The sequence below is a fragment of the Vibrio clamense genome (assembly GCF_050337905.1).
Taxonomy (GTDB): Bacteria; Pseudomonadota; Gammaproteobacteria; order Enterobacterales; family Vibrionaceae; genus Vibrio; species Vibrio cortegadensis.
On the sequence record NZ_JAKJTJ010000018.1, the window covers coordinates 1 to 57,671 of the forward strand.

The following is a 57,671-nucleotide window of genomic DNA, read 5'->3' on the forward strand; positions in this document are numbered from 1 at the left end:
GCGTTACAGGCTAATAAGATTAGTAAAATTAGAAAAGGTGTTCGCCAACTTACTGATGAAGAAGCAATTTTTTTAGCTGAAGGTGCAGGAATAGATCCAGAATTGGCATTGTTAGGATGTCACGCAGACCGCAATGAAAACCCGACGATTAAGGGCATGTGGGAAAGCATAGCAAAAAAGTATAATGGTCTTGGATTGTCTGGAATTTCAATGGCTTGTGGGACATTGGTACTAAGTTTAGCAGCGTTTGAGGCCGAATCTTCTCCGCTATCTCGGTGCGTATTATGTGCGTTATGTTAAATATAATATTTAGCTAGCTAAACTAACTTCCTTCTACATCTATTTGAGCTATCACAACTCACCTTTCCATCTGGTGTTATGAACGTATGAACGGTTTCTTATTTAACAATAACGCTATTTACCATAAAATACCTAATAACTATATATCTTAATCTTCGATTTTGAATATAGCTATTAGGTTTCAACCATTAGCCACCGGCCAATTTAACTGTATGGCCTTTTTTCTCAAGGTGCGCTTTGATTTTGTCACGTGCGTCGCCTTGGATCTCAATCGTACCGTCTTTCACAGAACCGCCACAGCCACATACTTTCTTTAATTCTGCAGCTAAAAGCTTTAATGGCGCATCGTCCAGATCCAAGCCTGAAATAATACAAACACCTTTGCCTTTACGACCTTTGGTTTGACGCTGTATACGTACAATGCCATCACCTTTAGGGCGCTCAGCTTTTGTTTCTTCCTGTTTGATACGACCAATATCAGTTGAATATACTAAACTCATGATTTTCTTTTATTTCCGTTGACCTGTTGTTTGTTGCTGTTGAGCTTTCTGCTTTGCAATCAGATAAGCTTCAATATGTTTTTGAATTGCGATTTTCGAGCCTTTGATTAGACGGTTATTGAACATACAGTACCAAGCATTCGCCTCGCCTGAATCGTTCTTCAGCAGATAACCATTGAAGTTTTCACTTTGACCTGGAGCAACAGCCTCTGAATGATTTTGCCCTATTGAAGCAAATTCCTTTGGGTCAATAATTGAAGCGGTGTCACACCACCAATCAACACTCTTTTTAACCGCCACTAAGCTGCCCGTTAGAACGTGGTTTTTAATCTTAACTTGCCACACGTTACTAGAGTTATTTGCAGACTGTATGTTGAAGCCTTTGTAATTTGTAATAGCCATTAAATTCAATCTTTTATAGTCATTATTAAAATAATAATAATTGCTAATTATGAGTTATCAAGTAATTAGTATAATTATATTCAATATTTGTCATGACGATCGACTTTATGTTACAGGGTAACTGGTAGTGGCGATTTGATGACAATACACTATACTTTGTACTTATTAGAGCGATTCCAAACAATGCATTTTACTTAAGCTATTCATGCTCGCCTCTTCTTGACGCGAACATATTCTACGGCAGATTTAGTTGGCTAAACTGTTTCTAACGCATGATTCTAGGAAACTTTTAAATGTGTGCCCATTATGTTCAACCATCTTGGGGAACATTGATATAGGCGTCATTCCAGGGAATGTATTGACTTCATTTAGATAGATTTCATTAGCAGAGGTTAAGAAAAAATCAATCCGTGACAAATGACGCAATTTCATCTGTGTAAATACGCGTAGAGCACTTTGTTGAATCTCAGCTATTTGAGACTCTGATAAATTCGATGCTTCGATTTCAGTAACGGAGTGGCTATCAGAACTGTATTTTTCTTCGTAGGTATAGAACTCGCCATTTGGAGCGATAACTTCACCGGGCTTAGAAATATAAATTTTTCCATCCATCTCATAGGCGGCAACTTCAAGCTCACGTGGTGTGACCGACATTTCAATCAACACCTGCTCTGAATAATTAAATGCATTGCTGATTGCAGGAAGCAACTCGTCAATTTTAGTCACACTGTAACAACCAACAGATGATCCCTGTCTTGCAGCTTTTACAAAGACTTTGCCCCACTTTTCGAAAGCTAAAGTGGCTTTACGAAGGCTCTCATCATTATTTGCTGATAAGAAAAGATATGGCGTATTTTTGATGCCTAATGCATCATACCAAAGCTTTGAGGTGATCTTATTAAAGCTATTGCTGCTTGCTTCAGGTCCGCAACCTAAGTATGGGATCCCAGACAATTCAAACATCGACTGGATGTCACCCGTTTCACCAGGGAAACCGTGGATACAAGGTACAATGAAATCTATTTTAGTCTTTGTACTTTCTGAGCATAATTCGCCAGTATGTAAATCTAAATGAACTCTGTCGCCACTCTTCTCTATCCAGCCGTCATCTGTTATTTCAACATGGGTCACATTGAAATCAGAAACGCTTTCTAACTCTTGTTTTAGATAGTTAGCTGAAACAAGCGAGACTTCATGCTCAGAAGAGCCTCCGCCACATAATAAAAGGATGTTTGTACTAGTCATGTAAATCTGTCCGAGATGTCACGTTATTCTATTGAGTCCATAATAATGCTTAGCTCTTAAATTTACAGTGTTTTGTCCACAAATCACTGTAACAGGAATCGTTTGGTTAACGGCTAAGCATATTCGTTATATTGGTATGGGATATTAAAAAAGGACCTCTCGGCCCTTTTTATTTGTCTCTGTTAATTCAACTTGTTTAAAGTTGGGAATTCAGAGTTTTTGATTGCGTCGATACTCTTAACGAAAGGCTTAAGCTGTTTGAATTCGGTTGGCAGCGACTGGATTGCTGTTTTAGCATCAAGTTTTGTCGCGTAGTCACCGTATAGTACGGTGTACCATTTTGTTCCATTAACAACTTTATAGTTTTCCCAAATTGGCTGATTACTTCTAGGCAACTTACTTGAAAACTGGTCCACTTTTGACTGACTTCCAACTGCAACCACTTGAATGGTATAACCAAACCTTGGATTCATCATTGCCTGCTTTTTCGTCGGAGGTGTGATGATTACAGACGCTTGCTGCTTAACTGGAGTTTGCTGAACAACGTTCATCTCGGCATTAGATGCTGGAGACATTTTGACAACGTTCTTATCCACATTTTCTTCAGTAACACTCATCGCAGGAACACCTTGAGATACCACCGGAGGCATCACTTCAGCAGTTTTATACTCTTCGCGGTAACTGTCTGAAGTTACGTCTGTTACATAGTTTTCAGAAACACATGCAGCTAAGAGCATTGATAAGCTAACAATCGCAATTTTTTTCATGGAATAATCTAAGCCTTAATGAGAAATTACTATAAATCATGCCGATAGCGGCCCATAGAATCAAGTTCACAGTGACATTATATACCATTACTGTGTGACGTATTACACAAACTCAGCGGATGATGTGCTGTTATTGATCACAGCCCTGCCAACTGCTGTCTTTTTGCTCTCTTGCATAGGCTAAGATTAGAACATTTCATCACATGGAGTTTGATATGAACAATCTCAATCAAATGCTAAAGCCAAAATCGGTTGCGGTCATCGGCGCTTCGCAAAAACCATTTAGAGCGGGCTCTATTGTGATGAAAAATCTACTGCAAGGTGGGTTTGAAGGCGCCATCATGCCCGTCTCTCCGAAATTTAAGTCGGTTTGTGGGGTTCTTGCTTATAAAGATATTCCATCCCTTCCTATCGTGCCTGATATTGCCATTTTGTGTACTCATGCCACACGTAACACTCAGTTATTCACCGAATTAGCGAATAAAAAAATTCCTGTTGTGATAGTACTTTCTTCGGATATGCACCTCATTGGCAGTAGTGGCCAAACAATAAGTGATGAGTGTTCAACTATTGCGAAGGAAAATAATATTCGACTGCTTGGTCCTAACAGTTTAGGGTTGATTCTTCCTTGGATAAATTTCAATTGTTCCTTTTCCCCTGTCACCGCTCTTAGAGGCAAAATCGCTTTTGTTTCCCAATCTGCGGCGGTATGCACAACCATTCTTGATTGGGCAAATGATAAGCAGATTGGTTTTTCTGCCTTTATCTCTATTGGTAATGGCGTTGATATCGATTTCGCCGAGCTTCTCGATAACTTAAGTGTTGATAGCCATACCGAGGCTATTTTGCTCTATGTCGATACAATTAAAGATGCACGAAGATTTATGTCAGCAGCTCGTGCTGCATCAAGGAATAAACGAATTCTAGTTCTCAAAGCGGGTACCACGAGTGCCGGTAAAATTGCAGCAAAAGCTCATACTGGTGGGGATGATACGTTAGACATCATTTATGACTCAGCGATAAGAAGAACAGGCATGCTACGAGTAAAGAATACTCATGAATTGTTTGCTGCAGTTGAAACCTTAACTCATGCCGTACCATTACGTGGCGAACGTTTGGCGGTAATGACCAATGGTGGTGGCCCTGCCATTATGGCTGTTGATACCTTATTCAACCGAGGCGGAAAGTTAGCGACTTTAAATGAGCAAACAATATCAACGCTTGATGGTCTATTGCCATATAGCTGGTCCAAAAACAATCCAATAGACATGATGGGGGATGCGGATAAAACTCGCTATGTTAATACGTTAAATACTCTGCTCGATAGCGATGATATTGACGCGATTCTTATTATGCATAGCCCCTCAGCAGTTGCTCATTCAACGGAGACAGCTCAAGCCATCATTGACGCAATTAAAGCTCATCCACGTCACAAACGGTTCAATATATTGACCAATTGGACTGGCGAACAAACCGCTAAACCCGCAAGGCAGTTGTTCACTCAGGCCGGAATACCAACCTATAGAACCCCTGAAAGTTCCGTCGTGGCATTTATGCATTTAGTCGAATACCGACGAAACCAAAAGCAATTAATGGAAACCCCAACCACAGCGGAACATGTTGATTTGAGTGAAGTTGAACTAGCTCGTCGTTGGATCGGTGATCAACTGCTGCAGAGTAACGATTCTTTGGATACTCATCAGATCAGCCCCTTACTCAACCATTATGGCTTATCCACCCTGCCAACTTGGATTGCTTCAGATCCGATTGAATCTGTCCATATCGCAGAGAAAATCGGTTACCCTGTAGCGGTCAAACTGCGCTCTCCTGATATTGCACATAAATCAGATGTTCAAGGCGTGGTACTGAGTTTAAGAAACAGCACAGAAGTAGCAAATGCTGCACAAGCTATATTGGATCGTACTCAACTCTCCTATCCTACAGCCAATATACACGGCCTTCTTATCCAAGGGATGGCAAAATTAGCCGGCGGGCAAGAACTGAGGATTAAGGTTAAAACTGACCCCATTTTTGGCCCTGTCATCTTACTTGGACAAGGGGGATCAGAGTGGGACGAATCAATTGATGCTGCGGCTGCGCTTCCTCCTTTGAACATGACCCTGGCGCGTTATCTCATCGTCCGAGCGATCAAAGAAGGCAATATTCGTCTACAAAAATTACCTGAACCAATTAACATCGATGGGCTCTCAGAGTTCCTCGTTAGGATTTCTCAAATGATTGTGGATTGCCCTGAGATCCATCAACTGGACATACATCCACTATTAGCTAATGGGGATGAGTTTGTGATCCTGGATGCTGACTTGTCGTTGAAACCATATGTTGGTGATGCACAGCAACGTTTAGCCATTCGACCTTACCCTATTGAATCTGAAGAAATCATTTTAACTAAAGACGATCGATGTATTTTATTAAGGCCAATTCTGCCTGAAGACGAGCCCCTTCATGCCGATTTTATTAAAAATGTATCGAAAGAAGATCTGTATAAGCGATTTTTTAGTGATGTTGGCGAGTTCAACCACGAAGCTTTAGCAAACTTTACACAGATAGATTATGACCGTGAGATGGCATTTGTCGCTGTAGAAAACTTTTCAAGTGATCCAAAGATCATCGGCGTCTCTAGAGCCTTAATTAATCCAGATAATACTGATGCTGAATTTGCTATTTTGATCCGTTCAGATCTTAAAGGGATCGGTCTAGGTAAGTTATTAATGACAAAGATCATTACCTACTGTGAATCTAAAGGGACTGGCCAAATATCAGGAATGACGATGCCTACAAATAGAGGCATGTTGATGCTAGCTCAAAAACTAGGATTTGAGCTAGATGTACATTTTGAAGATGGGACGGCTGATATGGTTTTGGTGCTAAACAAGTGACCAATTTCTTTTAAGATATTGAATGCACCACGATTTAGCTTCACCAATATTACTGCGTTTCCATGCCAGAACTAGGTCGATCTCGCGAGTTTCACTACCCTCGATTTGTTTTAATTGACCATTTTCAATCAGTGGTTGTGCAACTTGAACCGGAAGAGTTCCGATGCCTAATCCTGTAATTAAAGCATCAAGTTTTGCTTGGAAATTGGTAACAGTCAACCGAGGTTGCTTCTCTAAAATATTCACACTGATTGCCGGTTGATCTCTTGCTGTATCGGCAATGGCGATCACTCGATATTTTTCTCGCGCAGCCTGATCAAACTCACCTTTGCGTTTGTGAATATAGTGATCAGTAGCTGCAACCCACATCATTTCCATTTTACCAATGTCTTCCGTTTTCATCTCTTGCGGGATAGTTGCAAGCCTAGGACAAATTAACAAGTCTGCACGATCAGTGACTAAAGACTCCCAGCATCCCGCTAAGATCTCTTCTTGTAAGCGAATGCGGGTCTTGCTGATTTTCCCTAGCTCATCAACCAATTTAAAGAAATTTGAAACAGGGATGATGCCGTCAAACGCAATAGTGATATCGAGCTCCCATCCGTTGGCCAAGATAGTCGCATCACTCACTAGCTTCTCAGTAGCCGATAAAATCTGACGACCTCTCTCTAAGATCAGGCTACCAGCATCGGTGAACGCCGCTTTATGACCAGAGCGATCGAAAATCATGATGTCTAAATCTTGTTCTAATTTCTGTATCTGGTAACTCAATGAGGATGGTGCTCTATCAAGCTCATTCGCTGCAGCCGCAAAACTGCCTCTGCGTTCAATCGCATCAAGTATGTGTAATGCTTCTAGTGTAATTGGACTTTGCATTGAGTCTCCCAGATAAATTAGAGATATGTAAGACAAAAATAAAAAAGCCAGCATAAGCTGACTTTTTTATTATTTCATTCTAAAAATGTAAATAAAAGAATAAGTTGAATGAAATTGTATTATTTATTCGCCATCTCTTTTTTTACCATTACAGCGGCTGCAATAATAAAAACGACGATTAAACCAAGTTCCATGACGATTCCCCAATCAAAACAAAATTCATGATAAAAAATAAGATACTTAACAATTGTAACATTAATTGTGAAATATGATAGTTTTTAACCATCTTCTTCTCTATTTAAACGATTTGGATCAATAAAGGCACAATCATGTGCCTTTAGTTGTCTAGAAAAAATGAAATTAATCAGGGAAACCATCAGGGTTCTTAGACTGCCAATTCCAAGTATCTGCGGTCATTTGATCTAAAGTACGACTAGCATTCCAGTCTAACTCGGTTATCGCTTTGCTTGGATCTGCCCAACATTCTGCAATATCCCCAGCTCGCCTTTCGACAAGTTTATAAGGAACCTTCTTGCCTGACGCCTTTTCAAAAGCAGAGACCATATCCAATACACTAGAACCATTGCCAGTTCCAAGATTATAGATATGCAAATCAGGCTGATTTGCCTTTTTCTGCAGTGCCGCAATATGCCCATCAGCAAGATCCATGACATGAATGTAATCACGAACCCCTGTGCCATCTTTCGTTGGGTAGTCTCCTCCGAAAATAGAGAGGAATTCACGTCGGCCGACAGCAACTTGAGAAACAAATGGCATTAGGTTATTTGGAATGCCTTGCGGATCTTCGCCTAACTCACCTGATGGGTGCGAACCAACAGGATTAAAATAACGTAATAGCGTGATGCTCCAATCTGGGTTTACTTTCTGGAAGTCAGCCAAACACTCTTCAACCATCAGTTTGCTTCGACCGTATGGGTTAGTTGCACTGGTTGGGAAATCTTCGGTAATCGGCACAGATGCAGGATCACCATAAACAGTAGCCGATGAGCTGAAGATTATCGTTTTAACATCGGCTTCACGCATCGCGTCAACAAGGACTAGAGTTCCATTTACATTGTTGTCGTAGTATTCCAGTGGTTTTTGCACTGATTCGCCAACAGCCTTAAGGCCTGCAAAGTGGATTACGCCTTGTATCTCATTCTCTTTCAACACATCAATAAGCAGTGCTTTATCTCGAATATCGCCTTGAATGAATTTAGGACGAACGCCCGATACTTTCTCGATACGCTCTAGAACGCTCTGTTTGCTATTATAAAGGTTATCAAATATGACGGGGGTCATTCCAGCTTCTAGCATTTGGATACAGGTATGACTACCGATGTAACCCATTCCGCCTGTTACTAATATTTTCATTATTAAATACCAACTGTCTATTTGCGATTAGTGTACCTAACTCTCTCAGATATTTACACTATCTCAGCTTTACAGTTTTTAAATGTGGCATTTTTCTTAAATATGAGCGATCACTTTAATTGGTTGTTTTGTTAATAAAAATGAAGGGGATCACAGACAACAAAATCCAAATAGAGCAACGTGAATCAACTGTGAAAATGCGAGTGTTAATCTCCTTGAATAGACCAAAGATAACGTTAAATTGTGACATGGGTGAAAGCTACGGACATTGGACAATGGGGGCTGATGAACAAATCATGCCTTGGGTTGATATGGCCAATATTGCTTGTGGATTTCATGCTTCAGATCCCCAAGTAATGGCAAAAACCATCGCGTTAGCAAAACACTACCACGTTGATGTTGGTGCTCATCCCGCTTACTACGATTTGCAAGGGTTTGGCCGACGTTCCATCCCCCACACGTGCGCGCAAATTACCGAATTGGTGGCTTATCAAGTGGGCGCGTTACTCGGTATCGCAAAGCTTAAAAGTGCGAAGATAAAATACGTAAAACCCCATGGCGCTCTTTATAACGATATGATCGCAGACAAGGCGATATTTGAAGCGATTGTAGAAGCCGTTTCTCTTTTTGGTTTACCCCTTATGACGCTTGCGACACCAAACAATCAAATTTATCTCGATATTGCAGATAAATACGATGTTCCACTGCTTTTCGAAGCTTTCGCGGATCGCGCATATCAAACGAACGGCTCACTTGTACCAAGAAATCAAACAGGTGCGGTTTATCATAATGCGGATGATATTTTTAACCAAGCGATGCAGTTATCCAATTACGGTAGCGTAACCACATTGAGTGGCGAAACATTACAATTAGAAGTAGATACGCTCTGTGTGCATGGAGATAATCCCACGTCCATTGCACTGATTCAAAGATTAAGCCAAGCACTCACACAAACGTAAGGAGGAGTGATTTGCGACCTGATTCCTATACCATCAACCCCGTTGCTGAATGCAGTGTTATGCTGCGATTTGAATTACCCATAACGGCCCAATCACTCGCGCTGGTTGGTTACACCGCGAATTTAATTCGTTATCAGTTTCAAACGTCGATAATGAACGTTACCCCATCGTACTGTTCCATTTTAGTTGATTATCTACCTTACCGAATTTCAGAATCTCAAATCATCGCTCAGTTACACGAGTTGATGTTAAACACAGATGAACATCAACCCTCAAAACTTAGCCCCAAAACCATCACCCTTCCGACCTACTATTCACATAGAGTTGGCCCTGACATCAACCGATACGAAAGTATTGGAATCACTCTTGAAACTCTGATTGAGCTACATACCTCTGAAGTCTATTCGGTTAGCGCCATAGGCTTCGCTCCTAGCTTTGCTTTTTTGTCTGGGCTAAATGAGAAATTAAAGCTACCAAGGTTAGAAACGCCACGCGTGTATGTTCAAAAAGGCAGTGTTGGTATTGCTGATAGACAGACCGCGGTGTATCCAAATCATTCTCCTGGTGGATGGAATATCATTGGCAATTGCCCACTTGAATTATACCGCCCAGACTCAGCTGAAATTTGCCCATTTAATATCGGTGATAGCGTTAAATTTGAATCCATTGATGAATCGACATTCTTATCATTAGGCGGTGTGATTAAAGAGGCTGACAAACAATGAACACGATAAAAATCAATAAACCAGGCCAGCTTAGCTTAATTCAAGACTTCGGGCGCTTTGGCCTATCACAACACGGCATCACACAAGGTGGCCCTGTTGATGACTATGCGTATAGCTGGGCAAATTATTTATTGGGAAATACTGTCAATTTAGCCACCCTAGAAATTACTCTCGGTCAGGCTGAGTTTCAGGTTCAAAATGACTGCCTTCTTGCTATTTGTGGTGGTGATCTCCAAGCAAAGCTTGATGGAGTGGCGATTGATAATTGGAGTAGTTTTGCGGCTTACAAAGGACAAATGCTCACTTTTGGGCTTCCAATCAATGGACTGAGAAGTTATCTGGCCATCAAAGGAGGATTCATTACCCCAGTTCAATTAGGCAGTTGCTCTACCGTTGTGAGGGATAAACTCGGAGGTGTCCATTCTGATGGTTTGCCCCTTTGCTCTGACGATGAATTGCATTTTCATCTTCATGAAGTCAAAAATTTTAAGCCCGTTAGCCTCACATTTCGATTCAAACCAGACTACAACTTACCCTTAAATTTACGAGTCATTGAAGGTTACCAATGTGATGACTTTTCGGCTGAAGCGAAGCATAGTTTTTATTCGAATAAGTTTACGGTGGATCAAAACTCAGATCGCATGGGTTATCGATTATCTGGAACGATGATATCTACACCTTACAATGGAATACTATCAGAAGGGATCGCTCTCGGGGCGGTTCAAGTTCCAAGCGATGGACAGCCAATAATCTTACTTAATGATAGACAAACGATTGGTGGCTACCCGAAACTAGGCTGTGTCGCAAGAATTGACTTACCCCGACTGGCACAAGCGAAACCGGGACAACAAGTTCAATTTACTCGTGGTGATCGGCTTGGATTACAGGATGTATGGTGTCAGTGGGCAAATTTCTTTGGATACTAAGAAACAATGAAACGAATGGGTCACTACCATTAGCACTCTTGAAAGAGTTTCAAGTTAAGATAATGGATAGAAAGGCAAATGGCTTACTATCCATTTGATTATATTTAACTATTTTGGGATTGAACCCCTGATATTTTCGCTAAAGATTGTGGGTAATGACGTTCCTTTGCAAGTTGCAGAGCCCTCTCTTCAACCTCATGGCGAGATAAATCACAAGTGACAGGGTAACTGGATGATGAAGTTTCATCGCCTTCAAATCCTAATGAATCAAACCAGAATGTCGAAATTTTACGTGCTGCTTCAAGTGCTGAAGACGCTTTTACGACCTCGATTCTGGCATACCTTTCACCTTCAAACGAAACGTCCGCCGCACGTAAACTCGGATCACTTCCCGGAATTTGTTGAGCTCCGAATAACGGTTTTCCAGCTACCGTTGAGCTCATATATGAAGGTATAAACTGACTCATATGCTCTATCGCACTTGTAGAGCGCTGATGAATAACCTCGTTAGACCAACCGGAATTGATCTTTTTAAGTAAACGCTTTGGTAGTTGAGGTTGAGATGATGATGAGTCGGAGGTCACAAGCCCATCCTCAAACAGAGTGATCCCTTCTGTCATACCATGCAATTGGAAATACCCATCAGCATAAGGTGTTAATTGGGCCATGCCCTGTGGTGTACCTCTTGGCCCGTGGAATATAACCTCTGGCCATTCATCACTGCAATCTGGCCAATGAGTTACGTAGGCTGCTTTGAATTCAACTAACCGATCTCTTTGCTTTCCTAAATAGTCGTCAATTTTTCCAGTTTCAAAACCGCTCGCATTGATCAGAAAATCCGCTTCAAAAGTAGAAGTGTGACCAGATACTTGCTCATAAGAGAGCGTCCAATGGTCTTGGTTCCATTGAGCGTTAGTCAGCGACGTTTCTGTCATCACAGTGCAATTAGGGTTTCTTTCTAGTGCAATGTTTGCTGTTGCTGATAGACGAAATACACTCATTCCAAACTCTTGAACCGCGACAACTGGATACTTTAGAGCGCTTAAATCTGTATATTGAGCGAAAGGAATGACCCAGTCATCGATCGATCGGGGCTGTTTAGGTTGGGTTTTTAGGGCTAATTCTTGCAAATCCGACAATGAGTAAAGCTTATAATAATCTTTCGGATCGCCAAGAACCTGATTATCAATACTCTCCTCGACGAGTGATTGGTACGCATTTGCAACACTTTTCAAACGTGGCAGGAGTTCATTCGGGTCGCCACCATCAGAATGAGGAACTGCAATGACGGTTGGTCGGATATTCAGCGAATGCGGATAAAGACGAACCGTTTCAATTGATTGACGAAGTAACTCAAGGCACTGCTGTTCAGATATCTCACGATACAAATTGCCACCCGCATGTAAGTGACATATTGGTGGGCCATTCACTAAGCTTGGGCCTTTCTCTAGTAAAGTGACATCTAATCCCATCTCAGACAAATGGATTGCTGCTGTAGAGCCGGCAATTCCACCGCCAATGATTGCAATTTTACGCTTAGGGTGAATCTTAGTATTCAATATCATGAGCTTAACTATATGATTTATAGGCTGTGGTCAGTAAAAATCAACCAGATTATGAGCAGTGCGTATTCTACTGAGTAAACGAGAAGAATAAAAACACATTTTGATTAAGGGATTAGTTTCTCATTATTATTTACTAGAACAAAAATACTAAAATTTCTTCTTGACTCATTTATCCAGCCTAATTAATTCAGTCCATAAATGAAAGCAAATTGAGTGTAACTCTTGTAGATTGAGGCTTAGCGAGGATTGATAGATTTACAAATTCAAGTTATCCCAAATGTTATCCACCGTTTTTGTGGATAACTGGGATAACTTATTCATTAATGTTAGCTGATCCCTTTATTTACGGGGGTTAACAAGCGCTTAATAAGAGAATTAACCACCACAGCAAGGGTAATAAAAGTGATAACTGGTAAAACTATCCACAATAATGGATGAAATTTAGGTGTCAGCTCAAATCCATAATTCATTAAACTAGCCACACTCAACTCAGCCCCCAAACTGGCAACGAGACCTGCAACGAGCGCCATCAAACCATATTCACTCCAAATAGTTTGAGTGATACGTTTCTTACTCGCTCCTAAGGTTCTATACAAGCGGATTTCCTGCTGTCTTTGAGACAAGCTCAGCCTTAATAAAGTAAATATTAACAATAGGCCTGCAATCACCCCTAAACCAGCAAGTACGGTAATGGACCAGATGATTTGAGTAAGAAGCGACTGTATCTTTTCTCCCATCATTCTTATATCCATAAGGCTCACGGTTGGATGCTCTCTAGATAGTTGCTGTAACAGAGCCTGATCACTCTCTTCTGCTCGAAAACTGACTAACCAGGTTGATGGAATAGATTGCAGAAGATCTGGAGTGAAAATGAAATAGAAATTCGGCTTCATCACTCGCCACTCAACCGCACGAATAGAGTTAACTGTCGCGATAACCGTCTGACTATTTATGACGAAAGTAAGCTCGTCACCGAGCTGTATGCCTAAATCTTCAGCCACTTCAGACTCGACAGAAACACCTTTGGTTAACGTCCATTCTCCTGCAATCACGTCGTTATAATCGGGTAATTGATCTCCCCAAGTAAAGTTCAATTCTCGGCTGAGAACATCCGTCTCTTCTTCGTTTTCATTTTGGCTTTTCGCTGGTTTTGCATTAACTTCTGAAAGTCTGCCCCGAATGATGGGAAAGGCTTGAGAGCGATCAATATGTTGCTCATCAAGTGCCGCAAGATAAGCCTCTTTCTCATATGGCGCAATGTTTAGGGCGAAGGCATTCGGCGCATCTGCAGGTAATGTCTGTTGCCAATCGGCAAGTAGATCCGTTCGAACCAACCAAATTACTGACAAAAGCATAAGTGACAGCGCAAGTGCTCCAAACTGAAGTCCACTGGCGGTTGAAGAGCGGTTGATGCGGCTTAACGCTAACTTCATTGATGTCGATAACGGTAATTTCACCATCGTCTTTGTTATTCCGATGCTAAGCAGCGCAAGGACGATAAACAATGCAAAGATGCCACTAATAACAATCCAAACCAGAGAATTGGAGCCATAAGCAAAGATCATAGGGACAACCGGAACCAGTAACAACAACCAGTGCTTATAATCTGTTGTGGCTTGATTATCAGGCTGCATAACATTCATTGCGGAAGTATTAAGCAAGCCGAGAAGCGGAATACCAAGAGCAGGCACGCCAATCGCAACACTTGCTAACACAGAGATCAATGCAGGTTTGTAGCCATACTCTGGAAGTGGTGTCGGCAGTAGATCAGAGAGTGGGATCCTAAGAAGCATTTCAAGGCCAACACCAATCGCTAATCCTAAAACAACGCCAATCACTAATAACAGAATAACTTGGATAATGAGCCAACGAGCGATCCACCCTTGACTTGCCCCAATGCTTTTTAACATCGCAATAGTTTGTCTACGACTGGCAACGTAATGCTGACAAGTTAGTACCAGCGTTGTCGCGGCCATGATAATCACAATCGCAACTGTTAATGATAAATACTGCTTTGTTCTATTAAATACTTCGTTAGTTCGACTTGTTGTATTTTGGTCACGCCATCGATCACTGGGCGTCAATTCAATACTCTCTTGAATTCGCGAAATAGCATCACTGTCACCCGCTAGAAATAGTCGGTGTTGAACCCGGCTTCCGAGTTGAATTGCCCCTGTCTTTTCGATGTCGTCCATATTGATTAGTGCCGTAGGCATCTGTTGGAACGGGTTAAAACTGAGCCCAGGTTCTTGTACGATTCGACCACTGACTAAAAAATCCGCGTCACCAACCGTGACATTGTCACCGATTGATACGTTTAACTGTGCAAAAATTCTTTCATCTAACCAAAGTTCTCCTTGCTTCACCTTATTTTGTTGATCCGCTTGGCTTCCCAAAATCAGCTCACCAAGCAATGGATAATTACTTTCCACGGCTTTGACGGTGATCAGTTGCATCCCATTATCACTGAATGCCATGGTGGCAAATCGAGTAAGCTCGGAAGTTTCAAGACCTTCAACTAGACTCTGTGCAATCAGGACGTCTGGAATTGGATTCGCAGAAACAAAGACGCTATCAGCGGTCAACGCATCTTTGCCCTGCTTCACGATTACCTGTTCCATTCTTTCTGCTAGAGCTGATAATGCAAAAATACACGCAATGATTAGTGTTAGTGCAATAGAGATCGGCCACAACTGACCATGACGGATTTCCTCAGTACTCCAAGAGAATAGTCGACGATTCAACTTCGCTCCCTTAGCCTTGATCATGATTGAACTCCTCAATGACACCATTTTTCATATGAAGTGTTCTATCACATCGTTTTGATAATTCTAGATCGTGAGTCACTAGCACTAGCGTAGTCCCGTGCTGCTGATTCAACTCAAACAGTAACTCAATCACTTTCGCTGCGGTTTGCTGGTCCAAATTACCTGTAGGTTCATCGGCAAACAGAATCTTAGGTTTAATCATAAAGGCGCGAGCTAAAGCGACACGTTGCTGCTCTCCTCCCGATAATTGAGAGGGCAAGTGGTCGACACGCTCAGACAGGCCAACAGATGCTAATAGCGCCAATGCTCGCTCAGTATCTTCCTCTTCTCCTTTTAGCAGACAAGGTAGAGTGACATTGCCTAATGCAGTTAGACTAGGGATCAACAAAAAGCTCTGAAACACAAACCCAATCGATTCGCTTCTGATTGCGGCTCTCGCTTCATCGGTTAACGTGGATAAAGGTTTACCGAGTAAATGGATTTCACCAGCTGTGGGCGTGTCTAGCCCCGCAAGCAGGGTCATAAGAGTGGACTTACCGGCCCCTGAGGTACCAACAATCGCAACAGACTCGCCACTTAAGATTTCAAGGTTAACGTCATCTAATATTGTTAAATGCTCTTGATTAGTAGAGACTAGTTTTGACACAGACTCGGCTTTAATAATGGATGTATGCATGACTCGACTATTTTCCTTTTTTTTAATTGTTCTATTTTCTAGTAATGCTGTTGCTTCTAATTCACAAAGTAACACTCTTCTTGTACTTGGGGATAGCTTAAGTGCGGGCTATCAAATGGCGATTGAAGATAGTTGGCCTAGCCTTCTTCCAAACGAGTTACAAAAGCAAGCTTCGTTAATCAACAACCAACCGGTTACTGTGATTAACGGCAGTATCTCTGGTGATACAACAGGTAATGGGTTAGCTCGCTTGCCTGAGTTACTTAATCAACATAAACCTAACTGGGTCATTATTGAGCTAGGCGCTAATGACGGCTTACGCGGATTTCCTCCTCAGTTAATTAAAAAGAACCTCACATCATTGATTCAAATGAGTAAAGATGCAGGTGCTCATATTGCATTAATGCAGATTCAAGTGCCACCTAACTATGGCAAGCGATATAGCAAAGCGTTTTACGAAATCTACCCTGCAATAGCAGAAGAGCAATCCGTCCCTCTACTCCCATTTTTTCTTGAGTATGTGATTCAACAACCCTCTTGGATGATGAATGACGGACTTCACCCGAAACCGATCGCACAGCCGTGGATAGCTCGATTTGTTGCGCAAGAATTAGTTAACATTCCAGATTTTACTGGTTTAGCTCAATAAAGTTTACAAAGCTTTACGATATTCTGAATTCATAACGCGGCTTAAAGTCTACAAATAGAGTCGGAAACGCTAGCGAATTTAGGATAAAAATATGCTCATCAAACCAGTAATTAAAGGGGTTGTTGCACGGTCAGCCCATCCGTATGGCTGTGAAGAATCCATCAAGCAGCAGATCCAATATGTTAAAAATGCAGAACAGATTGTTGATGGCCCTAAACGTGTTCTAATTATTGGCGCATCATCCGGTTTTGGCTTAGCTTCTCGTATTGCCGCAACCTTTGGCGGAAGCAAAGCAGATACAATTGGTGTCTCATTTGAAAGAGGACCATCGGAGAAAGGCGTTGGTACTGCTGGTTGGTACAACAATATATTCTTCAAGCAGCAAGCAGAACATGAAGGCCGCGTTGCCGTTAATATTGTCGGTGATGCATTTTCAAATACCGTTCAAGAGCAAGTGATCGAGGCGATAGAGACATATTTTGAAGGTGAAGTAGATTTAGTCATTTACAGCTTAGCCGCTGGCGTTAGACCAAAAGATAATGGTGAGTTTTGGCGCTCTGCAATAAAACCTATAGGTGACAATGTCACGGGTTCATCGATTGATTTAGAAACAGACCAATGGATAGAAGCTGAAATTGAAGCGGCATCGGAAGAAGAAGCGGATGCCACCGTTAAAGTCATGGGGGGTGAGGATTGGGAGCGTTGGATTGACACCTTGATCAACACCGAGTCTATTGCTCAAGGTTGCCAAACTATCGCATTTTCTTACATCGGCCCTGAAGTCACCCACCCTATTTATCTCGACGGAACATTGGGCCGGGCCAAAATCGATTTACACCAAACTAGCCATTCGCTGAACTTAAAACTCGCTAACTTTGATGGTGGTGCTTATGCAACGGTTTGTAAGGCTCTAGTGACAAAGGCGAGCGTTTTCATTCCGGGGTTAAGCCCATACATTTTGGCTCTATACCAAGTAATGAAAGAAAAAGGGACACACGAAGGTTGTATCGAACAGATGCAACGCCTTTTCTCAAGTAAGTTATTCGGTCAAGATAAAGTCCCTGTAGATGGTGAGCGTCTGTTAAGAATGGATGACAAAGAGCTTGATCCTGAAACACAGCATGAAGTTTCACAATTATTGTCAAAAATGAATGAGACTAACTTTGCCGAGATTGGGGATTATCGTGGATTTAAACATGAATTCATGCAACTTAACGGCTTTTCCTTTGCCAATATAGATTATTCCAAACCGATTTCGATGGGAGATCTTGAAATGCTTGAGCCTTAACATATATCTTAAGGTGTTAATTTATAATGTCTTCTTATTTTTAAGACAATATCAAATGGTTAAGGTCCCAATATTTATTTGGGACTTTTTTTTGTTACATTGAATAACCCTTCGTATACTTAGGGTATATTGTTCAGATTATCAATATATGATGAATATCATCAAGCCTAGGAAGGGTTTGCAATACATAACAATAAGGATATCCATAACGATATGACAAGAATCAATACGCAAGAGTTGTCAATTCCTGAGAACATGCAGCTTGGCTGGCAGAATATTGTGGATTTATTAGCCGAAATCATCTCTGTACCTTCGGCGCTGATCATGCGAGTTCATCCTAAGCACATTGAAGTGTTCTGCCGAAGCAACTCTCCCGAAAACCCTTACTTAACTGGTGATAGCGAGTCACTGGGCAAGGGGCTCTATTGTGAAACCGTCATTAATTCAAATTCAGAACTGCTTGTGCCCAACGCCCTTAAAGATGATAAATGGAAATCAAACCCTGATATTGCCCTCGGTATGATTTCGTATTGCGGGATCCCATTGAACTGGCCAAATGGCGATGCTTTCGGCACCATCTGTGTTTTAGACAGCAAAGAAAATCATTACTCTCCTATGTATCGTGAATTGTTAGAAAGCTTTCGAATTTCTATCGAATCACAACTCACAACACTCTATCAACATGCGAAACTACTTTGTCTCAATGATGAACTCAAATACCGAGTAAAAACCAGAACAAAGGACTTAGCCAGTCTAAACTACTCACTTAATCAAGAAATCGATAAGCGTAAAGCCGCTGAACAACAGATCTCATACCAAAAAAGCCATGACTCTGGCACCGGATTCTTAAACAGAAACGCTTTTGAAACTGAACTTGATAAGTTGATGAAAAATCGAGTTGGGAACACCTCTGAGATTGCAGTGATACATATTGGTTTTACTAATGGGCGGCGTATTCAAGCCAAGTATGGCTACCATGCCTTCGACGAGGTATTAAAACGCTATCGTGATCGTATTGGTGGAATCGACCTTATAGAAACAATCACCGCGAGACCAACATCAATCGACCTTGCTATCGCAATAAGAGCCAACGATATCTCCACACATTTGGAGCTTTTGTGCCATAAGCTAATTGAGGTTGGGCATTCCGAGTTCTTTATTGAAAACGATAAAATCCACTTACATGCTTTTATTGGTATTGCCACTGGCAAAGATGGACAAATCGCAAGTGATGTTTTGAAACACGCCAACGAAGCGATGATCGCATGTAAAGATTCAGGCAACAAATACCGATTTTTCTCTCAATCACTGTCCGATAGTCAATCTCATATTAATCAACTTGAAAGCTACCTGTTACAAGCAGTCAGAAATGATGACCTGATGTTGTACTTCCAACCTAAGGTATGCCCTACTTCTCATAAATGGACAGGAGCAGAAGCACTTTTACGCTGGCGTCATCCGGTTCTTGGGGATATTTCTAATGAAACTCTTATTCACATGGCAGAGCAAAATGGCTTAATCTTCGAGGTCGGCAATTTTGTTTTACGAGCGGCGATTGAAAAAGCACGGGAGTGGTCAGATTATGTTGACCACTTTAAGATGGCGGTTAATGTATCAGCTATTCAGCTAAAAAATGTGCACTTTGCCGATCAGGTACAACACTTACTGGAAACTTATCACCTTCCCCCTAGTTACTTAGAACTAGAAGTGACAGAAAGCGGTTTGATTGCCGATGAAGCCGTCGCACGAAATACACTTCAAAATTTACACGATCTGGGTATTACCCTCTCTTTAGATGATTTCGGTACTGGGTATGCTTCTTTTGCGTACCTTAAAAAATTCCCGTTCGACTGCATAAAAATAGACAAGAGTTTTGTTCAGCAAATCGATAAAAGTGTTGATGATGAAGAGATTGTTCGTTCAATTGTTCAAATCGCTAAGAAATTGGATTTAAAAGTGATTATTGAAGGGGTAGAAACGCAAGAACATGAGAATTTCATCATTGATGAAGGCTGTGATATTGGTCAGGGGTATTTCTATGGAAAACCAATGACTTGCCAAGATTTCGAGCAAGGATTGATTAATCAAAACTATATCGGCTCTACTCAATTTACGTATCAATAACTAATTTGATGCAGTTTCCCTTTACTCCTAAGGTGGCGGTTTCTATAATCGCCGCCTTTATCTTTTTTAATAGGCAAATTTCGTTATGGATCAGTTGACTGCTAAGCTGAAAAAGCTTGAAAAACAGAACTATCGTGCATATCAACAGATCAAAGGTCAGTATGACTTTGGTGATTTCCAGCTTCATATCGATCATATCCAAGGCGACCCGTTTGCTTCGGCTTCTCGCTTTCGAGCGACAAGAGCATGGTCTTTAACCGGTTTAGGTTGGTTAACGGAAAAATCAGCGGCTTATCAAATCGCAGCTCGTGATTTTATTGCTCGTAGCTTTGCGGAATTTGCCAAGCAAGAAAGCAGCATCTCTATTGCCTTAACGGGACAAACGATTCTTGATAGTACTTCTGTTGTATTTACAGAAGAAGGAATTGATATTCGATTCCGCATCAACTTACCCGCTGATGGTCGAAGCATTCTGGCTAAGAAAGCGAGCAACATTATTACGTTCTACTTGCCAAAATTTATTCGTCGTTCAACGATCGAAAGAGAGCTTAATCTTGAGGCTATGATCAAGCATTGTGAATGTGCTGAGGATCAAGAGTCAATGCGTAGCCAGTTAGCAGGCAAGCAACTGGCAGCCTTCGTTGCAAACGGTAGCGTTCTGCCACGTACTGCGGGTAATTGTGATTTTCCAATGAAAGATGCGGTTGCTTTTGTTGCCCCTTCTTCTCTTGAAGTTACATTAAACACACCTAATAAAGGTGACGTTAAAGGCCTTGGTGTTCCTACAGGTATCACGCTTATTGTTGGTGGTGGCTTTCATGGTAAATCAACACTATTGAATGCGATTGAGCGTTCAATCTACAACCATATTCCTGGTGACGGTCGTGAAGGTATCGTTACAGATCGTAATGCAATGAAGATTCGTGCTGAAGACGGTCGCTGTGTCCACCATCTTAATTTATCTGATTACATTAACCACTTACCTATGGGTAAAGACACTGCTGATTTCACGACTCAAGATGCTTCAGGCTCAACCTCTCAAGCCGCTTGGTTACAAGAATCTATCGAAGCAGGTGCAACGTCTTTACTGATTGATGAAGATACGTCTGCAACGAACTTTATGATCCGTGATGAACGTATGCAAGCATTGGTCAGTAAAGGAGATGAGCCGATCACTCCGTTAGTCGATCGTATTGGTCAATTACGAGATGAGCTGAATATTTCAACCATGGTGGTTATGGGCGGTTCAGGTGATTATCTCGATGTGGCTGATACTGTGATTCAAATGCATGATTACCAAGCGGTAGATGTCACTGAAAAAGCGAAAAAAGTCATCGAGCAGCACCCATCTCAAAGAAACAATGAGTGTGAAACTTCACTAGAAGCGTTCCAACCTCGTAGCTTGTTTTGTAATGCTCTGATGAACATCCTTGTTGATGGTAAGTTCCGCGTAACCGCAAAAGGAAAAGACTCTTTACGTTTTGGTAAAGAGTTTACTGATTTGAGTGCGTTGGAGCAGTTAGAGTCAAGCTCTGAAGTCAATGCTATCGGTTGGACTTGGTTCCAAATGGCTCAACATGCTGGCTGGCAAGAGAACCCATCTCAAGAGATCAATCGACTTCTCTCTGATGATTGGCACCAAACTATGCCTAATGTTGGTGATTTAGCAAAGCCACGCACACTAGATGTAATGGCCGCTCTAAACCGTATGCGCAAATCTCAATTTAAATCAAGTGATAACCAGTAAACAAATATCGAACGGCTTAGACAAAACTTAAGCAAACCTGTTGTTAAAGCTCTTGGTTCTTAGCTCTTAGCTCTTAGCTCTTAGCTCTTAGCTCTTAGCTCTTAGCAATAAGCTAAACGCCAGTTTTACTGTCAATTATCTTCTGTAAGATCTAAAAAAGAGTGATATGTCGGTTGATTGAAACCACATATCACTCCCTTTTTATCTTTCACACCGCCAAAGTGACAGGGTCATGTTCTAGTGACGTAATATATTCCATGCCTCACACAATACCCTGAACCTTTCAGCATTGCCGTGCTCTCTATCAGGATGCCACTTCAACGCAAGACGACGCCATTTCTTACGAATTTGAATTTGAGTAGAGTCATGTGAAAGTTCAAACAGGCGCAGCGCTTTTTCTCTGTCCATATCTGAGCCGTTAGTACTCCCGACAGATTGGCGGTAACGAGTCCAAAACTCATTCAGTAACCGCTTCACTTCTCCCTCGTTAGCCTCATAGTTTATCCAATGCGTATAGTAATCTCGTAGAGGATCATTAAGATCAATCTCATGTAAATGTGACTGCGTACCGGACATCAACTCAATACTCATCGCTTCAACTTGCAACCAGTTGTCTGGGTAGAGCGTCTCCTGAAGTTGATATAGTGCATTCATAATTAAAAAGTTTTTTTTAAACAAATCCTTCTCAGGACTATCATCGAGAACAGGAATATAACCAAGCTCACTCAGGTGAGATGCTAACGTATGTACTTTCCATCCCGAAGGCTGTTTTTTCAGCTCTTCAAGCATGGGCCATAACAGAGGGTTTTCCATATAGGTTTGAAACGTGGCTTTGATCTCTTGGTTTTCTTGCATGAGGCTCTTAAAGAATGACGATACACAGCTTAATTCAAATCCAATTGAGCCGATTTGTCGAGTAACTATTACATTGTTACTCGACTTCTTGAACTGTACGACAAAAAAATCGCCCATTAACTGAGCGATTGAAATTAACTTGATTGTCGCACACCACTAAAATGTGAATACGACTTATATTTTGACTAAATCACGCCTAATTCACGTAAGCGTTCCATTAAATAACTGTCAGCTGTGTAACGCTCAGACAAAACCACTTCAGGTTTAGGATGTAAGAAAAGCGGTAATGAAATTCGAGAATGCTCTTGGCGTTCACCTGATGGGTTAATCACACGGTGAGTGGTGGATGGGAAGTAACCACCCGATGCTTCTTGCAGCATATCACCAATGTTAATGATCAAATTACCGAAATCACACGGCACATCAAGCCATTCATTCTCTTGGGTTTTTACTTGCAGGCCAGGTTCATTTGACGCAGGAAGTACCGTTAATAAATTGATGTCTTCATGAGCGGCAGCGCGAATTGCACCAGGTTCTTCATCACCTGTCATTGGTGGGTAGTGAAGAATACGCAGCAACGTTTTATCACTGCCATTGATCATTTCAGAAAGCGCAATGGAAAACTTCTCTTGTACTTCTTTGGGTGCATGAGCTTCTACCCAGCCAAGTAACTCTTCCGCAAACGCGTTAGCACGAGCGTAGTAATCTAAAATTTGCTCTTTTAGCTGTTCCGGTATTTGTCCCCACGGATAAACATGGAAATACTCTTTTATATCTTTAACGGTATGGCCCTTTGCCACTTCAGATACTGACGGTGGAAAGTAGCCGTCTTGTGTTGCAGGGTTAAAGGTAAAGTTATTTTTTTCTTCTGAATTAAAGAACGTTTGCCAATTCTCATAAATTGACTCAACAAGTTCTTTCGGGATCGGGTGATTTTTCAGTACACCAAATCCAGTTTCACGTAGTGATTTGACAAATTGCTCTGCTGCATCATCAGCAAGGTAATCAACGGTTTCCAATTTCATGACTTTATACTTTCTTGTTATATGGTTGAGCCGTCGATTTTATGAGTGACAACAATGTAAATCAAACTTTAATGAAATGATGTGAGTTGTTAGATTAAATAGTGTGCGAAAAGGAACAATTTAAACATAATTCGTACATACTGATTGAATGAAATATTAAATACAATTGAACAGTGTTTTAAATTATGTCACGATACATGAAAGCACGCTTTATATGTGCATAAGATCATAAATCCAGCTTCAGTAATTCAGGATAAACAATGCCCACACAATCCATTCTAAAAAATAAAGCACTTTACTATCTAACGGTTATCTATTCGGTAATATTTATTTTTTCGGCCTATTCACCCCATTCACGAGCGATTTGGTTCGCTGAAATCATCCCGGCTTTGGGTATTCTCGGGGTAATTTTCTGGGCATCAACTAAGCTTACTTTTAGCCGAACCGCTTATTTTTTGATGTTTATTTGGCTTGGACTGCATACCATCGGGGCAAAATATACCTTTTCCGAAGTGCCATTCGATTGGTTTAACCAACTTATCGGCTCCGAAAGAAACAACTTCGATCGTATCGCTCACTTCTCAATTGGTTTTTATGCCTACCCAATTGCTGAATATTTGATTAGAAAAAAGCTATGCCAACCTATATTAGCGGGGTTATTTGGTCTGTTTGCCATGATGGCAGTGGCAGCTGGATATGAAATTATTGAATGGTGGTATGCGGCACTTGCTGGTGGAGAAGAAGGTATTGCATTTTTGGGTTCTCAAGGCGATATCTGGGACGCACAAAAGGATATGTTGTGTGATACATCCGGCGCTCTATTATCACTAATATTAATGGTGATACAACGCCGAATGGCAACCAAACCGCTATCATCGTAATAATGAACGATGAATCGTAAGCAATAAGCAATAAGCAATAAAGAGCAAACAATCGCTATTTTGTCGTTTCATCCAACCAAGCGAGATATGGATTCGAGCCATTTTCAATTGAGACTTGCACAACCTGAGGAACATCATAATTGTGTAAGTCATTGATCATGGACTCAACTTGTTTATAAAGAGACGCTTTAGTTTTAATGATAAGAAGCTTCTCATTATCGGAACATACCTCCCCTTGCCATACGTAATGGCTTTGAATTGGCATGGTCTGGATACAAGCGGCAAGTTGATGGCTGAGCAATGATTCAATTATTTGATTCGTTTCCGCCTCTTGATTAGTTGTTGTTAGCACGATACAAAATTCCTGTGCGTTCATCCTTCACCTCTCTCCAAGCTATCTTGCTTTATTAAGTCAATAAGAAGGCTAATTTTCTCATCATCATGCCCCTGTTTCGTATAAATTCCGACATTGCCGATTTGATCTTCATTGACCAGTAACGTTTCGATCCCTTTACTCTCCATCCAACGTTGCATTTCACTGCTGTAAGGCATCACAGCGTCCGTCATGTTAAGCATATCAATGCTGGCAGGAACTGCATCCACATCGTAAATTAATCGGTTATCTTGACCATCTTTACGAATCATTTGGTGCTGAGCTAAATGGTCCGCCAGTACTGAATGGTGTCTAGCATGATCTGGAGTAACCCGTAAAAGCGGAAAATCTTTCTGGCGTTCAATAAGTTCTGTAACACTCAAATTACAGCTGAGGAGTGGATGCCCTGTGCGCACATATAACGCCTCTTTTTCCTGAAATAAAGGTTGGAAATTAACCCGGCAACGTTCATGCAACCCATTCACTTCATGACCAACAAAAAGATCAATATCACCTTGAACAAGATGATGAATCAGCGAAAGGTTATTACCAAATTCAAGATGAAAAGCACATCCCGGAGATTGATCTTGATACGTTTTAACTGAAGATCGGACAAAGCGCTCCCACCAAGCTTCACCTGTACCTAATTTGATTTTACCAAAATGGCGCTGCTGCATATCGGTGAACTTATGCATCAAGTGAGCGTGCTTCTCTTGCTGCTCTTGCACATGCTCCTGAAATAAACGGCCATAATTGGTTAACTCCACCCCTTTTGAGCGTCGAATGAACAAGTCAACGCCGATATCTAATTCTAGCTTTTTAATTGCAGCAGTAAGTGAAGGTTGGCTTATATGCAATTTTTCCGATGCCGCTTTAATGTTTCCTTCACGTGCCACCATCAAAAAATAGCGGTAGGGCTTGTTCATTTTCACCTCTCTATACCATTAAGCCGTTGGTCGATTTGCTCAACATCACATTTCTTGTTGAACGTAATTTCGCCACTATTCGTGTTTGACACAAGTAATGTCTATAATTCCTCATGATATAGCTTATTCCTATAACAAGGCAATAATTTCCTATTTTTAATTTGCCTTATTGTTTTCTATAGTAGCCTCATCAAAATGCACATAATTAAGGTATTTCCCATGGACAAAAGATGGTGGCATGACGCCGTTGTTTATCAAATTTATCCACGCAGCTTTTGCGATTCTAACAACGATGGAATTGGTGATTTACCAGGCATCATCAGTAAACTCGATTATCTACAAAACCTTGGTATCAATGTTCTGTGGTTATCTCCTGTCTACCGTTCACCGATGGACGATAATGGCTATGATATTTCTGATTATCAAGCCATCGCCGAAGAGTTCGGCACTATGGATGACATGAAAAGACTACTTGATGAAGCGAAAAATCGAGATATCAAAGTCGTTATGGATCTCGTTGTTAATCATACTTCAGATGAACACCCTTGGTTTACTGAAGCCAAGAAATCAAAAGACAACCCATACCGTGATTACTATATCTGGCGAGATGCAAAAGCAGATGGAAGCGCACCAGATGACCAAGGTTCTATTTTCGGCGGAAGTGCATGGGAATGGGACGAAGCAACACAGCAATATTACTTCCATCTATTCTCTAAACGTCAGCCTGATCTCAATTGGGAGAACCCAAAAGTTCAGCAAGAAGTTCATAACATGATGAATTGGTGGATAGACCAAGGTATCGGCGGTTTCCGCCTAGATGTTATCGACTTAATAGGCAAAGAGATCGATAAAGGCATCACTGGCAATGGCCCACGTTTGCACCCACTGCTTCAAGAAATGAATCAACAGACTTTTGGTGATAAAGACCTGCTCACGGTGGGTGAAACTTGGGGAGCAACACCCGAAATTGCCAAAATGTACAGTGCGCCAGAGCGAGAAGAACTCTCTATGGTGTTCCAATTTGAACATATTACCCTGACTTGGAAAGATGGCGAAAAATGGTCTCCAATTGATTTGGACTTGAAAGAGTTCAAGCAAGTATTAACCAAATGGCAAGTAGAGTTATCCGATCAAGGTTGGAACTCTCTATTTTGGAACAACCATGATCTGCCTCGGGTGGTCTCTAAATACGGGAACGACAAAGAGTTCCGAGTGGAGTCAGCAAAAATGCTCGCAACCACTCTGCACTTTTTAAAAGGCACACCTTACATTTATCAAGGTGAAGAGATCGGCATGACCAACGTAGCGTTTGAGACTCTTGAGCAATATAAAGACATCGAAACGCTTAATTTCTATAAAGTGAAAACTGAATCCGGCGTGTCGCATGAAGCGATGATGGACGCAATTCATGAAAACAGTCGTGACAACGCACGAACGCCAATGCATTGGTCTAATGCGGATAACGCAGGCTTTACTCAAGGAACGCCTTGGATCGAGCTGAACCCAAATTACCCTGAGATTAATGTAGAGAATGCACTGAATGATAGCGACTCAATTTTTTATCACTACCAAAAATTGATTCAAATTCGTAAAGCGCATCCTGTGATTGTCTATGGCGAGTTTACGCCAATATATGAAGATCATGACAAAGTGTTTGCCTATCTGCGTCAAGATGAAAACGAGACTCTGTTTGTCATCAGCAACTTTAGTGATCAGCAAATTAATCTCGACCTGCCAGCAGAACTGAGTAATAGAGACGTTAGCTGTCTGATTTATAATTATGAAGAGACAAGCCGACTAAACGATACAGTGTCACTTCAACCTTATGAGTCTCTGGCATTTAAACTGCTAAAAATCTCATAACCCCTATCCTTTTTGTAGTTGTCCATTTGGCGTACATTTCTGTGCGCCTTTTTTCGTGTTATAAAAAAGTTTAAATCTCTGCGTGACTCTTGTTTCAATATTGTTCTATTCTGGTGGGCAACCATTTCTCAATTCAAGGATGAACAATGAAAGACGAAACACTCTCGATCCACCACGGTTATGAAAGTGACCCAACAACTAAATCCGTAGCCGTTCCTGTTTATCAAACCGTCGCTTATGAATTTGATAGTGCCCAACATGGTGCTGACCTGTTTAATTTAGAAGTTCCAGGGAATATTTATACTCGTATTATGAACCCGACTAATGATGTGCTTGAAAAACGCATGGCAGCATTAGAGGGTGGCATCGCAGGTTTGGCGGTAAGTGCGGGAAGCGCAGCAATTAACTACGCTATTCAAACGTTAACGAGAGCTGGGGATAACATTGTTTCTACACCGCAACTTTACGGTGGTACTTACACGTTGTTCGCGCACATGCTACCAAGCCAAGGTGTAGAAGTTCGCTTTGCAAAAGATGACCAAGCGGAAAGCATCGCAGAACTAATAGATGAGAATACTAAAGCCGTATATTGCGAATCAATTGGTAACCCTGCTGGTAATATTATTGATCTACAAGCGATTGCTGATGTTGCCCACGCTCAAGGAGTACCCGTTGTCGTTGATAATACGGTCGCAACTCCTGTGCTTTGTAAACCAATAGAATTCGGTGCTGATATTGTCGTTCACTCCCTGACCAAATACGTTGGTGGCCACGGTACAACGCTTGGCGGAATGATCGTTGATTCCGGTAAATTCCCTTGGGCGGAACACAAAGAACGCTTCCCCGTATTTAACCAACCAGAGCCGTCTTATCATGGTGTTGTTTATGCTGAAGCGTTTGGTGAGGCTGCATTTATCGGCCGAGCTCGCACCGTACCTTTGAGAAATACAGGTGCCGCACTCTCTCCAATGAATGCGTTTATGTTACTTCAAGGGCTTGAAACGCTCTCTTTGAGAATGGAACGCCACACAGAGAACGCATTGAAGGTTGCTAATTACTTACAACAGCATGAGAAAGTGAGTTGGGTAAGTTATGCAGGTTTAGAAGACTCAGACCATCATCATCTTGCTCAAAAATACATGAAGGGCAAACCTTCTGCCATTCTATCCTTCGGGCTGAAAGATGGTTATGAAGCAGGGGTTCGTTTCTATGATGCACTACAAATATTCAAACGCTTGGTGAATATCGGGGATGCAAAATCGTTAGCGTGCCACCCAGCCTCAACCACCCACAGACAAATGAGTGAACAAGAGCAAAAAGAGGCGGGCGTGAAACCTGAAATGATCCGTTTATCTGTCGGTATCGAGCACATCGACGATATTATTGCAGACTTAGAACAAGCGTTAAGTGCTTAATAAACGTACTTAAGCTTAAGATCAGTGCCCTTTTACGCACCACTGTTTAAATGAACAGTAGTGCGTAATTTTAAGAGTTGATTAAACGTCTGGAATTAGTTCAGTTTACTTCATGGTCACTTTCCCACCGATCATTTTAAAAGCAGGCGTTCCTCTAACTAGAGTATCTCGCGCAAACTCCATTTCACATTCAGGGCAATGACATGGTGATGTTGTAAAGTCTTCTACAATTCGTTCTTTGAAACATTTAACTAATGCGCCCTTTCCCCCTTTTCGGTATTTGAATAGCTTCGCGCGACATTTGGCACAGAAAATATCGACGGTTTTAGTCGGCTGCTTTTTATTCGGTTTTGCCATTATTCATCACTTTCGCTATAAACAGTTGAGTTGTCTATCTCTGGTTTAACCCAAACCTGGCTAAAGTCAAACCAACCTAACGCATTACATTTAGCATTCTGTAGAGATCCACAATGATCTTGGCTTACACCCAACCAACAATGGAACATTGGGATTATCTGTCTACTTTCAATCAGTTGCTTTCCGAGTTCTTTTGCAGGGAAAAGCGTTGTCTTATCCGCGCGCCAAGTATCAATCAGTGAACTCCAACGATTGAAGTCATCCGCTTTACTTAAAAATTCAATATCACTGTAATTGAGCAACCATCCGGCCAATGCATCATCACGACTGGTGCCAATTCCCATTGGTTTGATCCATATATCAACCAACTTTGTATCTGGAACGGTTAGGTCATAAGTAATAAATTCTATTGAGATCCCATCTTCTTTAAGGATTTTTTCGATGGCCTTTGCCATGCTAGGGAAAACTGGATGCTGAGCATGGTAAGCAATAGTAAGGTTTCTTGGCTCTGGTGGTGTCACTTGTCGCTGATCTAATCCATGATGGTACCAACCCGGTTTTAATCCATGTGCGGGTAAAATGCCAAGTTCTGTTATTTTGTCTTCTGGTAATTGTTTAAAGACTTGCAACGTATTTAATTTGCAACTTAGGTAATCAGCCCATTCAGGCGAACGAGCAGCTCCATCCTTACGATTTAATAGAAGATAAGTACACCCTGGGTCTAACTCAACATCTCCTGAAAAATCACCACGTTGTGACTTGATCGGGTGTGCTAAACTCGGAAATACCATAGATGAATAGGCCTCTTCAATTACCCATACCTCAACTTGGTCCACCAGCGGTCTAAATCCAAAATAGCCATCAAAAGCACTTAAGATCAAACGCTTTTCCGTGTTTTTTTCCACTTTGTAAGGTCCTGTCCCAATAGGTAAGAGATCGAAGTCATCATCTCTAATCGATTCAGGAAGCAGTATTTTCGCTTCGGATTCACTTAACAGCAGAGGCAGGTGATGATCGGGTTTTTGTAGGTGAATATCCACCACCCAATTTGATGGCGATGACACGGTATCAATATGAGAAAAGAGATTGATAAACCGTAGTGCCCAAATGCTTTCTACGACATGCTCCACCAGCAGTGGATCACCATTATGAAAACGAACACCAGGGCGAATATAAAAACGCCAATGCGTCGGAGAGAGTGATTGCCAAGTGTGGGCAAGATCAGCTTGAACATTTTCAAACTCATCTAAACGAGTCAAGCCACTGAAAACCTGACGTGAAATGTGTTGCTCTGAGCGACGCATTGATTTTAGAGGGTTCAACATAGAAAGAGAGCGATAATACGGAAGTCGTATAACTTGCTGCCCTTCTTGATGCTGCACGCCAAGATAGCTCTGTATGACTTGAGTCAGCTTGCCAGCATCACTATCTAGGACGTTTAATGCTTGGCCTATTTTTCCATCTTCTAAATAACGCCGAGCTAAATTTAAACTGACATCATTTCGGTTACGCTTAAATAGCAGCTGAGAAAGTTTTCCTCGCCCTGCTGCCGGGTGCCATTCGATCCAGCCCTCTTCGGCTAGTTTATTGAGTACGATACGGGCGTTACGCCGAGTACAGCATAGAACGTCGGTCACATCCTCTAGCTGGATGCCAACATCTTGACCATTGTAGTGTTCAAATAACGTTTCAAATTGGACACGGAGTCTTGGGCTGCTCATAAAGAGGAAATCTCATATAAAAATAACAATAAGCGTTTCCTTATTTTATACAAAAATAGCCAAGCTACAATATATCTGCGTGACTATTCTGTGATGAGATCTTCCATTAAGCAAATTATTGTATTGCTACCCCCATTTCTGCCGAGAGTTGCTCCAGTTGCTCTACATTATCGAGTTTAATTGACCATTTGCACTCAGCCCCGTTAACTGAAATGACATTCGCACCTCGGCCAATGAGCTGAACAGCATCTGTTTGAGCTTGCATCGTCAGCATATGCTCGCCAATAACACGCACAACCAACTCATGCGCGGTCACAATAATTTTTCCGCTTTTAAATTCTATAACCATTTAATGATTCACTACACTCGTTGCTATTGGGCATCCGTCACCGAAGCCCCAATATTTAATTTCTTAATTTCTTAATTTCTTAGCTTCGTTTCGAATTTTCTTTACTGCAATAGTTAAGCGACTCGTACAAACTAATCGTTCACGCTCATCAGTAATATTGATTTGCCATACCTGCGTTGAAACTCCGAGGTGAATCGGGGTAGCAGTACCAATCACATGACCTTCTCTCATAGAACGAACATGATTAGCATTGATATCAAGCCCCACGCAATAAGCATCATCACCCACGCAGAAGTTCGCGGCAAGAGAACCCAATGTCTCAGCAAGCACCACCGATGCACCACCATGTAACATCCCTAATGGCTGTTGTGTAAAAGAACAAACTGGCATCGAGGCACTTAGGCTGTTATCCGTATAATCGGTATAAATAATATTGAGATGCTCTATCAAGGTATTTTTTGACGTTGCATTTAACCGTTCTAGATCGATGGGTTTCTTCCAAATGCTCATGGATAATCCTAAATTTGGTGATGTAACTTGAGGGTTCTGTTCTGTAGATAGTTATAAATGGTATCATTATCAGATGATAACGCCACGCGATATAGGGATTATAAATGGCAACATTGTTTAAAGCTTCTGTTTTAGTCGCTCTTATGGGGCTTACAGCTTGTAGCGCCTCTCCTACGGGAAGAAATCAACTTCTACTTTTTTCTGATCAAGATATGTCGAAACTCGGAGCCAATTCTTTCGAACAGATGAAAAAAGAACAGCCAATCAGCGAAGACAAAAAGGTAAATGCTTACGTACAGTGTGTAGCGAATAGTATCACTCAATATGTCCCTAAACAGCCTGGGGTCACTGAATGGGAAGTGGTGGTGTTTGATAGCGATCAAGTCAATGCTTTTGCTCTCCCCGGTGGAAAGATAGGTGTATACACTGGTCTATTGAACGTCGCGAAGAATCAAGACCAGCTTGCGACCGTTATTGGACATGAAATAGCGCACGTGTTGGCAGACCATAGTAACGAACGTTTATCTCAATCACAGTTAGCGAATGCGGGGTTGCAACTCACGAGTGCCGCGCTTGGTGCGTCTGAGTATAAACAGTACCAAAAAATCACCATGTCAGCGCTCGGCTTAGGCGTACAATATGGTGTTATTTTACCTTATGGCAGAACACAAGAATCTGAAGCCGACATTGTAGGGTTAGAGTTCATGGCGAAAGCTGGTTTTGATCCAATACAGAGCATAGATTTGTGGAAAAACATGGCGAAAGCATCGGGAGGGAGTCAACCACCTGAATTGCTATCTACCCACCCTTCTCACAGCACAAGAATAAAAGATTTGCAGGTAAAAATCTCTCAACTGCCAAATTATGGTACACCGCACCCCAACTGCTCATAAATTTCATCCGAATCAACAGCTCAAGAGCCAGACTAACTTCAGCTTATCAAACTCTGTCACCGCCTAAGTGATGGAGTTTTTTATTCATCATATATAACTCATCTTTATGCCAGCTACCTCATATATCTCATTGATTTTACTGGTAAGACCTCGTGCTACCTCCATGAAATGAAAATCACCTTGTTTGTAATGAAGATCAATATTTGTTCTAAATGAAATCCATAACTGGGGTGAATATCAAAAATTACGCATCCCGTACTCTATAGCTCAAACAACCTGTGCAATCCTACATAGAGTACAAGATTCCATTAAGTTTGGAACGTGCGCATTCTATAAAACATCTCGCAATTTACATTCAAGTTGAGGACTATATGAAGAGTTCAACCTTCTTTAAGCCATCAGTATTAACTCTGGCACTCATGCTGGCATGGGGGCAAACTAGCGCCCTCGCCGGATCCGCCCCTCCCAATCTAGATAGTGACAATGATGGAATCACAGATTCCGAAGAAAAACGGCAAGGTAGTAATCCATCCATTTCAAACCTTTTAAACTACAAAGTTGCCATTGAAGAAGATTTCAGTGAAATAAATATCCCCGATAGCAATCGTGTCAAAGCCCACCACATCGCCAGTTTATCAACAAAAAAAAACCAGTTCACTTCATTGGGTTTTTTACATCCAGTTGGCCATATGCGTTATGATCGCGACAATGGTTTCGCTATTTTTTCTGACTTATCTATCAATATCGACATCAGAAATATTCTGTGTGACACATATAATCTTACTACTCAATATTCGCGGTCGAGCAGAAAAAATGAACGCACTATCACCATCAATCGCTTAAACGATGACCATGAAATTAAACCATTAGCTGATATTTCAGGCATAAAACAACCATTAGATGAAACCTTTACCCTCACGGGCTCTGATACAGTAGAAAATATAAAAGTTGATGGTAAACGTTTGTGGCTTGGGCGAGTCAATGTAGATGCGCAATGCGATTTACTTGATTCCGACCTCGATACTTTGCCAGATCAATTGGAAAAACAGATTGGTACCGATCCTCTAAGAGTCGACTCTGACGGTGATGGTATTAATGATAATCTGGAATACCAAAGTGGCACTGATCCTAATTTCATCATTGATAGTGATGGCGATGAGATTCCTGATGGTTTTGAAATCGCTGTTGGTCTGAATCCTAACAATAGTGACGATGCGAATTTAGATATTGATCAAGATGGTATGAGCAACCTTGCTGAATACCAACATCGCTTTGATTTAACAAATGCGCAAGATGCTAATGAAGATGCTGACAGCGATGGTTTAACAAACTTAATTGAAGTAACTAACGGTCTAAATCCTCGTGATAGTAGCGATGGCGCAGATGTGGATAGCGACGGTGATGGTGTCAATAACGGTAGAGATGCCTTTATCAATGACCCTTCTGAGTCAATTGATACAGATAATGACGGCATTGGTAATAATGCGGATAACGATGATGATAATGATGGCGTTGAAGATGAAAGTGATGCGTTCCCACTAGACCCTTCAGAAACGGTTGATAGCGACAGTGATGGCATTGGCAACAACGCTGATTTAGACGATGACAACGATGGATTGCCTGATGTAGATGATACGCTTCCTACTAACCCTGATAATGGTGTTGATTCTGACGGTGATGGTTGGAGTGATGAAAAAGAACGCCTTCAAGGGACCGACCCTACTCGATCGAACCTGATAGATTACTCGATTGACCTCAATGAAAACTTTTCTGAAATCGGTCTAAATGATAGTGATTTCCTTACTGATGAAGGTTTTGCCCGAGTCACACCAAAAGAACAAAACCAAACAAGCCTTGCTTGGTCAAGCTACGTAGGTGGTCGATACGATCGTGATAGTGGTTTCGCTATATTTGATGATCTAAACGCTAACTTCGATATTAAAAATGTACTTTGTGAAAGTTACACACTCAAAACTCGTTTTAATACTTCGAGCGGTAGAGGTGGCTCTATCACCATTTCACGTTTAGAAGATGGCCTGGTCATACAACCAACTAAAGTGCTCTCAGGTTTACCTACCCAATGGTACGAATACCCAATTAATGCCACTGATCATCTCGACACAATTTCGGTAAGCGGCGTTCGAATGTGGTTGAGTGACATCGGTATCTCCGCACAGTGTAATCTAACAGACTGGGACTTAGACACTCTACCCGATACTCTTGAAGCCTCACTTGGTACCGACCCTAAAAAAACAGATACCGATGATGATGGTCTTGCAGATAATGTTGAGTATCAGTTAGGGTTGAATCCAACAGACAATACCGATGGTGCTCAAGCCGATACCGATGGTGACGGCATCAACAACCAAGATGAGTTTAGCCACAATTTTAACCCTTTAGATCCTAACGATGGTGTTACAGATGCTGATGGAGACGGCATCCCAAATAATATAGAAATCAACGCAGGTTTAAACCCCCACTACTTTGAAGATGGGCGACTTGACCTAGATAACGATGGCATCAGCAATTATGATGAATACCGTTATGGTCTCGATATGAGTGATGCCACTGATGCCGAACTTGATATGGATAGTGACGGTATTAGTAACCGTAAAGAGATTAACAATGGTTTAAACCCGAATAACATTACCGATGGTGTTGAAGATGCTGATGGTGATGGTGTTCCAAACCGTTTTGATGCGTTCATTCGCGATCCATCTGAAGCTCTAGATAGCGATAATGACGGTATTGGTGATAACCAAGATCTAGATGATGATAATGATGGTATTAAGGACCAGTTCGATGATCTACCATTTGACCCTAATGAAAGTCTAGATACTGATAAAGATGGTCTCGGTAACAATGAAGACCCTGATGACGACAATGATGGCGTTGATGACAGCAATGATCGATTCCCATTGGACGGTAACGAGTCGACCGATACTGATAATGACGGAATTGGTGACAATGCCGACTTAGACAGTGACAATGATGGGATCAACGATGCAAATGATGCCTTCCCTACCGATCCAACTGAATGGTTAGATACTGATGGCGATGGCATCGGTAATAATAAAGACTTGGATGACGACAATGATGGTGCAGCCGATGTAGATGACGCATTCCCGCTGGATAGCTCTGAATCACTCGATAGCGATAATGATGGTATTGGTGATAATTCCGATGAAAGCAATACTCCAGTCGTTGACTATTCCGTAAGTCTTTACGAGGACTTCTCTGAACTAGCGGGTGTGCCTGACAATAGCTACTTCACCGAAGAAGTGCTTCGGAAGCTCTCCATCAAAACCGATGACACGGCAAGCTTACAGTTAATTGCACAAGCGGGAGAAAATAAAGTAGATATCCATAATAGTGTCGGTATTTACGGTCGAACCCAATCGCTTGATTTCCAAATAGCTGGTATTCAATGCTCTAGTTATCAAGTAACTTTCAATGCGCTACGAATGACCAGTTCCAATGTGACTCGCACTGTCTCTCTTGTTCGTCAAAATGACCTTCAAGAATTAGTACCAACTACGAGCATAGCCGAAGGCATCCGTCATACCTTAACCGCTGACGTTGACGCGCTTACGAATGGTGGGATTGAAACGCTAAGATTTACTGGATCCAATAGCCAAATCAAAGATATTCAAGTCTCCGCTGATTGTGCAGTCAGTGACAGTGATAGTGATGGATTAGCGGATCATAATGAGATCGTTCTAGGACTCGACCCAAACAATTCCGATACTGACAATGATGGGATCCGTGATGGAGACGAAGTTCGCTATGGCTTAGACCCTCTTGATTCATCTGACGGCGCAACGATAGACACAGACAATGACGGTATCAGCAACCGTGATGAATTACACTTCGGTCTTAACCCTAACGATAGTTCCGATGCCATCGAAGATTATGATGGTGATGGTGTAAACAACCGTAACGAAATTCGTTTCAATTACTCCCCAATCGACCCTAACGAACGACCTGCTGACAGTGATAGTGACGGTGTTATTGATCAGCTAGAACGCCTACAAGGAACCGACCCATATAAGAGCAATTTAAGCCCTTACCAATCCTCTACTACAGAAGATTTCCATGAACTCAGTAACGAAATAGATTACTCTCATTTTAACGATGATATGTTGTCCAAATTATCGACAAAACGTCACATGAGTACGAGGTTATTAATGACAGGCTACGGTGGAGGGGAGCAAATTACACTTTCCAACGGAGGCTCTGTTTGGAACAATCTTAACCTAGAATATCAAATTGAAACCTTATGCCCTACCTATACGCTTACGGCCAATTTAAGCCGTTCAAGCAGTAGTGGTAATCGTTACGCTCAAATATTAAAACGCAGTGATGATAGTGAACTATCTCCAGTCTGGGATTTAAGTCAACCTGGAATAGCGCCTTTCTCTGTTGAGCTAGAGTCAGAAGTTGGCAATGTTTCACAGATTAAGATTCACGGTGATCGAGCTATGCTATTTGGCTTGAATATTGAAGAATCTTGCATGGCATTTGATACTGATTTGGATGGCCTTCCTGACTCAGTGGAGAAACACTTCAATACGAGTATCACAGATACCGATACTGACAAAGATGGTATTAATGACAGTGATGAAGTGAAGCATGGCCTAAACCCGCTTGATCCTAGCGACGGAAGTTTAGTCGACAGTGATGGTGATGGTGTCAACAACATGCTCGAAATCGAATATGGTTTTGATCCTTTAATGCCAAACGATTTAGACCTTCATGATAGCGATAACGATGGTATTAATAACAGAGATGAACTCAATTACGGAATGAACCCATTTGACGGCTCAGACCTACATGACGATCTCGATAATGATGGCATCAGCAACAGCGATGAACTAGCGAACAACCTCAATCCAAACGATCCAAGTGACGGTGCTGATTCAGATACCGATGGCGACGGTATCAATAATGGCGATGAGATAAATGCAGGTTTAAACCCTAACGATCATATGCTTCAACTTCCTGATACCTTGGTTGTTAAGTTGATCGCACTAGACACCAATGGTGACCAAGTCATCAATGATGCCGATGAACCTGTTGATGTTCTTCTACAGCGTTACTCACTACGCTCCAATACCTTCCAACTGGCCAATATTAACCCGGAGATTGAAGCTAATGGAGGGGTAAGCCGATTAGCGAGCATTCCTGAAGTTAGAACATACCGCGGGCAAATTATTGGCGAACCTGATAGTAATATCAACGCTGCCATTTTACCTGAATGTAGTATTAGTTACTCTGTTTTCCTAGGGTATAACGCCGCGCCATTCTTTGAACTTAGTGCGGATGGAAGCATTCTTAATCGTTACCAACAACCTCTAGAAGATAAGTCTGTTTGTCGTCCAAACAACCCAAGTCTTGCACAATATCAGCAAGCCCTCACACCTCCAACAACAAACTGGAATGACGTGGGTGATCAACCGACAGAAAAAGAGTGGTATATCCCTAAAAATGGCGATGATTACCATATGTTCCGCCGTGATGAGGGTATGCAAATCTCTTATCAAGTATTCAGTCATCCTGAGTTCGGTAAAAATGATATGGGTCGAGCAATGGCGTTTGCCGAGTTCCATAACTTGAATGGTGATTATGCCGCTATGCGTCAATATCATCACCGAATCATTTTTTCTGACATGATGGTTGAAGTGGGCGGTAATAATACTGACCGCGCAAGGTTCCGTGACAACTGGGGCAACAGTAATACTTACTTCTGGGATAAACGCGAAGAAGAAGGGAGTAATTGGTATGAAATGGGTTGGTGGGTATCGCCTTCTAGCTCACACGGTGTAACGAATGGTTGGTTCTGGCAAGCAACGCCAGGCTGGGCAAACCAAAATACTATGCAACATGAAATGGGACACATTCAGGGCTGTAAGCATGAATGTTATCCAGAACGTATTTTTGGTAACAACCCAATGCGTGGTGTCGCCGTTCCGACTAGTGCTCCAATTACCGTTCAACGTAGTTCCGCTGCTAAAAATGAGCATCGTTGGGTAAACGGCTTCCGCCTGCTTGATCACAAACGCATCCCTTACCCAACATGGCCAGTTCACCCTGTAGCTCAACCAGATCACTACACAACATTACGTGATGAGAGCAGAACAATAAATGTATTAAATAATGACTGGGACCCAAATAACACACCACTACGTGTAACCAAAGTAGAAGTAATGGAGTCATCAACAAAAGGGGCAAATGCTTCTGAGTTTATGATAAACAGCGACAATACGATAACGTTTACACCGCCAAAAGGCTGGATTGGCTTAATCGATGGGTATTACGTCTTAGAAGATGAAAGTGGGCAAAGTACTCGAGGTATTTTACACCTTAATGTCGAAGCGCCTGGCATTAGCGATTACTACAGTCTAAACGCTGAAACGTGTCAAAATGCCTACGCTGGTGCATTCGCAAATAGTATGTCTGACAGCCTTCAACCGGGTGAGACTGACTACTCAAACGTAATTACACCGTTATTAGAGGTGCGAAACTGGGGCTACAAAGGTGGCGATTCTGAAATCAACGCTGAAAATCCTCTCGATTGTAATAGTCACAAAGTAGAAGATGGCGCATCTGGAGAAGCTTTCCGCTATCAACTTAGCCAAGCCCCTTTTTACCAGAAGGACTTCATCAATCAGACAAGCTCTCACCAGCATCACCCACATGTATGGGAGATAAATGACAAGAACTTTACTTACTCGATGTGGTTCCGTAATGACGACACGATGACAGGCTTAAAAGAGCTGGCAAGTCGTGGACGCCGTTCCTCTGGTGGTTGGATGGGCGATGGTTGGGTTATCTCAACGAACGTAGTTCCAGAAGAGGGCGTTTACGAAGTGCGCTTTGCTATACACGATAAAAACGCTGAAACTCGATCACCTTTCATTGAAGTCAGTACTGATGTGCCATCAATGGCCAACAGCGATGAGTGGCATCATGTCGCGATGACAGTGGATTGGGACGCTCGAACTCTGAATGGATTTATTAATGGTGAACCAGCAGGTTCAATCGCTATTCCTGATGAGTTTAGCTACGTCAGTACCTCTGGTACCGGTCAAACATATGGTCGTGGAGCTTATGCTAAAGCGGGTCAAACGGATTCAATTTATACCACAACCAGTAATAATGGGATTGATGAAATTGTTGTCGCTCATGAAGCATTTAGCGCAGAGCAAATTGCTCAAATTTATCAAAATAGATTACCTGCGGTATCCCCTAGCCCTTCAAATGGCTTACCTACGGATATCAACAATCTAACTACTTTGCGTTGGGCGACACACTCTTCACTGCAAAGCCAAACTGTCGGATACCGAGTATATCTAAGTGATGACAGCCAGTTAGTTGAAAATGGGGATCATTCGACACTGATTGCGGAATCACACAACGAAACCAGTTTAGCAATCACGCCATTAACGTACAGCGACAGTTACTACTGGAGAGTCGATACATTACTTAATGACGGTAGCGAAATACAAGGCAATGTATGGAGCTTCCAACCGGAAACGCTGAGCATAATACGTATGATGGAAAGACGTATAACGCCAAGTAGTAGGACTCTGGCTGAGTTAGAAAATAACGTGGACTATGGACACGATGACCACTCTAACTAACCAACAGTTTAATGCTGAGTTTTAACGAGTCGTTATCACTCTAAAAAGTATTAAGCCTCATAAATACCGCTCATTTCAGAATGAGCGGTATTTTTTAGCATACAGTAAAAATATCAAGTTCTAGCAGTGACATACCGACCACACTAGCCCTCAACATTCAGGCTCTACACACAATCTTCACCGGCTAAAATCTTTGAATAGCAACCACTGCTTTTCAATTCACCAAGCGCACTATCAAATACTTTACGAAGCGACTCTCCTTTCTCCGTTTTAGGAAAAAGCACGTACATTGGCTCATTCATTAATGGCTTATCGTGTATTTTGATCGTATTTGAAGCATCATCTGAGATTTGATGAATCAAGCGCATTCCAACTCTTTTTTCTACTGCGAAAGCGTCAATACGGTGTCGATAGAGTTTGTAGGCATTTTCTTCCAATGACGCAGCATCTATGGTTTCAACTCCGCCTTTCTGAATAAATTTAGTCGATGAATACCCTTCAACCGCTCCGATATTATATTGTTTTAAATCTTGCAAAGACTGCCAATCAAACTTGGCATCTATGTGATAAAAAAGAAGTGTTTTTACATCAAGAATGGATTGCTGTGAAAATAGATAGTTTTCACGACGATCGTCAGTTGAGTACCAAGGGAAAGTGGCATCATATTTAGAATGCTGAACTAATTTTGCACTTCGTAACCAAGGAAGGTAATCGAAAGTGACATCATAACCACGCAATTTAAAGGCGCTCGATACCACTTTTTCAAGTAGCCCTGATTGGGGAGTATTATGTGTATAAGGAACCCACTCTCCGATGGCAAACCGGACAGTGTTATGATTTGATGTTTTAGACGTTACTGCAATTGAGCTCATTGGAACCAGCGCAATCAAGAATATGCAGTAATGAAAACGGTTCAACCTCATTGAAACAAAAACCCATAATAGAGCATTGACTCGAACTGAGTCATGCAAAAGAGACTAAGCATGGCACACATTTATAAATAACACTAATTGTATCCATAAAATCAAAATACAACCGAGTGTGCCTTTAGCCTATCGCACCTTAAGAGTGGTTATTTCAATTACTTCATCTCACCGAAACGCTCAAGGTAGAGAACTGTTGCCGCTGTACGTGAGGGAACTTGAAGCTTTTTAAGTAAGCTCTTCATGTGTACTTTTACCGTTGACTCTGAGATAAATAAGCGCTCTGCAATCTGCTTATTTCGAAAGCCTTTTGCAACTTCTTGCAATATTTGAGTTTCACGCTCTGTGAGTTGAGTAAATACATCATCTCTTGACTCACTGTCTGCCAAGTAACGCGCAACGACATCACTGTAAGCTTTACTGCCATCATGCGCTTTTTTAAGTAATTCTATTAATTCGTCCGGTTCTGTATCTTTCAATAAATAGCCATCAGCACCGGCCTTAACAATCGCTTCGATATCGGCAGGGCTATCAGATACAGTCAAGATAACAATTTGAGCCTCTGAACCGTCGGTTCTCAGCGCTTTTAATGTATCTAAACCCGACATCCCTTTCATATTGAGATCCAGCAGGATTAAATCGAGGTCCATCTCATGAGCTTTTGCCACAGCATCTGCACCGTTGCTAACTTCTGCAACGACTTCAAATTCATCTTCAAAACCAAGTAGTTGGCTTATCCCTCTTCTCATCAGAGGATGATCGTCCACTAACATCACTTTACACGTGGTCAAATTATAATTCCTTAGTACTTCTGTATTTTAAAATGATTTCACACCCGTTGCCTTTAGAGCTGTTAACTTCTAATTTACCATTCAAACGAGAGGAGCGTTCCTGCATGATACTCATGCCATAGTGATTTAATTGCGGATCTTGGAGATCAAAACCGACACCATCATCACTTATTTTAATCATGACCTCATCACTTGAAAGTTCGCACAAAACCTCTATGTTTTGGGCTTTGGCGTGTTTTATCCCGTTAATTGTCGCTTCGCGGATCAACTGGAGTAGGTGAACTTGTTCATGAGCATCAAGTTCTACTGATGACAAATGGTTCGCCAATGTAATTTTTGCATCCGTTTGTTCCGCTAACTGTCGCGTCATCTCAACTAATGCTTCACCAAAACTGCCCTCTTTTATTGTTAATCTAAAGGTCGTTAACAACTCCCTTAATTGGGTATATGCCCCTGAAAGGCCCTCTCCAAGATCTTCTAGTATAAGCGCGGTTCGCTCACTATTTGAGTGCACAGGGCATTTACCAATAACTCTTTTGAGTAATGTAACTTGGATCTTTAAATAAGACAGTGACTGAGCCAAGGAATCATGAAGCTCTCGAGCGATAGTTGCCCTTTCTTCCATCAAAATGAGTTGCTCTGCCTGTTTCTGTGCTTGGTTGTAATAAACTGCACGCGACAAGATCTGGACAAAATTGTCTATCAAAGTTTGATCCGGGCAAGGCAGGCCATACTCGCAGTATAAGAACCCGAGATGATTACCATCCACTTGCAACTCAGATTTATGACCCGTACTTGAACTCACGACACCCTCTTCGATGAAAAGAGCTCTGCCACCGACATCCGTGATCTCTAATTTAGCCGCCCGAATACCTTCTAAACTCACAATATGCTGCAGTATAGCGTGAAAATTATCTTGGCTGATCCGGGCACCTGTTAGCTCTTGTGAAGAGTTATATAAAACTTCTAATGATTGATTTGCGTGCTGCAATTTATGGGTTTTTTCATTTACCGCAAGTTCTAAACCTAGGTACATTTTCCCCAAATCATCAGCCATTGTATTGAACGTTCGAGTCAAAATCCCTAACTCATTATTACTGGTCACATTCAATTTGACATCAAAGCTGCGATTTTTAATTTGTTCACTCGCTATAACTAATGCATTCAGTGGTTTGACGACTTCTTTACGAACAAAATGAACAACGAAAAATGAAACAATCAGAATGCCACCTAACCCGAACCCTCCAGCCCAAGCGAGTTTGATTAATTTCAGTTCAGAAAACTGTTGTAATTTGAATACGAAGCCATCAATTTCAGTCACAAAATTGGCGACTAATACTAAATACTGACTCTTATCTTTGCTGCGTAACACGTCTTTCAATTCATGCCAACGAACTATCACTCGGTAGTAGTCCATGGTGATATCTTTTGGAACGGTCCAACCCTGTAATGCTTTCATTGATGGTGAATATAGTGAGTTTTCAAACTCGGCAATATGGGCACCGTAATCGACCGATTTAGTTTGAATATCATGGGACAAACGATAACTTTGCATCCTCATGGAACCAGCTACATTCACGGCTTCTGCATCATTCAGACTAGATGCCAAAGTGATGATTGCAAACCCTGTAGTTGCGACAGAAAGTAGCAAAATTAGTACTAAAGCTTTAGCTATCGTATTGGTTACAGATTGAACTGGTTTGTTCAGCAAAATGAAGCTCCAAAAATTTCAATTACATTCATTTTGCCACGCCTCTGATATTAACCCTATCAATATGTGATCAACAGCCACGGAATTTATTGATCTAAAACAACATCCAACATTAATTAGCCCTTAAGGGGTATTTATACAAATATTTCTAAAACTACAATTTGTATTAGTAAAAATGAAAGTATGTTAATGGAAAAATAACCTACACTTTTAGCACTATTACTATACTTAGGATGTACTAAGTGGTTGACCTATCTAGAAGACGCTTATTTTCAAGAAAAAACGTTGATAGTAGTTTGGTTCGCTTACCGTGGATTCAAAAACAAGAAAACTTCATCGAAGATTGCACTCGATGTGGCAAATGTTTGAATGCATGTGAGACCAAAATAATTGTTAGTGGTGATGGAGGGTTCCCTACCGTTGACTTTTCTATCGATGAATGCACATTTTGCTATCAATGCGCAGAAGTGTGTCCAGAGCCGATTTTTAAAACACAAGATGAACCAGCTTGGGATGCAAAAGCAAGTATCAGCGAAAAGTGCTTAGCGAACCAAAATGTGGAATGTCGAAGCTGTGGGGATATGTGTGAGCCCATGGCAATTCAATTTGATCTACAAGTAGGTCGAGTTGCGAACCCAAAAATTAACGTTGATGAATGCAGTGGCTGTGGTGCTTGTGTTGCCGTTTGCCCTACTTCAGCCATCAATGTGAGCAATGTTCGCCAAGGCGAAAAACTATAATAACATTCGCTTCGGCGATAATAACGAGAGTAATTTATGGCACTAAATGAAGTGCATATTTCAAGTTTGGTTGTGCATGTTGCTCCTGAACACTTAGCTGAGATCAAAGCGCAAATCGAACAATTCGAAAATGCAGAAATCTATGGCGATAGTCCTAAAGGAAAAATAGTTGTGGTGTTGGAAACCGAAAACCAAGGTTATGTAACCGACACTATAGAAGCGATCAACGATTTACCAAATGTTTTAGGCACTGCTTTGGTTTACCACCAAATCGAAACCGACCTAGACGATATGGATACAGACACTGGAACTAACCATTCCCAAATTGAGGGTGAAGTATGAAAATGACAAGACGTGCATTTGTGAAAGCAAATGCAGCTGCATCAGCGGCAGCGGTTGCGGGCGTAACATTGCCAGCTACTGCTACGAATCTGATCGCTAGTTCAGACCAAACAAAAATAACATGGGATAAAGCGGCTTGTCGTTTTTGTGGTACAGGCTGTTCTGTTCTGATTGGTACTCAAAACGGTAAGGTTGTTGCGACACAGGGTGACCCAGAAGCACCTGTAAACAAAGGCCTCAACTGTATTAAAGGTTACTTCCTGTCAAAAATCATGTATGGCAAAGACCGTCTTGAAACTCCTCTTCTTCGTATGAAAGATGGCAAATATGACAAAGACGGTGATTTCGCACCTGTTTCTTGGGATGTTGCTTTCGATACAATGGCTGAAAAATGGAAAGCGGCACTGAAAAAACATGGCCCAACGGGTATTGGCATGTTCGGTTCAGGTCAGTGGACAGTAATGGAAGGTTACGCCGCCGCTAAAATGATGAAAGCGGGTTTCCGTTCAAACAACATCGATCCAAACGCTCGTCACTGTATGGCTTCTGCTGTAGGTGGCTTCATGCGTACTTTCGGTATCGATGAGCCAATGGGCTGTTATGACGATTTCGAACACGCAGATGCATTCGTTCTGTGGGGTTCTAACATGGCAGAAATGCACCCTGTATTATGGACTCGTATCACTGACCGTCGTTTAAGCCATCCACACGTAAAAGTGAATGTACTATCGACTTATTACCACCGTTCATTTGAACTAGCAGATACTGGTTACATTTTTGAACCACAGTCTGACCTTGCTATCGCTAACTTCATTGCTAACTACATCATCCAAAACGATGCTGTAAATTGGGACTTCGTAAACAAGCACACGAACTTCAAGCAAGCAACGACTGATATCGGTTACGGCCTACGTGATGACGATCCACTTCAAGTGAAAGCAGCAAACCCGAACGTTGGTAAACTGCACCCACTTGATTTTGAAGGTTACAAAGCTTCTGTTGCTTCTTATACAGCAGAGAAAGCTTCTGAAATGTCAGGCGTTTCTGTTGAGAAACTGATTGAGCTTGCTAAACAATATGCTGATCCAAACATCAAAGTCATGTCACTTTGGACTATGGGTATGAACCAACATACTCGTGGCGTTTGGATGAACAGCTTGGTGTACAACATTCACCTTCTTACAGGTAAAATTGCGACTCCAGGTAACAGCCCGTTCTCACTTACAGGTCAACCATCCGCGTGTGGTACAGCTCGTGAAGTTGGTACATTCTCACACCGTCTTCCTGCGGATATGGTGGTTAAAAATCCTAAACACCGTGCTATTGCTGAAAAAATCTGGAAACTTCCTGAAGGAACGATTCCTGCGAAGCCTGGCGCTCACGCGGTTAAACAAGACCGTATGTTAAATGACGGTAAGATCAACGCTTACTGGGTTCAATGTAATAACAATATGCAAGCGGGTCCAAATATTAATACTGAACGTTTGCCTGGTTACCGTAACCCTGAAAACTTCATCGTTGTTTCTGACCCTTACCCAACAGCAACCGCTCAAGCGGCTGACTTAATTCTTCCAACCGCAATGTGGGTAGAAAAAGAAGGTGCTTACGGTAACGCTGAACGTCGTACACAAGCTTGGTATCAACAAGTGGGTACAGTTGGTGAAGCGAAGTCAGATTCATGGCAAGTAATGGAGTTCTCTAAGCGCTTCAAAATGGAAGATGTTTGGCCTGAAGAGTTGCTTGCAAAAGCACCTGAGTACCGTGGAAAAACTATGTACGATATGCTGTACAAAAACGGTCAAGTAGATAAATTCCCTATCGAAGAAGCTCGTGAATTGAACGACGATGCACACCACTTCGGTTACTACGTACAAAAAGGCCTATTCGAAGAGTACGCAGAATTTGGTCGCGGTCACGGTCACGATTTAGCACCATACGACGTTTACCACAACGTACGTGGCTTACGCTGGCCTGTTGTTGATGGCAAAGAAACTAAATGGCGTTTCAAAGAAGGCTCTGACCCGTATGTTAAGAAAGGTGCTGGATGGGAATTCTATGGTAAACCAGATGGCAAGGCTCTGATCATTTCAGCACCATACGAAGCGCCACCGGAAGTACCAAATAAAGAATATGACTTGTGGCTATGTACTGGACGTGTACTTGAACACTGGCATACAGGCACAATGACTCGTCGTGTTCCTGAGCTTTACAAAGCCGTTCCTGATGCACTTTGTTACATCCACCCTGCTGATGCAAAAGCACGTGGTTTACGCAGAGGTGATGAAGTTCTAATGGAAAACGCTCGTGGTGAAGTTCGAGTTCGAGTGGAAACTCGCGGTCGTAACCGTCCACCGCAAGGATTGGTATTTGTACCGTTCTTTGATGCTCGCATTCTGATCAACAAACTGATCCTTGATGCTACGGACCCACTGTCTAAACAGACAGACTTTAAGAAGTGTCCAGTTAAGATCACGAAAGTATCTTAAGCACCAGAACAGAAATGATTGCACTGGCAACCTAGAGCCTTAGGTTGCCAATCAAAGAATTAGCCATAAGGCGGAGAAATAAACATGAAAAAACTGATTATTGCCCTTTTATCAATCGGTGCTTTGATGACTGGTGTTGCTCAAGCTGAGCTTGATAACCCAGGCGGTATTGGTGGCGTAGAATCCCTACGTGGAGCTTCTGAACTTGAAGTAACACGTGCGGCAGACAATTTTAAACGTTTCCCAAAAGATCACGTAACATTAGACAGTGACTACGTATATCAGCCACCTCTTGTTCCACACACAATTCGTAACTACGAAGTGTCTCTTAATGCGAACAAATGTCTTTCTTGTCACAGCTGGAAAAACGCTAAAGAGATGGGTGCAACTAAAATTAGTGTCACTCACTACATGAACCGCGAAGACCAAGTGCTTTCAGATGTATCACCTCGTCGTTACTTCTGTCTGCAATGTCACGTTCCTCAAGCTGATGCTAAACCATTAGTTGAGAATGAATTCCAACGCGTTGATTCATTAAAATAATCATAGCCAAAGGCATAAGAGAGGCTATATATGAAATTATTAAAAGCGTTTTGGACCAGATTAAGAAGCCCAAGTAAAGCAGCTGTAGGTGTTGTTCTATTTATGGGATTTGCTGGAGGTCTTCTTTTCTGGGGTGCATTCAACACGGGTATGGAAGCAACTAATACGGAAGAATTCTGTTCTGGTTGTCATGCCCCTATCGTTGCTGAAATCCAAGAAACGGTTCACTACTCAAACCGTTCAGGTGTACGAGCTATCTGTTCTGACTGTCACGTTCCACACAACTGGACAGACAAAATAGTACGTAAAGTTCAAGCGTCTAAAGAGCTTTTTGCTTACTTTGTTACTGATACCATCGGTACTGACGAGAAGTTCAAAGCAAGACGTTCACACCTAGCAGAACGAGAATGGCATCGAATGAAGAGTAACAATTCTCAAGAGTGTCGTAACTGTCATGAATTTGAATTTATGGACTTTTCTGAGCAAGGCCCACGTAGTGTTAAACAACACTCTACCGCACTCGCTTCAGGTGAAAAAACGTGTGTAGATTGCCACAAAGGTATTGCACATAAACTTCCAGACATGAGCGGCGTTGAAGGCTGGTAATAGGAGTTACAGAATGAGTACTTTAGAATCAGTTATTTGGCATATTCTTGGCTACAGTGCAATGCCCGTGATTATTTTAAGCGGATTCGCTGTTGTTGCTGCCATCTCTGTTGGATTCCTTTCTCTAGGAAAAGACAAAGAAGTCTAAGTAAAAAAGCAATGGTTGAGGAGAGATGATTTTGCCTATTTTGTAGCTCCTCTTTCATTTTAAGAAAACCCCGTTAATTCGGGGTTTTCTTTTATCTAGGGTAAACCATCGATTAGCCTAAGGTGCAGAATCGACTTCCACGGGCAAATAATGTTTAGGCTCCAACTTTAACCACTCAGGCAGCACTGTCCCTATCGAGATTGAAGACCATGTTCCGGTCAGAATACCGATAAACATTGCGGTAGAAAAACCTTCTAACGCGCTCCCTCCCATAAGCCATAATGCACCAACGGTAATTAACGTTGTTCCTGATGTCACCATAGTGCGAGAAAACGTTGCAACAACAGCTTGATCGTTAATCTCTTTTGTTGATAACGACTGTTTTGCAACAAGAAGCTCTCGCACCCTATCGGCTATGATAATTGAATCATTTAAGGAGTAACCGAGTATGGCGAGTATGGCTGCAAATACGGTTAAGTTAAATTCCATTTGAGTCAGTGCAAAGAAGCCTAAAACCAGTACCACATCATGCAATAGTGCCAATAATGAACCGCTTGCGAGTCTCCATTCAAAACGGAAACATAAATAACCCAAAATGCATAAAAGGGAGATCAACAATGCAAGCCCGCCTTGATCAACTAAATCTTGGCCCACTTGAGAACCAACCATGCTATTGCTAACCACTTCAACATGGTTAGATATTGGAGCCAATAGAGGTTCAATATTTGGAACATCAACGCCTAGTTCAGGTATAGCGTAACGAATTACCCAGCGCCCCACTTCTCCAGATGGTGTTACTCTTGTCTCTTCACCCAATTCAGGAGTCAATGAGGAGAGCAGTTGGTGGCTATCGACACTGGCATCTACTTGTATCTCGGTCACCATTCCACCCGTAAAATCGAGTCCCATATTCAGCCCTCTAGCCCCTAGAGCGAGTAATGAAACCGCCATTAACGCAATCGATACATAGCTAGTGAAATAGCGAATTTTGCGAATATTACTTTTTATCTGATTCATCATTATACCCTTACATCGCGGCGGCTATCACGGCCCCAAATTAGATTGATCATTGCTCGTGAAGCGAACACACCTGTAAACATACTCGTAATAAGCCCCAACCCAAGCGTTAAAGCAAAGCCTTGAATTGGCCCATTTCCCATTGAGTACAGAATGACAGCCGTGATCATTGTGGTAATGTTTGCATCCAAAATAGTGCTTATCGCAGAACTAAATCCTTGATCGATGGCTTGTGCGAAATTTCGTCCTTCTACCAGTTTATCTCTTATCCTTTCAAAAATAAGAACGTTGGTATCAACAGCCATACCGACAGTTAAAACCAATCCAGCAATACCAGGTAATGTTAAAACTGCACCAGGTAACAAAGCGACCATGCCGAGTAAACAGACCATATTCGCCACTAAAGCGACATTCGCAATCCATCCTAACCTGCGGTACCAAAGCGCCATGAACGCAAGGGTCAAACCCATCCCTAGAGCTAGCGCTGCAAAACCATTGTGAATATTTTCAGCGCCAAGTGATGCGCCGATCGTTCTCTCTTCCACAATGGTTACTGGAGCAGTCAACGAACCCGCACGAAGTAAAAGCGCAAGTTGTTGAGCTTCGTCAATGGTTCCTGCCCCTGTGATTCTGAATTGACTACCAAGCTGTGATTGAATAGTCGCAACGCTAATCACTTTCTCACTTCGTTGTGAGTTACCTTGCGCATCTAGAGTGTACTCCCGATAGACCGTAGCCATTGGTTTTCCAATGTGCTTTCCAGAGAAGTCACTCATGATTTTGCCACCGGCGTGATCCAGTGAAATATCCACCTCTGCCCGACCCATCTTGTCAAAACTCGCTCTTGCATTGACGATATGTTCACCGGTCAAAATCGCTTTCTTTACCAAGGTTACCGACGCGCCATCGTTATCAGCCAAAGTGATGTCACGGCTTGTTTTTGCTTCTGAAGGGGATTTAGCTTGATGAAATGCGAGACTTGCAGTCGCACCTATCACATTTTTTGCTTGTGATGGATCTTGTACGCCAGGTAATTCAATCCGAATCGAGTGCTCACCTTGTCGCTGGACTAAAGCTTCAGTAATGCCTAACTCTTCGATCCTTCCACGCATGATTTTTAAGTTCTGTTGCAGCGTGATGGTTTGAAACTCAGTCTTATTTTGTTGTGATGGTTGAATTAACAATTGACCAGATGAACGCTTAACAACCCAATTTGGATAGCTTTTATTTAAGTATTCACGAATACGATTAAGATGATCAGCTGACTTCGCACTTACGAGAAATCCATCAACACCTCGGCTTACCACTTTTACTCCGCGTAAATGTTCAGCACGCAGCATCTCTCTCACTTCATCTTGAATGGCATCTCGTTGCTCTGAAAAAGCTTGGTCTACATCTACGTTAAGTAAAAACTGCACTCCTCCTCTAAGATCAAGCCCAAGTTTTATCGGATTGAAGCCTAACTCCCCAAGCCACTTAGGCGCAACAGAGACATACGAATAGGTAATACCATCCGCTTGTGTAACGACTGAATCTAATATTTTACGTGCTCGACTCTGGGTATCTTCGTCTCGAAAAACCAAAGTCATTTGCTCTTTATTTTGTGTAATTTCCTGCGCTGATACCCCTGCATCTTTTAAGAATCGATCCAGTTTTGTGATTGAGGATAATGAAGACTGTAGAGCCTCGCTTTGAATCTGTATCGATGGTTGCTCACCGTACCAAGTTGGGATGGCGCTAAGAGCCAATAGAACCACTGCAACAATAAGAACCAGATATTTCCACATAGAATAGTGGTTCATGCGTTTTATATTTTTTATATTTTTCATTTCTTTCATCTATAAGAATGCCCTTGGAATGAACCAAGTCAAAAAACAATAGAGACTACCTATCGAATAGGTATGGAGTTAAGTGAATCGTTAAATAGATGAAGAGGAATATTGGCTATTCAGGGCAACATAAAATGCGTTGCTCTCTTTCCAGCCAGAAATACGATAATTTGAAAGGATAATTTTCGAATACCAAGCGAAAGCTGGCATAGATTTTAGGGACGATAAGGTAAATTGGTATTGTGGCAGATCATCGCGGTTATACGAGTCAAAACCTAGGTCATCAATGGTCTCTTGATCTCTAGGTGTATATGTCCAACGAATCTGATTAACGTTCGCATGGATGGGACGACGATGAAGATCGATTGAAATTGGTGGAGTGTCACCAATATGTAAGGAGTTCGGTGAACTCAACACTCGATTTAACTCAGCCTGAAACTCGCTCTCGAATGCCGCGTGATTGGTTTGAGGTTGGGTATACTCATTATTAGGGCTGATTTCTACTTGTACAAACGCCTGCGAGGGGAAAACCACCGCACACATAAATACAAGAATAGATCTTACCAGCACTCGAAACATAGCCAACATATATAGTAGTAAAGTGACAGTAAGTGGTGAAACGAACCCACTGCGAAAGTCTGAATAATAGGCCCAGTTATAGGAATGAACAACTAAAAAGTTCTAAAAGCCACCAGAGTCAATGGGCACCTGACAAATGTCATTATATTACAATCACTTATAAAACAATTTTGTCGTTGATACGTCTAAATAAATTTTGTTCTCTAGCTCCAGACCATCACAATAGACGAAATACACAGGTTCATCTTTATAATTGATGGAGCGGATCCAACCCTTAAGCTGTTCAAAGTCTTTCGGTTCACATTGGCCTTCGTTCAGAAGCTTCTCTGTCGCAGCTCGAAATTCAGCTCGGTAGTCCATTAAGTCATCTGACTCAGCAATATACGCATCTATAGTTTCAATACGTTCTTTTTTAGAAATAGTTGGTTTTTCAATGGCTAAAAATGACATATCGATCCAGTCAGCTTGCTCCAACTCTCCATCCCCATAAACGAAGTTTTCTGAGATTCGCGCCCAGCCGTCCTTTTTCTCAAGTACCTCAACGAAATCCGTTTTGTACAAGGCTCCAATAATAATACCGTCATTAGATGGACGATCCATAATATTGAGTTTGGCCGATGCCACATAAAATTCAGTATTTTCAGGTTTGGGGGTTACATCAATGACCAAGCCTTCTGAGGGTGTCTGCTGTATTGGTGCGGTTTCTTGAGATTGATTTGCGGCATCAGAGTCGTCTTCTTGCATGAAAAAGAAATAATACCCAGCACCGGCCCCGCCGAGGATGGCTAAAATGACGATCATAATTATTACTTTTTTCATATGGATATATCTCTAAAGCAGTTGCCCAATATATATAGTTTTGAGTGTACAACAAGTTGACATAACCTGTGAGAGCTTTTAAAGGCAGCTGATATATAGATCTAATTTATCTCTTAGGCACTCCATCATTTATAAACCTATACTATATATAACTTCTCAGCACATTGGTTTTTATGAAGAAATGCATCAGATTCGGCCTGTATCTTGCGCTATTTTCGTTCAGTTTTTACTCGAATGCACAACACTGCACCGTTGTGACTTGGGATAAAGCTCAAAAGCAACATGAAGCGCTGGAAGAGTGGTATAACTTAAGTGCGGTCCAATTCAATGAACTTCTCTTTAGACACAAATCCCAAGTCTTCATGTCCAAAGAGTTTACCCTTCAAGAGCTCACGACATTTTGGCACCCAGCAAAAGTTCATCTTCACAAAATACTGGAAGGTCAAATTCAAAGCGCACTTAACTTAGCGACTCAACTGTCTCAAGCTTCAACACTTTTAAGCGAGAAGATTGATTCAATTAACGGCATGACTTTAACATGGCAACGTTTGAGTTCTCATTGCATAGAAGATAATTTAATCGCAAATCACACTGCTAGCCTTAAGTACGTTAAGTCAGCACAGGAGTTAAAATCTGACATTATCGCTTTAATGCTAAAAATTGAAACTCTTGAGCAACGTTACATCTATGAGGCTAAGGTGTTACAAGATGCGCACTTTATGTCAGATCTTGAATTTAATTCCAAAAAATAATGTTCATCCAATACCTCTACATTCTGGACACCTCAACATACCGGATTAACACAATTTATGAGTTTTAATTTACCTACCTAGCTGAGAGCCCCGTCCTGTAAGGCATACAAGAAGCGTCTTAATATGTATTGAATATAAATTCATCACACTTGATGGTTTTATCAACATAAACTCAGACGAAAACGAGAGCCATCTCACAAAAACATTTACAATCGCCCATTTTTTGTTTAATATAACTGTTCATATTGCTTCATAAAAAAACATAAAGTGGCTAGTAAATATGCATAAAATTATGGCTTTGAATCACCGAATGGACAACGATTGTCCAGTTGAAATAAGAACTAAATTAATTTCAGTTATAGAGCATATAGAGAAACATGGATTTGTCAGTGATTTAACGTTATGTAAAATTTTTGGTGAAATGATCTGGAACGATGGCATTGACTATCACTCCCATGCCCTTTCATTTAGAATTGATTCAACAACAGGTAATTGTCAGATATCTCAGTTGAAGTGCCATTAAAGCTTGAATAAATAGAAAGAGAATGTAGCAATACATTCTCTTTTTGCGTTAATCAGCTACTTTCTTTCCAACACGACCTTCTACCACAACCAAACTCTCCAAGTATGGCACTAGACAATTCACCTAATACCTGTTTCTTCATCAGTAAGTAGCCCATTGAGTTTTGATTTAGATGTTTATTGTTAGCACTTAATCCTTGCGCCACAACACTTCGTCAATTTACGGTTAATTTCGGCCTTATCGCTACTGAAAAATTCATATATCGGCCTTAATCGCTTATATTTATACTATCTCTCAATCAAAGAAATAAATCCCATGAAAAAAATCATCTCTATTATCACTCTGGCAGCATTAATGACAGGTTGCCAAGCAACTCAAAGGCAAAATGCCACTACAGGCGAAATGGAAACAAACTCTGCGACCAAAGGTGCGATTGCAGGTGTTCTAGCTGGCGTTGCGGTTGGTTTAGCGACAGGAGACGATGCAAAGGAACGTAAAAAATACGCATTACGTGGTGCTGCGGCTGGTGGACTAATCGGGGCTGGTACTGGCTACTATATGGATCAACAAGAAGAAGCTTTACGTCTTAAATTAGCGAATTCTGGTGTGCAAGTGAGACGTATTGGTGAAAACGAGCTTCAACTTGTAATGGAAAATGGTATTGGCTTTAGTTCGGGATCTTACTCTTTATCTTCAAGCATTTACTCGACACTCAATGGCATTGCTCTAATCTTAGTGGAATACCCTGATACACGCCTAGACATTATTGGCCATACTGATAGCTCCGGCAGCGATGCAACTAACCAAAAACTTTCTGAGCAACGTGCTCAATCTGTTGCGAACTACCTAGTCCGTCAAAATGTTGCGTCAGGTCGAGTTGCTAGTAAAGGTCTTGGTGAGCGCTTCCCTATTTGTACAAACTCAACATCACAGGGTAAAGCTTGCAACCGCCGCGTTGAAATCAATATCTTATCCCTCAAGTAATTCAAATTTAGGCTGTCTATCTTAGGCGGCCTACCAACATCTCTTTTTACCCAAAAATTCCTTTCTAATTGAGAATGATCAACAATATTTATTGCTCACTACACTCTTCAAATCGCCCCTGTCTATCTTCAATTTTGATACTCTCTACATTCAACTACAAACTTCAGATTTTTTAATTCGCTTTTATGCGCTATCCACTATTAAGCCTCGCGATTATCCTTAACGCCATATCTAGATGACATATTTCAACTAAACCCTACCTTAAATTTTACTAATCAAGCATCAATTTTAAACTTGATAACTTCCTAAAATGCATGCTTCACCTCACAAAATCAAATACGCAATTAAACACATTAAAATTTGATGCACTCGTACCATTTTCATACATTCATGCGTGCTATAAACACTATGAAATTCATACTTAATAGCTAGTTAAACTGCAATCGTGACATTTATGTTAAAGAAGAATCTAAATTTATTTACAAATTTAGCATAAAGCACTATTAAAAATGAAGGCGAACAGTGCCAATTGATAGGCACAAATAATTATATCCAAATGTCTGGAGCAAAACATGCAAGACCATAATTCTAGGTTTCCTACTATATCCAAAATTCTAATTCTGCGGCAGTTCTTGTGGGGAGCCGCTTTCTATGGAACATTTGTTCTCTTAACTAAGTTTTTCCTAAATGACTTAAACTACAGTGAAGCTGATACCATAATGATGATGGGAGCGTTTGGCGCGGTAGGACCTGTCTTTTCAGCCGTCGGTGGGTTTGTCGCTGACAAATTTATAGGGGCATTCCGCGCAGTCTATATTGGATATACGGCTTATTTAGCAGGGTTTATATTACTAGGCATTGGCGCAAGCAGCCTTAATATTCCTCTAAGCATCCTAGCTATTGCTCTCATTGGCTATGCTCGTGGCCTATCGGCTACCTGTCCTACAGTATTGTTTGGCAACTCATATTCAGAAACCAATCGCGATGCATTCCAACAGGGTCTTACGGTAAACTATTCAATCAACAATCTCGGTTCTTTCTCTGCAAAATACCTCTTTCCTTTCTTAATAGCTTACCTAGCCTACCAAGGCGTTTTCTTTATTTCTGCCCTATTGATGGTCGGCAACCTATTGATGTTCTTTAAATTCCGTAAAGAACTCAGCAGCGTCGGTAACCCAATAGATAAAACACCTCTTCCGTTGATGACTTGGGCGATGTTCGTCGGTGGTTCGATTGCGGTACTGGGCTTAGTTTTCTGGATCTTCTCCAATCTAGATACTGGTAAATACATTTTATACACACTCGGTTTCGGTGCTATTGGTTACTTTATCTATGAGATAACACGGGCGACGAAAGCCTACCAATTCAAAATGGTTGCTGTATTGATTACCGTTTGTATCTTGATCGTGTTCTACTTCTTCTATGGTCAAATGTTCACCTCAATGAATATGTACGCGATCAACTTGATGGGGGATACATTACTCGGCTTTATTCCAATTCACCCTGAATCCAACATGGCATTCAACCCTTTATGGTGCTTTGTTCTTGGTGGTCCAATGATTCAACTTTATGCATGGTTAGATCGTAAAGGCTATTCTCCAACAATCCCAACTAAAATCGCTGGTGCATTCGTGCTAAGTGCGATCGCATTTTCATTGTTAGGACTATCAGCAGATTCAATGGGGCCCGACGGGAAAATATCCGCAAACTGGATCCTCTCTGTGCACTTCTTTCAATCTGCTGCAGAGCTAATTGTTGGTGCCCTTGGTGCTGGCTTCATCTTTGAGATGGTTCCTCGATATTTAGCAGCCTTCTCAATTGGATTACGCGCTGTCGCTATCTCACTAAGTGGTATTTTAGCGGCGGTTATTGCAACCAAGATCGCACTTCCTAAAGATATTGTTTTCACACACGAAGTGGTTGAATCTGTTTACACAGGATACTTCTACATGCTAGCGCAAATTGCAGCGTTCATGGCAGTGCTGACTTTCGGTCTATCGCGTGTCATTCAGAATCTAATTGAACGTGGTGAAGCTCTTGAAAAAGAAGAGCAAGAACAGAAACAAACGCTAGAACCTCAATTAGACAATAGCTAACATCTCAACTGGCCAATTTTAGTTAATAACTGAATATTGGCATGACGAAGGATGATAAACAAAGCGCTAAATTCATTCCATTTGGCGCTTTTGGTATTTTCAAGGAAAATAACTGCTTTAAGATCTATTACTTAGGATGAGTAAACTGTTAGATTATTTGGTAGATCCCTTAGACAAGAAACA

The 57,671-nt window shown here is 41.6% G+C and carries 47 protein-coding genes; 23 read left to right on the plus strand and 24 right to left on the minus strand.

The window, feature by feature from the left end; all coding sequences use genetic code 11:
• The coding region (locus L4C39_RS00735) for a DUF3693 domain-containing protein (protein WP_429743848.1) at nucleotides 1–300 on the plus strand (300 nt) is incomplete at its 5' end.
• Nucleotides 301–488: 188 nt separating this feature from the next.
• Here the strand turns inward: L4C39_RS00735 and yciH are convergent.
• From yciH to L4C39_RS00755, 4 genes are all read right to left on the minus strand, one after another.
• On the minus strand, nucleotides 489–800 hold the full coding sequence (gene yciH / locus L4C39_RS00740; RefSeq protein ID WP_017053225.1) for a stress response translation initiation inhibitor YciH: 312 nt from the start codon (nucleotides 798–800) through the stop codon (nucleotides 489–491).
• A gap of 9 nt (nucleotides 801–809) precedes the next feature.
• A complete protein-coding gene (locus L4C39_RS00745) occupies nucleotides 810–1,202 on the minus strand; it encodes a DUF3319 domain-containing protein (RefSeq protein WP_017053224.1) in 393 nt (130 codons plus the stop codon).
• Between the two features lie 246 nt (nucleotides 1,203–1,448).
• A complete protein-coding gene (locus L4C39_RS00750) occupies nucleotides 1,449–2,447 on the minus strand; it encodes a D-alanine--D-alanine ligase (RefSeq protein WP_429743850.1) in 999 nt (332 codons plus the stop codon).
• A gap of 182 nt (nucleotides 2,448–2,629) precedes the next feature.
• Nucleotides 2,630–3,214: an SPOR domain-containing protein gene (locus L4C39_RS00755; protein WP_017053222.1), complete on the minus strand. Its 585-nt coding sequence runs from the start codon at nucleotides 3,212–3,214 to the stop codon at nucleotides 2,630–2,632.
• Nucleotides 3,215–3,429: 215 nt separating this feature from the next.
• On the opposite strand from L4C39_RS00755, the gene L4C39_RS00760 reads away from it, so the two are divergent.
• Entirely contained in the window at nucleotides 3,430–6,111 is a 2,682-nt protein-coding gene (locus L4C39_RS00760) for a bifunctional acetate--CoA ligase family protein/GNAT family N-acetyltransferase (RefSeq protein WP_429743852.1), read from the plus strand.
• On the opposite strand, the gene L4C39_RS00765 is transcribed toward L4C39_RS00760, so the two are convergent.
• Together L4C39_RS00765 and galE are read right to left on the minus strand one after the other, a co-directional pair.
• Nucleotides 6,100–6,987, minus strand: a complete 888-nt coding sequence (locus L4C39_RS00765; RefSeq protein WP_113798070.1) for a LysR family transcriptional regulator — start codon at nucleotides 6,985–6,987, stop codon at nucleotides 6,100–6,102. The two genes, L4C39_RS00760 and L4C39_RS00765, sit on opposite strands and share 12 nt — an antisense overlap.
• Before the next feature lie 360 nt (nucleotides 6,988–7,347).
• Entirely contained in the window at nucleotides 7,348–8,361 is a 1,014-nt protein-coding gene (galE, locus tag L4C39_RS00770; protein ID WP_136995373.1) for a UDP-glucose 4-epimerase GalE, read from the minus strand.
• Nucleotides 8,362–8,558: 197 nt separating this feature from the next.
• On the opposite strand from galE, the gene L4C39_RS00775 reads away from it, so the two are divergent.
• The 3 genes from L4C39_RS00775 to L4C39_RS00785 are packed head-to-tail and all read left to right on the plus strand — an operon-like array spanning nucleotide 8,559 to nucleotide 10,971.
• Entirely contained in the window at nucleotides 8,559–9,320 is a 762-nt protein-coding gene (locus L4C39_RS00775) for a 5-oxoprolinase subunit PxpA (RefSeq protein ID WP_429744299.1), read from the plus strand.
• Between the two features lie 11 nt (nucleotides 9,321–9,331).
• Entirely contained in the window at nucleotides 9,332–10,045 is a 714-nt protein-coding gene (locus L4C39_RS00780) for a 5-oxoprolinase subunit B family protein (RefSeq protein ID WP_429743855.1), read from the plus strand.
• Nucleotides 10,042–10,971 carry a 5-oxoprolinase subunit C family protein gene (locus L4C39_RS00785; RefSeq protein ID WP_429743857.1) on the plus strand — a complete coding sequence of 310 codons (930 nt, stop codon included), beginning with the start codon at nucleotides 10,042–10,044 and terminating at the stop codon, nucleotides 10,969–10,971. Before L4C39_RS00780 ends, L4C39_RS00785 begins: the two co-directional genes overlap by 4 nt.
• A 104-nt stretch (nucleotides 10,972–11,075) precedes the next feature.
• Here L4C39_RS00785 and L4C39_RS00790 read toward each other — a convergent pair whose 3' ends face one another.
• The 3 genes from L4C39_RS00790 to L4C39_RS00800 all read right to left on the minus strand — a co-directional run bounded on the left by L4C39_RS00790 (nucleotide 11,076) and on the right by L4C39_RS00800 (nucleotide 15,980).
• Complete coding sequence (locus L4C39_RS00790; RefSeq protein ID WP_429743860.1) at nucleotides 11,076–12,536, minus strand: FAD-dependent oxidoreductase; 1,461 nt, start codon at nucleotides 12,534–12,536, stop codon at nucleotides 11,076–11,078.
• Nucleotides 12,537–12,862: 326 nt separating this feature from the next.
• A complete protein-coding gene (locus L4C39_RS00795) occupies nucleotides 12,863–15,304 on the minus strand; it encodes an ABC transporter permease (RefSeq protein ID WP_429743862.1) in 2,442 nt (813 codons plus the stop codon).
• Nucleotides 15,291–15,980, minus strand: coding sequence for an ABC transporter ATP-binding protein (locus L4C39_RS00800; RefSeq protein WP_113798057.1), 690 nt, complete (start codon nucleotides 15,978–15,980; stop codon nucleotides 15,291–15,293). The genes L4C39_RS00795 and L4C39_RS00800 overlap by 14 nt, the downstream gene beginning before the upstream one ends.
• Here L4C39_RS00800 and L4C39_RS00805 point away from each other — a divergent pair.
• The 4 genes from L4C39_RS00805 to L4C39_RS00820 all read left to right on the plus strand — a co-directional run bounded on the left by L4C39_RS00805 (nucleotide 15,979) and on the right by L4C39_RS00820 (nucleotide 21,788).
• On the plus strand, nucleotides 15,979–16,629 hold the full coding sequence (locus L4C39_RS00805; protein WP_371712203.1) for an arylesterase: 651 nt from the start codon (nucleotides 15,979–15,981) through the stop codon (nucleotides 16,627–16,629). The two genes, L4C39_RS00800 and L4C39_RS00805, sit on opposite strands and share 2 nt — an antisense overlap.
• Before the next feature lie 91 nt (nucleotides 16,630–16,720).
• Nucleotides 16,721–17,917 (plus strand): enoyl-ACP reductase FabV, encoded by a 1,197-nt coding sequence (gene fabV / locus L4C39_RS00810; RefSeq protein WP_429743865.1) that lies wholly within the window; start codon nucleotides 16,721–16,723, stop codon nucleotides 17,915–17,917.
• A 213-nt stretch (nucleotides 17,918–18,130) separates the two neighbouring features.
• Entirely contained in the window at nucleotides 18,131–20,041 is a 1,911-nt protein-coding gene (locus tag L4C39_RS00815) for a bifunctional diguanylate cyclase/phosphodiesterase (protein WP_017051247.1), read from the plus strand.
• An 85-nt stretch (nucleotides 20,042–20,126) separates the two neighbouring features.
• Nucleotides 20,127–21,788 (plus strand): P-loop domain-containing protein, encoded by a 1,662-nt coding sequence (locus L4C39_RS00820; RefSeq protein ID WP_429743867.1) that lies wholly within the window; start codon nucleotides 20,127–20,129, stop codon nucleotides 21,786–21,788.
• Between the two features lie 237 nt (nucleotides 21,789–22,025).
• Here the strand turns inward: L4C39_RS00820 and L4C39_RS00825 are convergent, their stop codons facing one another.
• Both L4C39_RS00825 and L4C39_RS00830 read right to left on the minus strand, forming a co-directional pair.
• A complete protein-coding gene (locus L4C39_RS00825) occupies nucleotides 22,026–22,643 on the minus strand; it encodes a DNA-J related domain-containing protein (protein WP_171756330.1) in 618 nt (205 codons plus the stop codon).
• 185 nt (nucleotides 22,644–22,828) lie between these two features.
• Complete coding sequence (locus L4C39_RS00830) at nucleotides 22,829–23,668, minus strand: isopenicillin N synthase family dioxygenase (RefSeq protein WP_017051244.1); 840 nt, start codon at nucleotides 23,666–23,668, stop codon at nucleotides 22,829–22,831.
• Between the two features lie 260 nt (nucleotides 23,669–23,928).
• On the opposite strand from L4C39_RS00830, the gene L4C39_RS00835 reads away from it, so the two are divergent.
• Nucleotides 23,929–24,549, plus strand: coding sequence for a DUF2238 domain-containing protein (locus L4C39_RS00835; protein ID WP_429743870.1), 621 nt, complete (start codon nucleotides 23,929–23,931; stop codon nucleotides 24,547–24,549).
• Between the two features lie 55 nt (nucleotides 24,550–24,604).
• Here the strand turns inward: L4C39_RS00835 and cutA are convergent, their stop codons facing one another.
• Both cutA and L4C39_RS00845 read right to left on the minus strand, forming a co-directional pair.
• On the minus strand, nucleotides 24,605–24,925 hold the full coding sequence (gene cutA, locus L4C39_RS00840; RefSeq protein WP_429743872.1) for a divalent-cation tolerance protein CutA: 321 nt from the start codon (nucleotides 24,923–24,925) through the stop codon (nucleotides 24,605–24,607).
• Nucleotides 24,922–25,848, minus strand: coding sequence for a LysR family transcriptional regulator (locus tag L4C39_RS00845; RefSeq protein WP_429743874.1), 927 nt, complete (start codon nucleotides 25,846–25,848; stop codon nucleotides 24,922–24,924). The genes cutA and L4C39_RS00845 overlap by 4 nt, the downstream gene beginning before the upstream one ends.
• 219 nt (nucleotides 25,849–26,067) lie before the next feature.
• On the opposite strand from L4C39_RS00845, the gene L4C39_RS00850 reads away from it, so the two are divergent.
• Nucleotides 26,068–27,711 (plus strand): glycoside hydrolase family 13 protein, encoded by a 1,644-nt coding sequence (locus L4C39_RS00850; protein ID WP_429743876.1) that lies wholly within the window; start codon nucleotides 26,068–26,070, stop codon nucleotides 27,709–27,711.
• Between the two features lie 146 nt (nucleotides 27,712–27,857).
• A complete protein-coding gene (locus tag L4C39_RS00855) occupies nucleotides 27,858–29,126 on the plus strand; it encodes an O-acetylhomoserine aminocarboxypropyltransferase/cysteine synthase family protein (RefSeq protein WP_113798040.1) in 1,269 nt (422 codons plus the stop codon).
• A 105-nt stretch (nucleotides 29,127–29,231) separates the two neighbouring features.
• On the opposite strand, the gene L4C39_RS00860 is transcribed toward L4C39_RS00855, so the two are convergent.
• From L4C39_RS00860 to L4C39_RS00875, 4 genes are all read right to left on the minus strand, one after another.
• Entirely contained in the window at nucleotides 29,232–29,483 is a 252-nt protein-coding gene (locus tag L4C39_RS00860) for a hypothetical protein (RefSeq protein ID WP_017051238.1), read from the minus strand.
• The gene (locus tag L4C39_RS00865; RefSeq protein ID WP_429743879.1) at nucleotides 29,483–31,204 is read right to left on the minus strand and encodes an SgrR family transcriptional regulator; all 1,722 of its coding nucleotides are present in this window, start codon (nucleotides 31,202–31,204) and stop codon (nucleotides 29,483–29,485) included. The genes L4C39_RS00860 and L4C39_RS00865 overlap by 1 nt, the downstream gene beginning before the upstream one ends.
• A 115-nt stretch (nucleotides 31,205–31,319) precedes the next feature.
• Entirely contained in the window at nucleotides 31,320–31,553 is a 234-nt protein-coding gene (locus L4C39_RS00870) for a DUF3389 domain-containing protein (protein ID WP_017051236.1), read from the minus strand.
• A gap of 63 nt (nucleotides 31,554–31,616) precedes the next feature.
• A complete protein-coding gene (locus L4C39_RS00875; protein ID WP_429743881.1) occupies nucleotides 31,617–32,063 on the minus strand; it encodes a hotdog fold thioesterase in 447 nt (148 codons plus the stop codon).
• A gap of 104 nt (nucleotides 32,064–32,167) precedes the next feature.
• On the opposite strand from L4C39_RS00875, the gene L4C39_RS00880 reads away from it, so the two are divergent.
• Nucleotides 32,168–32,956 carry a M48 family metallopeptidase gene (locus tag L4C39_RS00880; RefSeq protein ID WP_017051234.1) on the plus strand — a complete coding sequence of 263 codons (789 nt, stop codon included), beginning with the start codon at nucleotides 32,168–32,170 and terminating at the stop codon, nucleotides 32,954–32,956.
• A gap of 371 nt (nucleotides 32,957–33,327) precedes the next feature.
• Nucleotides 33,328–40,599: an Ig-like domain-containing protein gene (locus L4C39_RS00885; RefSeq protein ID WP_429743883.1), complete on the plus strand. Its 7,272-nt coding sequence runs from the start codon at nucleotides 33,328–33,330 to the stop codon at nucleotides 40,597–40,599.
• A gap of 164 nt (nucleotides 40,600–40,763) precedes the next feature.
• Here the strand turns inward: L4C39_RS00885 and L4C39_RS00890 are convergent, their stop codons facing one another.
• The 3 genes from L4C39_RS00890 to narQ all read right to left on the minus strand — a co-directional run bounded on the left by L4C39_RS00890 (nucleotide 40,764) and on the right by narQ (nucleotide 44,024).
• The gene (locus tag L4C39_RS00890; RefSeq protein ID WP_261889685.1) at nucleotides 40,764–41,471 is read right to left on the minus strand and encodes a substrate-binding periplasmic protein; all 708 of its coding nucleotides are present in this window, start codon (nucleotides 41,469–41,471) and stop codon (nucleotides 40,764–40,766) included.
• Nucleotides 41,472–41,680: 209 nt separating this feature from the next.
• Complete coding sequence (locus L4C39_RS00895) at nucleotides 41,681–42,313, minus strand: response regulator (RefSeq protein ID WP_029203222.1); 633 nt, start codon at nucleotides 42,311–42,313, stop codon at nucleotides 41,681–41,683.
• A 1-nt stretch (nucleotide 42,314) separates the two neighbouring features.
• Nucleotides 42,315–44,024 carry a nitrate/nitrite two-component system sensor histidine kinase NarQ gene (gene narQ, locus L4C39_RS00900; protein ID WP_429743886.1) on the minus strand — a complete coding sequence of 570 codons (1,710 nt, stop codon included), beginning with the start codon at nucleotides 44,022–44,024 and terminating at the stop codon, nucleotides 42,315–42,317.
• A 242-nt stretch (nucleotides 44,025–44,266) separates the two neighbouring features.
• On the opposite strand from narQ, the gene napF reads away from it, so the two are divergent.
• From napF to L4C39_RS00930, 6 genes are all read left to right on the plus strand, one after another.
• Nucleotides 44,267–44,764, plus strand: a complete 498-nt coding sequence (napF, locus tag L4C39_RS00905; protein WP_017051229.1) for a ferredoxin-type protein NapF — start codon at nucleotides 44,267–44,269, stop codon at nucleotides 44,762–44,764.
• Between the two features lie 36 nt (nucleotides 44,765–44,800).
• Nucleotides 44,801–45,106: a chaperone NapD gene (locus tag L4C39_RS00910; protein WP_017051228.1), complete on the plus strand. Its 306-nt coding sequence runs from the start codon at nucleotides 44,801–44,803 to the stop codon at nucleotides 45,104–45,106.
• Entirely contained in the window at nucleotides 45,103–47,592 is a 2,490-nt protein-coding gene (gene napA, locus L4C39_RS00915; RefSeq protein WP_429743889.1) for a periplasmic nitrate reductase subunit alpha, read from the plus strand. Before L4C39_RS00910 ends, napA begins: the two co-directional genes overlap by 4 nt.
• Before the next feature lie 84 nt (nucleotides 47,593–47,676).
• The gene (locus L4C39_RS00920) at nucleotides 47,677–48,135 is read left to right on the plus strand and encodes a nitrate reductase cytochrome c-type subunit (protein WP_429743891.1); all 459 of its coding nucleotides are present in this window, start codon (nucleotides 47,677–47,679) and stop codon (nucleotides 48,133–48,135) included.
• Nucleotides 48,136–48,165: 30 nt separating this feature from the next.
• Entirely contained in the window at nucleotides 48,166–48,741 is a 576-nt protein-coding gene (locus tag L4C39_RS00925) for a NapC/NirT family cytochrome c (RefSeq protein WP_017051225.1), read from the plus strand.
• Between the two features lie 13 nt (nucleotides 48,742–48,754).
• Complete coding sequence (locus L4C39_RS00930; RefSeq protein WP_017051224.1) at nucleotides 48,755–48,889, plus strand: TIGR02808 family protein; 135 nt, start codon at nucleotides 48,755–48,757, stop codon at nucleotides 48,887–48,889.
• A gap of 117 nt (nucleotides 48,890–49,006) precedes the next feature.
• Here the strand turns inward: L4C39_RS00930 and secF are convergent, their stop codons facing one another.
• The 4 genes from secF to L4C39_RS00950 all read right to left on the minus strand — a co-directional run bounded on the left by secF (nucleotide 49,007) and on the right by L4C39_RS00950 (nucleotide 53,133).
• Nucleotides 49,007–49,909: a protein translocase subunit SecF gene (secF, locus tag L4C39_RS00935; RefSeq protein ID WP_429743893.1), complete on the minus strand. Its 903-nt coding sequence runs from the start codon at nucleotides 49,907–49,909 to the stop codon at nucleotides 49,007–49,009.
• Nucleotides 49,909–51,744, minus strand: a complete 1,836-nt coding sequence (secD, locus tag L4C39_RS00940; protein ID WP_429743895.1) for a protein translocase subunit SecD — start codon at nucleotides 51,742–51,744, stop codon at nucleotides 49,909–49,911. The genes secF and secD overlap by 1 nt, the downstream gene beginning before the upstream one ends.
• 81 nt (nucleotides 51,745–51,825) lie before the next feature.
• Entirely contained in the window at nucleotides 51,826–52,305 is a 480-nt protein-coding gene (locus L4C39_RS00945) for a hypothetical protein (RefSeq protein WP_429743897.1), read from the minus strand.
• A gap of 162 nt (nucleotides 52,306–52,467) precedes the next feature.
• Nucleotides 52,468–53,133 carry a hypothetical protein gene (locus tag L4C39_RS00950; RefSeq protein ID WP_429743899.1) on the minus strand — a complete coding sequence of 222 codons (666 nt, stop codon included), beginning with the start codon at nucleotides 53,131–53,133 and terminating at the stop codon, nucleotides 52,468–52,470.
• 173 nt (nucleotides 53,134–53,306) lie between these two features.
• Here L4C39_RS00950 and L4C39_RS00955 point away from each other — a divergent pair, with 173 nt between their 5' ends.
• From L4C39_RS00955 to L4C39_RS00965, 3 genes are all read left to right on the plus strand, one after another.
• Nucleotides 53,307–53,885 carry a hypothetical protein gene (locus L4C39_RS00955; protein WP_429743901.1) on the plus strand — a complete coding sequence of 193 codons (579 nt, stop codon included), beginning with the start codon at nucleotides 53,307–53,309 and terminating at the stop codon, nucleotides 53,883–53,885.
• A gap of 838 nt (nucleotides 53,886–54,723) precedes the next feature.
• Entirely contained in the window at nucleotides 54,724–55,392 is a 669-nt protein-coding gene (locus L4C39_RS00960) for a YiaD family glycine zipper/OmpA-like lipoprotein (RefSeq protein WP_017051218.1), read from the plus strand.
• A 572-nt stretch (nucleotides 55,393–55,964) separates the two neighbouring features.
• Complete coding sequence (locus tag L4C39_RS00965) at nucleotides 55,965–57,488, plus strand: peptide MFS transporter (protein WP_371712139.1); 1,524 nt, start codon at nucleotides 55,965–55,967, stop codon at nucleotides 57,486–57,488.
• Nucleotides 57,489–57,671: the final 183 nt, after the last annotated feature.

Coding starts and splice junctions, on each gene's coding strand:
- cutA (WP_429743872.1), bottom strand. CDS start 24,925: ATGAACGCACAGGAATTTTGTATCGTGCTAACAACAACTAATCAAGAG.
- L4C39_RS00805 (WP_371712203.1), top strand. CDS start 15,979: ATGACTCGACTATTTTCCTTTTTTTTAATTGTTCTATTTTCTAGTAAT.
- L4C39_RS00925 (WP_017051225.1), top strand. CDS start 48,166: ATGAAATTATTAAAAGCGTTTTGGACCAGATTAAGAAGCCCAAGTAAA.
- L4C39_RS00800 (WP_113798057.1), bottom strand. CDS start 15,980: ATGCATACATCCATTATTAAAGCCGAGTCTGTGTCAAAACTAGTCTCT.
- L4C39_RS00865 (WP_429743879.1), bottom strand. CDS start 31,204: ATGAGCAGCCCAAGACTCCGTGTCCAATTTGAAACGTTATTTGAACAC.
- L4C39_RS00955 (WP_429743901.1), top strand. CDS start 53,307: ATGAAGAAATGCATCAGATTCGGCCTGTATCTTGCGCTATTTTCGTTC.
- L4C39_RS00920 (WP_429743891.1), top strand. CDS start 47,677: ATGAAAAAACTGATTATTGCCCTTTTATCAATCGGTGCTTTGATGACT.
- L4C39_RS00850 (WP_429743876.1), top strand. CDS start 26,068: ATGGACAAAAGATGGTGGCATGACGCCGTTGTTTATCAAATTTATCCA.
- L4C39_RS00835 (WP_429743870.1), top strand. CDS start 23,929: ATGCCCACACAATCCATTCTAAAAAATAAAGCACTTTACTATCTAACG.
- L4C39_RS00845 (WP_429743874.1), bottom strand. CDS start 25,848: ATGAACAAGCCCTACCGCTATTTTTTGATGGTGGCACGTGAAGGAAAC.
- L4C39_RS00910 (WP_017051228.1), top strand. CDS start 44,801: ATGGCACTAAATGAAGTGCATATTTCAAGTTTGGTTGTGCATGTTGCT.
- L4C39_RS00755 (WP_017053222.1), bottom strand. CDS start 3,214: ATGAAAAAAATTGCGATTGTTAGCTTATCAATGCTCTTAGCTGCATGT.
- L4C39_RS00880 (WP_017051234.1), top strand. CDS start 32,168: ATGGCAACATTGTTTAAAGCTTCTGTTTTAGTCGCTCTTATGGGGCTT.
- secF (WP_429743893.1), bottom strand. CDS start 49,909: ATGATGAATCAGATAAAAAGTAATATTCGCAAAATTCGCTATTTCACT.
- L4C39_RS00760 (WP_429743852.1), top strand. CDS start 3,430: ATGAACAATCTCAATCAAATGCTAAAGCCAAAATCGGTTGCGGTCATC.
- L4C39_RS00930 (WP_017051224.1), top strand. CDS start 48,755: ATGAGTACTTTAGAATCAGTTATTTGGCATATTCTTGGCTACAGTGCA.
- L4C39_RS00960 (WP_017051218.1), top strand. CDS start 54,724: ATGAAAAAAATCATCTCTATTATCACTCTGGCAGCATTAATGACAGGT.
- napA (WP_429743889.1), top strand. CDS start 45,103: ATGAAAATGACAAGACGTGCATTTGTGAAAGCAAATGCAGCTGCATCA.
- L4C39_RS00765 (WP_113798070.1), bottom strand. CDS start 6,987: ATGCAAAGTCCAATTACACTAGAAGCATTACACATACTTGATGCGATT.
- L4C39_RS00870 (WP_017051236.1), bottom strand. CDS start 31,553: ATGGTTATAGAATTTAAAAGCGGAAAAATTATTGTGACCGCGCATGAG.
- L4C39_RS00785 (WP_429743857.1), top strand. CDS start 10,042: ATGAACACGATAAAAATCAATAAACCAGGCCAGCTTAGCTTAATTCAA.
- L4C39_RS00830 (WP_017051244.1), bottom strand. CDS start 23,668: ATGAAATTGGAAACCGTTGATTACCTTGCTGATGATGCAGCAGAGCAA.
- L4C39_RS00965 (WP_371712139.1), top strand. CDS start 55,965: ATGCAAGACCATAATTCTAGGTTTCCTACTATATCCAAAATTCTAATT.
- L4C39_RS00860 (WP_017051238.1), bottom strand. CDS start 29,483: ATGGCAAAACCGAATAAAAAGCAGCCGACTAAAACCGTCGATATTTTC.
- L4C39_RS00875 (WP_429743881.1), bottom strand. CDS start 32,063: ATGAGCATTTGGAAGAAACCCATCGATCTAGAACGGTTAAATGCAACG.
- L4C39_RS00820 (WP_429743867.1), top strand. CDS start 20,127: ATGGATCAGTTGACTGCTAAGCTGAAAAAGCTTGAAAAACAGAACTAT.
- L4C39_RS00825 (WP_171756330.1), bottom strand. CDS start 22,643: ATGCAAGAAAACCAAGAGATCAAAGCCACGTTTCAAACCTATATGGAA.
- yciH (WP_017053225.1), bottom strand. CDS start 800: ATGAGTTTAGTATATTCAACTGATATTGGTCGTATCAAACAGGAAGAA.
- L4C39_RS00745 (WP_017053224.1), bottom strand. CDS start 1,202: ATGGCTATTACAAATTACAAAGGCTTCAACATACAGTCTGCAAATAAC.
- L4C39_RS00815 (WP_017051247.1), top strand. CDS start 18,131: ATGACAAGAATCAATACGCAAGAGTTGTCAATTCCTGAGAACATGCAG.
- L4C39_RS00775 (WP_429744299.1), top strand. CDS start 8,559: ATGCGAGTGTTAATCTCCTTGAATAGACCAAAGATAACGTTAAATTGT.
- secD (WP_429743895.1), bottom strand. CDS start 51,744: ATGAAAGAAATGAAAAATATAAAAAATATAAAACGCATGAACCACTAT.
- L4C39_RS00750 (WP_429743850.1), bottom strand. CDS start 2,447: ATGACTAGTACAAACATCCTTTTATTATGTGGCGGAGGCTCTTCTGAG.
- fabV (WP_429743865.1), top strand. CDS start 16,721: ATGCTCATCAAACCAGTAATTAAAGGGGTTGTTGCACGGTCAGCCCAT.
- L4C39_RS00890 (WP_261889685.1), bottom strand. CDS start 41,471: ATGAGCTCAATTGCAGTAACGTCTAAAACATCAAATCATAACACTGTC.
- L4C39_RS00950 (WP_429743899.1), bottom strand. CDS start 53,133: ATGAAAAAAGTAATAATTATGATCGTCATTTTAGCCATCCTCGGCGGG.
- galE (WP_136995373.1), bottom strand. CDS start 8,361: ATGAAAATATTAGTAACAGGCGGAATGGGTTACATCGGTAGTCATACC.
- L4C39_RS00885 (WP_429743883.1), top strand. CDS start 33,328: ATGAAGAGTTCAACCTTCTTTAAGCCATCAGTATTAACTCTGGCACTC.
- L4C39_RS00855 (WP_113798040.1), top strand. CDS start 27,858: ATGAAAGACGAAACACTCTCGATCCACCACGGTTATGAAAGTGACCCA.
- L4C39_RS00795 (WP_429743862.1), bottom strand. CDS start 15,304: ATGATCAAGGCTAAGGGAGCGAAGTTGAATCGTCGACTATTCTCTTGG.
- L4C39_RS00790 (WP_429743860.1), bottom strand. CDS start 12,536: ATGATATTGAATACTAAGATTCACCCTAAGCGTAAAATTGCAATCATT.